The 57671-nt window shown below is 68.1% G+C and carries 52 protein-coding genes and 1 pseudogene (2 of these 53 running past the window's edge); 23 read left to right on the top strand and 30 right to left on the bottom strand.

The features are described 5' to 3' along the window. A protein-coding gene (locus ACIA75_RS32745) for a hypothetical protein (RefSeq protein ID WP_397110919.1) crosses the window boundary here: on the bottom strand, positions 1-236 show its 5' portion. Its footprint begins 226 nt before the window's first position; 236 of the gene's 462 nt are visible here — the first part of the coding sequence; it begins with the start codon at positions 234-236; the stop codon falls past the left edge of the window. A 102-nt stretch (positions 237-338) separates the two neighbouring features. Here ACIA75_RS32745 and ACIA75_RS32740 point away from each other — a divergent pair, with 102 nt between their 5' ends. Further along, complete coding sequence (locus ACIA75_RS32740; protein ID WP_397110918.1) at positions 339-776, top strand: hypothetical protein; 438 nt, start codon at positions 339-341, stop codon at positions 774-776. Positions 777-910: 134 nt separating this feature from the next. Here ACIA75_RS32740 and ACIA75_RS32735 read toward each other — a convergent pair whose 3' ends face one another. Together ACIA75_RS32735 and ACIA75_RS32730 are read right to left on the bottom strand one after the other, a co-directional pair. Further along, a complete protein-coding gene (locus ACIA75_RS32735; RefSeq protein WP_397110917.1) occupies positions 911-3403 on the bottom strand; it encodes an acyl-CoA dehydrogenase in 2493 nt (830 codons plus the stop codon). A 468-nt stretch (positions 3404-3871) separates the two neighbouring features. Beyond that, positions 3872-4006 (bottom strand): hypothetical protein, encoded by a 135-nt coding sequence (locus ACIA75_RS32730; RefSeq protein ID WP_397110916.1) that lies wholly within the window; start codon positions 4004-4006, stop codon positions 3872-3874. A 141-nt stretch (positions 4007-4147) separates the two neighbouring features. Between ACIA75_RS32730 and ACIA75_RS32725 the strand changes: the two genes are divergently transcribed. Further along, positions 4148-4303, top strand: a complete 156-nt coding sequence (locus ACIA75_RS32725; RefSeq protein ID WP_397110915.1) for a hypothetical protein — start codon at positions 4148-4150, stop codon at positions 4301-4303. 112 nt (positions 4304-4415) lie between these two features. Here ACIA75_RS32725 and ACIA75_RS32720 read toward each other — a convergent pair whose 3' ends face one another. Next, entirely contained in the window at positions 4416-5933 is a 1518-nt protein-coding gene (locus tag ACIA75_RS32720; RefSeq protein WP_397110914.1) for an alpha/beta hydrolase, read from the bottom strand. 254 nt (positions 5934-6187) lie between these two features. On the opposite strand from ACIA75_RS32720, the gene ACIA75_RS32715 reads away from it, so the two are divergent. The 4 genes from ACIA75_RS32715 to ACIA75_RS32700 all read left to right on the top strand — a co-directional run bounded on the left by ACIA75_RS32715 (position 6188) and on the right by ACIA75_RS32700 (position 10111). Next, on the top strand, positions 6188-7372 hold the full coding sequence (locus tag ACIA75_RS32715) for a sensor histidine kinase (protein WP_397110913.1): 1185 nt from the start codon (positions 6188-6190) through the stop codon (positions 7370-7372). Next, on the top strand, positions 7373-8050 hold the full coding sequence (locus ACIA75_RS32710) for a response regulator (RefSeq protein WP_397110912.1): 678 nt from the start codon (positions 7373-7375) through the stop codon (positions 8048-8050). Between the two features lie 127 nt (positions 8051-8177). Next, positions 8178-8588, top strand: coding sequence for a hypothetical protein (locus ACIA75_RS32705; RefSeq protein ID WP_397110911.1), 411 nt, complete (start codon positions 8178-8180; stop codon positions 8586-8588). A gap of 266 nt (positions 8589-8854) precedes the next feature. Next, positions 8855-10111: an NERD domain-containing protein gene (locus ACIA75_RS32700; protein ID WP_397110910.1), complete on the top strand. Its 1257-nt coding sequence runs from the start codon at positions 8855-8857 to the stop codon at positions 10109-10111. Between the two features lie 94 nt (positions 10112-10205). Here ACIA75_RS32700 and ACIA75_RS32695 read toward each other — a convergent pair whose 3' ends face one another. Next, positions 10206-10850 carry a DNA alkylation repair protein gene (locus ACIA75_RS32695; protein WP_397111107.1) on the bottom strand — a complete coding sequence of 215 codons (645 nt, stop codon included), beginning with the start codon at positions 10848-10850 and terminating at the stop codon, positions 10206-10208. 203 nt (positions 10851-11053) lie between these two features. On the opposite strand from ACIA75_RS32695, the gene ACIA75_RS32690 reads away from it, so the two are divergent. Continuing rightward, positions 11054-11779, top strand: coding sequence for an SDR family NAD(P)-dependent oxidoreductase (locus tag ACIA75_RS32690; protein ID WP_397110909.1), 726 nt, complete (start codon positions 11054-11056; stop codon positions 11777-11779). 254 nt (positions 11780-12033) lie between these two features. On the opposite strand, the gene ACIA75_RS32685 is transcribed toward ACIA75_RS32690, so the two are convergent. From ACIA75_RS32685 to ACIA75_RS32630, 12 genes are all read right to left on the bottom strand, one after another. Next, entirely contained in the window at positions 12034-12948 is a 915-nt protein-coding gene (locus ACIA75_RS32685; protein WP_397110908.1) for a CocE/NonD family hydrolase, read from the bottom strand. Positions 12949-12975: 27 nt separating this feature from the next. After that, on the bottom strand, positions 12976-14742 hold the full coding sequence (locus ACIA75_RS32680; protein ID WP_397110907.1) for a CocE/NonD family hydrolase: 1767 nt from the start codon (positions 14740-14742) through the stop codon (positions 12976-12978). Between the two features lie 55 nt (positions 14743-14797). Then, complete coding sequence (locus tag ACIA75_RS32675; RefSeq protein ID WP_397110906.1) at positions 14798-16021, bottom strand: MFS transporter; 1224 nt, start codon at positions 16019-16021, stop codon at positions 14798-14800. A gap of 6 nt (positions 16022-16027) precedes the next feature. Further along, positions 16028-17299, bottom strand: coding sequence for a 2-hydroxyacyl-CoA dehydratase (locus ACIA75_RS32670; protein WP_397110905.1), 1272 nt, complete (start codon positions 17297-17299; stop codon positions 16028-16030). Then, on the bottom strand, positions 17296-18516 hold the full coding sequence (locus ACIA75_RS32665; RefSeq protein ID WP_397110904.1) for a 2-hydroxyacyl-CoA dehydratase: 1221 nt from the start codon (positions 18514-18516) through the stop codon (positions 17296-17298). The genes ACIA75_RS32670 and ACIA75_RS32665 overlap by 4 nt, the downstream gene beginning before the upstream one ends. After that, entirely contained in the window at positions 18513-19751 is a 1239-nt protein-coding gene (locus ACIA75_RS32660; protein ID WP_397110903.1) for a CaiB/BaiF CoA transferase family protein, read from the bottom strand. Before ACIA75_RS32660 ends, ACIA75_RS32665 begins: the two co-directional genes overlap by 4 nt. Continuing rightward, a complete protein-coding gene (locus tag ACIA75_RS32655) occupies positions 19751-20905 on the bottom strand; it encodes a CapA family protein (RefSeq protein ID WP_397110902.1) in 1155 nt (384 codons plus the stop codon). The genes ACIA75_RS32660 and ACIA75_RS32655 overlap by 1 nt, the downstream gene beginning before the upstream one ends. Positions 20906-21037: 132 nt before the next feature. After that, the gene (locus ACIA75_RS32650; protein WP_397110901.1) at positions 21038-21856 is read right to left on the bottom strand and encodes an amino acid ABC transporter ATP-binding protein; all 819 of its coding nucleotides are present in this window, start codon (positions 21854-21856) and stop codon (positions 21038-21040) included. A gap of 46 nt (positions 21857-21902) precedes the next feature. Continuing rightward, positions 21903-22838, bottom strand: coding sequence for an amino acid ABC transporter permease (locus tag ACIA75_RS32645; protein ID WP_397110900.1), 936 nt, complete (start codon positions 22836-22838; stop codon positions 21903-21905). A 46-nt stretch (positions 22839-22884) separates the two neighbouring features. Then, the gene (locus ACIA75_RS32640; protein WP_397110899.1) at positions 22885-23802 is read right to left on the bottom strand and encodes a transporter substrate-binding domain-containing protein; all 918 of its coding nucleotides are present in this window, start codon (positions 23800-23802) and stop codon (positions 22885-22887) included. Positions 23803-23930: 128 nt separating this feature from the next. Next, on the bottom strand, positions 23931-24764 hold the full coding sequence (locus ACIA75_RS32635) for a PaaX family transcriptional regulator C-terminal domain-containing protein (protein ID WP_397110898.1): 834 nt from the start codon (positions 24762-24764) through the stop codon (positions 23931-23933). Between the two features lie 113 nt (positions 24765-24877). After that, positions 24878-25315, bottom strand: a complete 438-nt coding sequence (locus ACIA75_RS32630; protein WP_397110897.1) for a MarR family winged helix-turn-helix transcriptional regulator — start codon at positions 25313-25315, stop codon at positions 24878-24880. A gap of 158 nt (positions 25316-25473) precedes the next feature. Between ACIA75_RS32630 and ACIA75_RS32625 the strand changes: the two genes are divergently transcribed. From ACIA75_RS32625 to ACIA75_RS32610, 4 genes are read left to right on the top strand one after another with little or no spacing between them, the layout of a single operon-like run. Further along, positions 25474-26385, top strand: coding sequence for an SDR family NAD(P)-dependent oxidoreductase (locus ACIA75_RS32625; protein ID WP_397110896.1), 912 nt, complete (start codon positions 25474-25476; stop codon positions 26383-26385). A gap of 7 nt (positions 26386-26392) precedes the next feature. Continuing rightward, on the top strand, positions 26393-27286 hold the full coding sequence (gene couO / locus ACIA75_RS32620) for a 4-hydroxyphenyl-beta-ketoacyl-CoA hydrolase (protein WP_397110895.1): 894 nt from the start codon (positions 26393-26395) through the stop codon (positions 27284-27286). Between the two features lie 14 nt (positions 27287-27300). After that, positions 27301-27777 (top strand): p-hydroxycinnamoyl-CoA hydratase, encoded by a 477-nt coding sequence (gene couM / locus ACIA75_RS32615; protein WP_397110894.1) that lies wholly within the window; start codon positions 27301-27303, stop codon positions 27775-27777. Positions 27778-27798: 21 nt separating this feature from the next. Further along, on the top strand, positions 27799-29319 hold the full coding sequence (locus ACIA75_RS32610; RefSeq protein WP_397110893.1) for a long-chain fatty acid--CoA ligase: 1521 nt from the start codon (positions 27799-27801) through the stop codon (positions 29317-29319). Positions 29320-29332: 13 nt separating this feature from the next. On the opposite strand, the gene ACIA75_RS32605 is transcribed toward ACIA75_RS32610, so the two are convergent. Further along, the gene (locus ACIA75_RS32605) at positions 29333-29662 is read right to left on the bottom strand and encodes an MmpS family transport accessory protein (RefSeq protein WP_397110892.1); all 330 of its coding nucleotides are present in this window, start codon (positions 29660-29662) and stop codon (positions 29333-29335) included. A 451-nt stretch (positions 29663-30113) separates the two neighbouring features. Between ACIA75_RS32605 and ACIA75_RS32600 the strand changes: the two genes are divergently transcribed. Continuing rightward, positions 30114-32282, top strand: coding sequence for an elongation factor G-like protein EF-G2 (locus ACIA75_RS32600; protein WP_397110891.1), 2169 nt, complete (start codon positions 30114-30116; stop codon positions 32280-32282). A gap of 280 nt (positions 32283-32562) precedes the next feature. Here the strand turns inward: ACIA75_RS32600 and ACIA75_RS32595 are convergent, their stop codons facing one another. Both ACIA75_RS32595 and ACIA75_RS32590 read right to left on the bottom strand, forming a co-directional pair. Beyond that, positions 32563-33870, bottom strand: coding sequence for an RNA polymerase sigma factor (locus tag ACIA75_RS32595; RefSeq protein ID WP_397110890.1), 1308 nt, complete (start codon positions 33868-33870; stop codon positions 32563-32565). A 12-nt stretch (positions 33871-33882) separates the two neighbouring features. Next, positions 33883-34302, bottom strand: a complete 420-nt coding sequence (locus ACIA75_RS32590; protein WP_397110889.1) for a YciI family protein — start codon at positions 34300-34302, stop codon at positions 33883-33885. A gap of 266 nt (positions 34303-34568) precedes the next feature. Here ACIA75_RS32590 and ACIA75_RS32585 point away from each other — a divergent pair, with 266 nt between their 5' ends. Then, positions 34569-35027 (top strand): hypothetical protein, encoded by a 459-nt coding sequence (locus ACIA75_RS32585; RefSeq protein WP_397110888.1) that lies wholly within the window; start codon positions 34569-34571, stop codon positions 35025-35027. 103 nt (positions 35028-35130) lie between these two features. Beyond that, on the top strand, positions 35131-36351 hold the full coding sequence (locus ACIA75_RS32580; RefSeq protein ID WP_397110887.1) for a cation:proton antiporter: 1221 nt from the start codon (positions 35131-35133) through the stop codon (positions 36349-36351). 78 nt (positions 36352-36429) lie between these two features. On the opposite strand, the gene ACIA75_RS32575 is transcribed toward ACIA75_RS32580, so the two are convergent. Both ACIA75_RS32575 and ACIA75_RS32570 read right to left on the bottom strand, forming a co-directional pair. Next, positions 36430-37398: an immunity 49 family protein gene (locus tag ACIA75_RS32575; protein ID WP_397110886.1), complete on the bottom strand. Its 969-nt coding sequence runs from the start codon at positions 37396-37398 to the stop codon at positions 36430-36432. A 239-nt stretch (positions 37399-37637) separates the two neighbouring features. Beyond that, positions 37638-37925: a hypothetical protein gene (locus ACIA75_RS32570; RefSeq protein WP_397110885.1), complete on the bottom strand. Its 288-nt coding sequence runs from the start codon at positions 37923-37925 to the stop codon at positions 37638-37640. Here ACIA75_RS32570 and ACIA75_RS32565 point away from each other — a divergent pair. Beyond that, positions 37911-39026 (top strand): LLM class flavin-dependent oxidoreductase, encoded by a 1116-nt coding sequence (locus tag ACIA75_RS32565; RefSeq protein WP_397110884.1) that lies wholly within the window; start codon positions 37911-37913, stop codon positions 39024-39026. The genes ACIA75_RS32570 and ACIA75_RS32565 overlap by 15 nt on opposite strands. 66 nt (positions 39027-39092) lie before the next feature. Here the strand turns inward: ACIA75_RS32565 and ACIA75_RS32560 are convergent, their stop codons facing one another. Next, positions 39093-39944: an alpha/beta fold hydrolase gene (locus ACIA75_RS32560; RefSeq protein WP_397110883.1), complete on the bottom strand. Its 852-nt coding sequence runs from the start codon at positions 39942-39944 to the stop codon at positions 39093-39095. Between the two features lie 53 nt (positions 39945-39997). Between ACIA75_RS32560 and ACIA75_RS32555 the strand changes: the two genes are divergently transcribed. Further along, positions 39998-40594: a TetR/AcrR family transcriptional regulator gene (locus ACIA75_RS32555; protein ID WP_397110882.1), complete on the top strand. Its 597-nt coding sequence runs from the start codon at positions 39998-40000 to the stop codon at positions 40592-40594. Positions 40595-40620: 26 nt separating this feature from the next. Here ACIA75_RS32555 and ACIA75_RS32550 read toward each other — a convergent pair whose 3' ends face one another. The 7 genes from ACIA75_RS32550 to aztA all read right to left on the bottom strand — a co-directional run bounded on the left by ACIA75_RS32550 (position 40621) and on the right by aztA (position 49930). Further along, the gene (locus tag ACIA75_RS32550) at positions 40621-41400 is read right to left on the bottom strand and encodes a crotonase/enoyl-CoA hydratase family protein (RefSeq protein ID WP_397110881.1); all 780 of its coding nucleotides are present in this window, start codon (positions 41398-41400) and stop codon (positions 40621-40623) included. 13 nt (positions 41401-41413) lie between these two features. Beyond that, positions 41414-44755: a carboxyl transferase domain-containing protein gene (locus tag ACIA75_RS32545; protein ID WP_397110880.1), complete on the bottom strand. Its 3342-nt coding sequence runs from the start codon at positions 44753-44755 to the stop codon at positions 41414-41416. A gap of 207 nt (positions 44756-44962) precedes the next feature. After that, on the bottom strand, positions 44963-46243 hold the full coding sequence (locus ACIA75_RS32540) for an acyl-CoA dehydrogenase family protein (protein WP_397110879.1): 1281 nt from the start codon (positions 46241-46243) through the stop codon (positions 44963-44965). A gap of 8 nt (positions 46244-46251) precedes the next feature. Beyond that, positions 46252-47268, bottom strand: a complete 1017-nt coding sequence (locus tag ACIA75_RS32535; RefSeq protein WP_397110878.1) for a phosphotransferase family protein — start codon at positions 47266-47268, stop codon at positions 46252-46254. Then, positions 47265-47561: a DUF6285 domain-containing protein gene (locus ACIA75_RS32530; RefSeq protein ID WP_397110877.1), complete on the bottom strand. Its 297-nt coding sequence runs from the start codon at positions 47559-47561 to the stop codon at positions 47265-47267. The genes ACIA75_RS32535 and ACIA75_RS32530 overlap by 4 nt, the downstream gene beginning before the upstream one ends. 480 nt (positions 47562-48041) lie before the next feature. Next, the gene (locus ACIA75_RS32525) at positions 48042-49115 is read right to left on the bottom strand and encodes a methyltransferase domain-containing protein (protein ID WP_397110876.1); all 1074 of its coding nucleotides are present in this window, start codon (positions 49113-49115) and stop codon (positions 48042-48044) included. A 143-nt stretch (positions 49116-49258) separates the two neighbouring features. Continuing rightward, positions 49259-49930: a zinc ABC transporter ATP-binding protein AztA gene (aztA, locus tag ACIA75_RS32520; protein WP_397110875.1), complete on the bottom strand. Its 672-nt coding sequence runs from the start codon at positions 49928-49930 to the stop codon at positions 49259-49261. A 59-nt stretch (positions 49931-49989) separates the two neighbouring features. Between aztA and aztB the strand changes: the two genes are divergently transcribed. From aztB to ACIA75_RS32485, 7 genes and pseudogenes are all read left to right on the top strand, one after another. After that, entirely contained in the window at positions 49990-52146 is a 2157-nt protein-coding gene (aztB, locus tag ACIA75_RS32515) for a zinc ABC transporter permease AztB (protein WP_397110874.1), read from the top strand. Beyond that, positions 52143-53060 (top strand): annotated as a pseudogene (gene aztC, locus ACIA75_RS32510) (zinc ABC transporter substrate-binding protein AztC). The gene aztB and the pseudogene aztC overlap by 4 nt, the downstream one beginning before the upstream one ends. A 63-nt stretch (positions 53061-53123) precedes the next feature. Beyond that, positions 53124-54275 (top strand): zinc metallochaperone AztD, encoded by a 1152-nt coding sequence (gene aztD / locus ACIA75_RS32505; RefSeq protein ID WP_397110873.1) that lies wholly within the window; start codon positions 53124-53126, stop codon positions 54273-54275. A gap of 120 nt (positions 54276-54395) precedes the next feature. Beyond that, positions 54396-54875 carry a DUF4396 domain-containing protein gene (locus ACIA75_RS32500; RefSeq protein ID WP_397110872.1) on the top strand — a complete coding sequence of 160 codons (480 nt, stop codon included), beginning with the start codon at positions 54396-54398 and terminating at the stop codon, positions 54873-54875. A 98-nt stretch (positions 54876-54973) separates the two neighbouring features. Beyond that, positions 54974-56356 (top strand): TerD family protein, encoded by a 1383-nt coding sequence (locus ACIA75_RS32495; RefSeq protein WP_397110871.1) that lies wholly within the window; start codon positions 54974-54976, stop codon positions 56354-56356. A gap of 227 nt (positions 56357-56583) precedes the next feature. After that, positions 56584-57132 carry a DUF1990 family protein gene (locus tag ACIA75_RS32490; RefSeq protein WP_397110870.1) on the top strand — a complete coding sequence of 183 codons (549 nt, stop codon included), beginning with the start codon at positions 56584-56586 and terminating at the stop codon, positions 57130-57132. A gap of 128 nt (positions 57133-57260) precedes the next feature. After that, positions 57261-57671, top strand: partial view of a FadR/GntR family transcriptional regulator gene (locus tag ACIA75_RS32485; RefSeq protein ID WP_397110869.1) — the 5' portion only. 396 nt of this gene lie beyond the right edge of the window; 411 of the gene's 807 nt are visible here — the first part of the coding sequence; it begins with the start codon at positions 57261-57263; its stop codon lies off the right edge, out of view.

Raw genomic sequence — 57671 nt, 5'->3', positions numbered from 1 at the left:
GACACCCACTTCTCGTACACCTGACCGCGGAACCCGGTCGGGTCACCGTCGGAGGGCCAGAAGAGACCACCCTGCGAGAAATCGCGCGGCAGATCCTCGAACGGGTCGAGATCGTCCGGGTGCACCCAGCCGAACTCCCCGCGTTCCTCCGGCGGCATCGCCTGGAGCTGCTCGAAGGCCGCAATATCGGTCACCCGGCTCTGGTTCGGCCGGACCGCATACACGTCGAGTCCCATGCGCACGAGCCTATGCGGTTCCGCGCCCGGGCGCAGGCCCTGGTTTACTCGGACCACCGCGGGGGGTAACCGGCGCGCGAACCCCTTGGAGAGGAAAGTCTCTTGCGAATACTCCTGCGTCCGTTGTTCCTCGGCGCTTTCGCCGCATCCGCCCTGCTCCCGGTCGCGGCGACCGCGAACGCCCAGACGGCCGCCGATTTCCAGGACACCCGGGTGGAGGTGGCTCCCGGATGCGCCGGCACCGTCCGCACCGGCGTGGCCGTCACTCCCCTGCCGTCCAATGTCAGCGGGGTCGGGGTGGCGGTGCTGTTCCGCGCCGACCGCCAGGACCCGGCGTGCGCGGTGACGGCGACGGTGTCCTGGCGCAATCTCGATACCGGCGCCACCGGTTCCGAAGACGTGACGGTCTCGTCGGTCCCCGTGTCGATCGGCCCCTTCCCCACCGACAACGGTTTCAGCCGTGCGCTGGCCGACACCGGCCCGGGGCGGGTGATCGTCACCATCAGCACGAATCCGGGCGAAATCAGCGTCACGGTCTGACAGCGGTGAGCCGGGGCCGGGTGCGTGCACCCGGCCCCGCCGTTCATCGAAACGTGGCCCTGGCGGTGACAGGTAACCCCCCGCCTGCTACCCGCGCATGGACCGGTGCCGGGTTTCCTACGCCCGCCGGACCGTCAGGAGCGCCGACCGCCCCGTGGCACGTCCCGGAACGGCACATTGTGGTCGGAGCGCGCTTCCCGGGGCATCCCGAGCACCCGTTCACTGATCACATTGCGCGCCATTTCGGTGGTGCCGCCACCGATACAACTCACCTGCCGCATCAGGAACACATCGCCGATATCGCCGTACTCCTCGTCCCACACCGCATCCCCCGCGACCTCGAATTCGATGGTCCCCCGGCGTGCTTCGGCGATACCCCGGAACAGGCGCCCGATAGCGGCCGACTGATCGGGGATCCGGCCGGTCGCCATCCCCGTGCCGAGCCGCCGCTGCAGTGCGGTGCCGACGACATCGAGCATCCGGTCCTCACCGATGAGGTCACGCACACCCGGTTCGTCGACGGTGCCGGCCCGGCAGGCGATCTCCACCGGCGACCGGTCGGAGAGGGCCGGTTTCGCGGGCACCGTGACATACGGAGACGCCGACAGCAGCCGTTCGTGCGACATCCAGCCCGTTCCGACCGTCCAGCCGCCGTCCACCGCACCGACCCGGTCGGAATCCGGCACCCGCACATCGGTGAGGAACTCCTGGCAGAATTCCCGGGCACCGTTGAGCATCTCGATCTGATGCACCTCGATCCCCGGCTGGTGGATGGGCAGGATGAACACCGTGAGCCCGCGGTGTTTCGGCACATCCCAGTTGGTACGGGCCAGGCACAGCGCCCAATCGGAGTACCAGGCGCCGGTGGTCCAGATCTTGGCGCCGTTGAGCACCCAGTCGTCACCGTCGCGGACCGCCGTGGTCACCGCTCCCGCCACATCGGAGCCGCCGCTGGGTTCGGAGAGGAACTGCATCCAGATCTCCTCACCGCGCAGCATTGCCGGAATATGACGTCGCTTCTGCTCCTCGGTCCCGAAATCGAGGAGCACTGCCGCGCACGGCGACAGGGTGGGCACCTGGCACCGGGACGGATACTCGAACCCGGCCATCTCGTCGGTGAACGCCCGCTGATGCGCGGCGGTGAGCCCGCGGCCACCGTATTCGACCGGGATGGCGATACCGGCGAACCCGGCGTCGTAGAGCTTGCGCTGCAGTCGCCGGTCGTTGTCGACGGCCGCCAGCTCCTCCTCGCGCGCGACCTTGCGCAGCCCGGCCACAGCCTCCGGCCGGTACGGCCCCAGATTGGCCCGGATCCAGGCCCGCGCCCGCAACCGGAAACTCTCGACATCCTCGAGCTCTGCACTCGGCCCGTCGCCCAGGATCGCCGGCCCGCCGCGCTCCACGGCCGCTTCCTGGCCGGGACCAGCGGGCGTGAGCGCGAGCCCTCCGCGCTCACCCTCCACCACAGTTTCTCCGCGATCGCCCTGCGCTGCGCCTTCCGATACGCTCGCCCCTTCCTGTTCGATCAGCCGATCGGCAAGGCGCCGGCGGCGCTGGGCCGGTGTGCCGTACAGCGTGCGGTTGACAGTGGCACGGCGCAGGAACAGGTGCAGGTCGTGCTCGAATGTCAGCCCGATTCCGCCGTGCAGCTGCACGCAATCCTGCAACAGCTCCGGCCCGTGGTGGCCGATGAACGCCTGTGCGACATCCACCAGCTCACCCGAATCCGCCCGGCGTTCGTCGACCGCCTCGGCGGCGCTGTCGGCGATCGCATGCGCCGCCTCGAGCCACGACTTCAGATCGGCCGTCCGGTGTTTGAGCGCCTGATACGACGCCAGCGGTCGCCCGAACGAATACCGGTCCGCCATCCAGTCCAGCACCATGTCGAATCCGGTCTGCATCGCGCCCACGGTTTCGGCACACTGCACGGCCACCGCGATCTCCACCTGCCGTGCGACCTGCGGCCCCGCCGCCCCGAGCTCACCCACCAACGCGCTGCGCGGAACCCGGACATTGTCGAAGGCGACCGCGGAGAACCGGCGCGTGAGGTCGGGCGAACCCAGCGGTGTGACGGTGATTCCCGTGCTCTCCACCGGAACCAGAACCTGCGTAATCGCACCCGCACACAACCCCGTGACCAGCAGATATTGCGCCGCCGCGGCAGACTCCACCGGCTGTTTGCGGCCGTTGAGCACCAGCTCGTCGCCCTCCGCACGGATGTCCAGCCCGACCCCGTGCCGCGGTGCGGGCTCGGCATGGCACCACGTCGCCAGGGTTTCCCCCGCCAGCAGGTCGCCGAGGACCTCCGCATGCGACCCGCTATCCGCCAACGCGGCGGCCACGATATTCGCCGGCACCAGCGGCCCGGGCGCCGCATGCCGCCCGAATTCGTAAGCGATCAGCGTCAGATCCCCCACCGGCCGCCCGCTGATCGATCCGCCCCCGGCTTCTTCCCCCACCAGCAGGGAGGACCAGCCGAGCTCGGCCCCACCACGCCAGTAGTCGGCCGCGAACCCGTGCTCGTGGTGGCGTAGCTCGCGAACCCTGTCCCGCGGGGCACGGGCGGTCAGGAACTTCGCCGTGGTGGAGCGGAAGAACTCCTGGTCATCGGTGATATCGAACAGCATGCGGTCGGCTCGCTTCTCTGTGGGTCCTCAGGAAGCCGGATCACTCAGCGTCGCACCACCGGTAACGGTACTTCCCTAATCGAAAATATCACTCTCTCGTTAGGCGAACTACGGTTCCATCCGAGTATCCGGCGGTCGTCGACCGCGCCGGTCACGCTCGTGATGAAGCTCGAGGCAGTCCCCGATCGGCGATTGCCCATTTCAACGCTGCGGAATACGGGGCCGGTCGAGAAGATGCCTCGGCGCAGATTCGTCGGGTGCTTCTGTCGTGATCGGGCTGCCTATGAGCCTCCGGCCGGATCGGGTTATCGCGCCGAATCCGCCGCGGGGCGCGCTACGCGAGAGCATGTCCCAGCAGATCACCTGTCTCGCGGATCTCTGCGCTGGTGACCAGCGACACCGTTCGCGCACCGGAAGAGCGCTCGACAACCTCGATAGTCGAGCTCGAACAAATCGGATTGCTGCAGGTCAGATGACGGTTCCGCCGGTGAGGATTCCGACCAGCCCGATCGCGATGAACACCACGACGTACAACGGCCCTCGAATCGGGTCGCCGGCAGCCGCACCCTCTTGAAGCCAATACAAGATATCGATCGATCCCATGGTCACTCCCGAACCACACCGACAGGCATCACTGGCCTGGTGGCAGGTCTTGCCTGCCGCGTCCGATGATACCGGGCGCGTCCCAATTATGCGCTGAGCCGCGGTAATTCAGTGTTCGGAGCGGTAGTCGCATTCGCGCCTATGGTCGGTATCGCAAGCGAATCCGACTACGTCCCCGAACTCGACCTCCTCGTTGTGCAGCTGTTCATGTCCTGCTCGCTCGCCATCGGTCCCGCAGCGGTCGCTGTGCTGGCCGCCCTGCCCGCAACCGGGCGCTGGATCGCCGCGCGCCCATAGTGATTCGGGAGCGCGCTAGGTCGATGGAGCGGCAGGTGGAGGTGACCGGAGCCGATCCCGGACCCGCGGTCCCGACCGCGGAGATCACCGTCCTCCCTGCCGCGCTCGTTCCTCAGCCGGAGACAGGGGATCCCTGGCAGGTCGTATCGCGTTCGGGCATCGTGCCGTCGACCAGATAACCGGTGACGATGTCCTGCGCACAGGGGTTGGTGCCGAGGACGTACACCCCGTGCCCACTTCCGTCGACGGTCACCAGCCGGGACCGCTCGCCGAACTTCTCGTCGAGCAACTCGCCGCCGCGCAGCGGTGTGACCGGGTCACGCTGGTTCTGCACGATCAGGACATCGGCCGGGCCGTCGTCGCCGATCTGCACCGGCGGTTCGGACGGCCCGAGCTGCCAGTAGGCGCAGGGCGTGATGTTGGCGGGGGCCGCGCCGTAGAGCGGGTACTTCTCCCGGTCCTCGGCGACCGCGCGCCGGTAGGTCCCGATGTCCTCGGGCCATTCGACATCGTTGCAGGTCACCGCGAGGAAAACCGACCAAGCGTTGTCATTCGGCGAAGGCACCCCCGTACCCGGCGGCCGGCCGCCCGCGGGTCCCGGACTCCCGGATTCGAGCAGTGACCGCCAGCTTTCCGCCGCCGGCTCGTACAACGACTCGCGATAGAGCGTAAAGAAGGTGCCGAATCGGAAGAGGCCGCCGTCCATCCCGTCCACCGGGGTCTTGTCGAGCCGCTCGGCGAGGGTGAAGTACGTCCGGCGCACCTCGTCCGGTGTGCGGCCCAGGCCGTAGGTGTCGTGGCGGGCGGCGGCCCATTTCGCGAAATCGGGGAACGTCTCCTCCATACCCCGGCCGTATCTGCGCATTCCGTCGTGGTCGAGGAACGTGTCGCCGATATTGCTGTCGAGCACGATCCGGTCGGCGCGCTCGGGGAACATCGAGGCGTACGCGGCGCCCAGGGCGGTGCCGTAGGAGTATCCGAGGAAGCTCGCCTTCTCCTCGCCGAGCGCGGCCCGGATGCGGTCCAGGTCGCGGGCCATGTTCGCTGTCGACAGTTGCCGCAGCCGGCCCCCGTGGTCGTTCGCGGCGCACTGCTCGGCGACTCCCTGGGCGATCGTCGCCTGCCGGGTGACCGCGGCGTCGTCGACGGCGTAGGGCGGAATATTGCCGAAGTACGCCTGATCATCGGTGAAACCGCAGCTCACCGGCGCCGAGTGCCCGACACCGCGAGTGTCCATCCCGATCAGGTCGTAGCTGTCAAGAACGTCGGCGGGCAGTCCCTGGGTGGCCAGGAGCTTGGGCTGGTCCAGCCCGGCTCCGCCCGGACCACCTGGGTTCAGCAACAGCACACCGCGCCGCCTGTCCGGGTTCTTGCTCGCCAGCCGGGAGATCATGATCTCGATCCGGGTGCCCTCGGGGTCGCCGTAGTTCAGCGGCACCGGTACGGTGGCGCACTGCAACTGGGCTGGTCCGGCCGCGGGATCTTCGACCCCCTCCGGGCACGCGCCCCACTGCACCGGTGCCGCGGGGCGGTCGCCCGGTTCCGCGGCCACGGTGGGCGCCCCGATCAGCGCTCCGGTGAGGCCGAGCACGACCATCAGGCTCAGACCTCGGCTCCATTGTCTATCCATCCGCTCCTACTCCCGACGAGATTCGTGCCGGCCACGGACAGGGCTGCGCTCACCATCGCGACCGCATCGCCTGCTCGGTCCGTGCCCGGTTGCTGGGTACGGAATCGAGTCTGTCCATCGGGCGCTGCCGGCACATCGCCCCGGCGGCTCGAATCGTGTTCGACGAAAGTCGAGGCAATGATCCGACCCGGGTCGAGGACACTTCAGCCCCTGGGCTGCTGCGCCGGACGGACGGTCTCGCAATAATGACCAGGGTGAACACCGATGTCGCCGCCCGCCTCGGGGGCTGGCAGCAGGCCTGGCGGCTGGCCGCCGCCGCGGCGCTGGGCATACCTTTCTGGTTCTCCATCGCCGTCGTGCTGCCGCCCGGATGCGTCGCCGATACGTGTTCCTGGTTCGTCACCGGTGATCCGCTGATCGCTGTCGGCTGCCTGGCGGCATTGCTATGGCGACGGCGGTTCCCGTTCACCGTCGCCCTGACGATCGCCGTCGTCTCGGCCGCGTCGGCGCTCGCCACCGGCGCCGCGCTGCTCGCGCTGTGCTCGCTGGCCACACGTCGCCGTCCGGTCGAGATCGGGATTGTCGTGCTGGCCTATGTGACCGCGGCGCAGTTCGCCGCCGAGCTCTACCCGATCCGGACGCTGCCCGCCCCGATCTGGCTACAAGTCGCACTCCCCGCTCTCAGCGCGGGCATCGCGGTGGCCACCGGCGTGGCCATCGACGCACGACGCGCCGAGGTACGGTCGCTGCGGGACCGGGCCGATAGCGCGGAACGCGAACAGGCTGCCCGCGCGGCGCAGGCACAGGCCATGGAACGTAACCGGATCGCCCGCGAAATGCACGACGTCCTCGCGCACCGGATCTCGCTGGTGGCCATGCAAGCCGGTGTCCTGGACCACCGCGGTGACCTTGCCGCCGAGGAGAACCGCACACTGATCCGCGGTATCGCCGACGGCTCCCGCCAGGCGCTCGAAGAACTCCGCGACGTCCTCGGCGTGCTCCGCGCCGACCCCGACCGTCCGGAACCACCACAGCCCACCCTGGACCGAATCCCGGAATTGGTGGCCGACGCCCGTTCCTCGGGGCTGGACGTCACACTCACCACGACAGTGACCGGCACTCCGCCCGAGACCGTCGGGCGAACCGGTTATCGCGTGGTCCAGGAAGGACTGACCAACGCCGCGAAACACGCCCCGGCCGCGGACGTCCACATCAGCGTCGCGGGGAAACCCGGCGACGGACTGCATATCAGCATCCGGAACTCGCCTGCCGCCGCGGCAACCACCCGACCCCCGGCCTCGGGCTTCGGCTTACTCGGTCTCGCCGAACGAATTACCCTCGCGGGCGGAAGCCTCGACCACCATCCGACACCCGACCACGGATATGTCCTCGCCGCGCAACTACCCTGGCCGCGGCACGACCACGGAAAGAGTGCATGAGTGGACACCGAACGGAAACCGGTGCGCGTCGTCATCGTCGACGACGACCAGCTGGTGCGGATGGCGCTACGTCTCGTCATCGACGGCGAACCGGACCTGACGGTTGTCGCGGAAGCGGCCGACGGGGACACCGCGATCAGGGTGGTGGGTGAACAGCGGCCCGACGTCGTGCTGATGGATGTGCGGATGCCCGGTCGTGACGGCCTCGCCACGACCCGCGAACTCCTCACCGCAACGGACCCGCCGGCGGTGCTCATGCTGACCACCTTCGACTCGGACGAGCTCGTACTCGGCGCCCTGCGCGCCGGGGCACTCGGATTCGTTCTCAAGGACACACCGCCGGCGCGAATCGCCGACGCGGTGCGAACCGTAGCCTCCGGCAACCCCGTGCTGTCCCCCGCGGCGACCGCCCGGGTGATCGTCGCGGCCACCGGTCCGGGGTCCGCCCAAGCCCGCAGCGCATCCCGCGACGCCGCGCGGAAACGACTCGCCACCCTGACCGAGCGAGAACTCGACACCGCGCGAGCCATCGCCGACGGACTGGGCAACCCGGATATCGCCGCGCGGCTGCACGTCACCGTCGCGACCGTCAAGGCACACACCGGCAACCTGTTCACCAAACTGGCGGTCGAGAACCGCGTACAGATCGCACTCCTGGTCCGCGACGCCGAACAATGACCGGAGGACCGGCCGCCCGGCGAGCCTTCTTTTATTGCCGCCCACCATTCTTCGGCGTGTCGTCGACACCGTCGTCGGAGAATTCCGACGGGGAAGCCGACACCAGCTCCACCTAAGGTAGCTGCTTGTGAACTCCGTGATGGCCGCCGAATTGCTGCTGTTCCACAGCGGCACCCATCCCGATATCGACGATCCCCGTTGGGAGCAGGGATTTCTCGGCATGCTCCGCCCCTACAAGGGGCTGCGGGAGGAAAACTTCCATTCCGTCATGTCCTGCCTCCGCGTTCTCGCGCCGACTCTGCAGCACGACAGCCTGGATCGCAGCGCGGTGAGTTCGTTGTGGGGGATCTGTCATCTCGGCCGCACATGGGGCGTGTGTCCCGACGGCATGTTACGCAGGAACGACCTCATCTCGGCAGCGGATGTCCAGCGACTGGAGAACTGGATCGATTGCATCTCCTATGCCGTCTTGTGCCTGTTCGAGGGAGCTACAGAGGAGGCATTTGCGGAATACGACATGCACTGGACCGAGCATTGACGTCACGCTTCGCAGTCGTCGCCCGGATTTCGAGCTGAGGACCGGTATCCGGTTCCCGGCGATGTCGCCGCAATGCTCGGTATGGGCGAGGGCCGGGAGCGGGTTCGGTAGCGTTCGGCCTGACCTGCCCCGACGCCCTTCTTGGACAATGGCACAGATACGCCACGGGCGGGTGCGGGAACATCTTCTGCCGCAATCGTTCTCGAAGCCGGAACCGAAGTGCGGATAGGGTGGCGGCATCACCAGCGAAGGGAGGGGTTGGATAGATGCTCGTCATCGCCGACAGACTCAGATCGAGTGCGGAGAAACGGGTGGTCGCCTGGCTGCGGAAATGGCAGGACGATTACCGGGTTCCCGGGGTGGCGATCGCGAACTGTTTCGTGGGCGGACAGGAAGTCGATCTGGTGATCATCACGCCGCACACCACCGTCGTGTGCGAGGTGAAAGGGGTGAACCCCGAGGTCACCGGCGGTGTCCTGCAGTGCACCACCAACAGCCGGTGGAAGGTGCCGGGGTACGACGGGGACCCGATGAGCGTGCGGCAGAGCGATACCACCCCCTACGACCAAGTCCGCGAGGCGGTGTTCAAGCTGAAATCGGTGGCCGCCCAGGTGGGTGGGCCCACCTTCGTCAGTGGTCTGGTGGTCGTCATCCCGCCGCGTGAAACACTGATGCGGCTGGACAAGAAATCGGCGCCGCAAGGCTGCGATGTGCTGATGTGCAACACCCAGAATCCGCTGCGGGCCTGGTTCCACCGCGCCCATCACCGCGCCGCCGTCGTCTGGACCGCGGAGCAGGCGTACGCCGTGGTCGAAGCTCTCGAGCACGGTGGCAGCACCACCGTCGCCGAGTTGGCCGAGGCAGGGTTCCCCCTCGAATCACCCACGCGGCCCACCACATCACCTCGAAATCCCGCGCCCGTGAAGGCCGCGGCACTGGTTGCCGCGTCTCCGCGTCCGATGCCGCCGAAGACCGGGTCCGCTGCTCCGTCCCGCGCTCCCGTCCCCTCTCCCGCAGGCCGCACCGGGCACCCAGCGCCGGACACCGCCCGGTCCACGCCGCTTCCGCCCATCCCGAACGGGGTTCCGGACGCTACCGAACCCGCGCCGTCACCAGACATCCGGAACCGGGCGCAGACCGACACCGATCCGGCCCACGTCGACGACCGAGGTCCGGGCCCCACCGATCCCTCCCCGCCGCATCCGGCCGAACCCACACCGCTGCCGAGCTTCGAACCGGCAGGTCCGGACACCGCGATCCCCGACGATCGGCGCCGCGTCCGCAACAAGACCGCGGCGGCCCTGGCGGCTGTCGCCGTCCTGGCCGCCGGAATATGGTTCCTGGCCCAGGCCGGCAGCGGCGGGACCGTCCCCCATGACACCACCGGTCGGCAACAGAACACCTCGGCGACCGAACAAGCCACTGTGCAGGCTCCTCCCCCGCCCCAGGTAGCCGAGACGACACCGCCTCCGCCCCCGCACCCGACTCCCACCGCATGCTTTCCGTTCCAGCCGGATTGCTGACGGAATCGCGGCAATTGCGCAAACAGCCACCGGTGTCGTTCTGCCTGCGGCCGGCCGGTCGCCGACGCCCTCCGGACCGACCCGACGCGCTGCCCTATGTGCTCTGCTGCCGTCGCACGATCTCGGTGATCCAGATCGGCGCGAAGGGCGAGGTGCAGTTCGGGGGTGTCGGGTAGTCCTTCAGCACCTCCAGTCGTTCACCGATATCGAGGGCGCGGGCGCGGTGCTCGGCGTGTTCGATCCCGATCTGGGCCAGGCAGTGGTTCATCGCCCATTGCAGGCGGTCCGGGGCGTTTTTCAGCTGTGCCTCGATGATGTCGAGTAGTCCCGGGAGATCGAGACCCTCGGGTTTCTCGGCCACGCGTCCCGTGGTCAGTGCCCAGCCCGCGCTCGCCACCACCGGGTCCGGATCGGCGAACCAGGCGACCCGCAGCTCCTCGGCGTGGGGGTTTTTCTTGACCACATAGTTGACCAGCCAGTCGTGCACCTTGGGTGTGCGCGCCTGCCGCAGCATGATGTCCAGTTCGTCCCGGTCGAAGGTCTTCGGGCGGCAGATCAGCAGCGCCAGCAGTCGCGCCGCGGTGTCCTCGGTCGCCCAGAGTTCGCGGGCGAGGTCCTGCTGGGTTTTCAGCCGTTTGGCCACCGCCCGCAGCTTGGTGAGGTTCACAGCGTGATCGTCGCCGTGTTTCTCGTTCACCGCGCGGATCTTCGGATCCTCGAGCGCGGCCAGCTCCGCCATCACCTCGGCCACCGTCGCCGGGTCCTTCGTGGTCTGGGCCACCTCGCCTCCTCTCCCTCGGCTGTGGGTCTCAGCCTACGACGTCCACGCTGCTCCAGCTCTGGTCATGGACACAGGCCGTTGCTGGGCCGCCGGGTGGTACCGCCGGTCCCACGAGCCGCCGGGCCTCCCGCGCAGACCGGCCGAACGGCACGGTGAAAACCATGACAACGACAACGAATTCGACCGTTCTGATCACCGGGGGCAACAGGGGCCTCGGCTACGAAACCGCCCGCCGGCTGGCGCATCTGGGATGGACGGTATGGCTGGGCGCCCGCGACCCGCGGCTCGGCGCGGACGCCGTGGCGAAGATCCGGGCCGAACACCCGGATGCGGATGTGCGGGCGGTACCGCTGGATGTGACCTCGGACGAATCGGTCCGGGCCGCCCACGCGACCCTCGCCGGCTCCGGCACCGGGCTCGACGTGCTGGTGAACAACGCCGGCATCGGAACCTCGCCGAAGCCGCCCGCGGAAACCCTGCCCACGGATTTCCTACCGGTGTTCGGGGTGAACCTGCTCGGGCCGGTGCGAGTCACCCACGCCTTCCTGCCGCTGCTGCGGAAGTCGGCGGCGCCGCGGCTGGTGATGGTGTCCAGCGGGCTGGGGTCGTTCGCGATCACCGCCGAGCCGGGCCTGGTCGAGGCGACCATGATCGACCTGGTGTATCCGTCGTCGAAGGCGGCGCTGAACATGGTCACCACGATGTACGCGAAGTCGCTGCCGGATGTCCGGGTCACCGCGGTGGACCCGGGGTACACCGCGACCGGCCTGAACGGATTCTCCGGCCCGCAGACCGTCACCGAGGGCAGCGACGCCATCGTCGAAGCGTGCACCGCCGCGGACTTGTCCGCCGGATTCATCTCCCGCCACGGCCCGATGCCCTGGTGAACGCCGTGGCGCGGGCGACCCGGCGCCACATTCACCCCGCACGGCACGAGAGCGGACAGGTCACCCGGCCGGCCGGGGCGGTGACGACCGTCGCGGCCGCACCGCCCGAGGGCGATAAGCACGCGACTCGGTCGTCCCGGTACCGGGCGGCGAGCCGGCCCGCTATGCCCCTCGACCACCGGAGAACACCCGTGGCGAGGAGCGGCCGGATCGACCTTCCTCGCCGCGGGCGTAGCTCCGCTGCTGCCGGACGGTCAGAGGTTCTTGGTGCGCACCGTCCAGGTGGGTTTCGTGCACAGCCCGCAGTCCGCGCCGGTGAATTGCGCTTTCGCCTCGGCATTGCCGTGGAGGGTGTAGTCGAACCAGTCGGTGACCATCGCGTAGCCGGCGATCAGCATGGGACCGCTGGTGTCGCCGGCGTCCAGCCCGTAGGTGAGGCCGCTGTGCCCGGCGGTTTCCTGGGCGACGAGGGCCGCCGGGATATCCAGCAGATCGAAGTTGTCGATACTGTTCTGCTTCGCCTGATCTTTGTCACCACCGTTGAACAGCAGCGTCGGCGCTGTGATCTTGTTCAATTCGGTGCGCTCGTACCCGAACCTCTTGCGCGGGAAGAAACCGGTGTTCAAACCCGCCACCGACTTGACCCGCGGGTCCGCCGCGGCCAGCAGCGCCTCGACACCGCCGCACGACGTGCCCATCACCCCGATCTTGCCGGTATCGGCCTTTCCGCCGAGTTGGGCGCCACCGGTGTCCGGGTCGGTGGCCCAGTCGATCGCGTCGGTCAGCCGGTCCGGGCGGGCGAGGGTGTCGTCGGGTAGCTGCTCGATCGGGTGCTCGCCGGGTGCCCCGTTCGCGATCACGATGTAGCCCTGGGCCGCGATCCCGGTCAGGAAGCTCGTGGCCGAGATATTGCTGGTGCGGCATCCGCCGTTGGCCCAGGCCAGGACCGGGACGCTGCCGGCGGGGAAGGCGTCCAGGTCCGCGGGGCGGAAGACGGTGTGCCCGTCCAGGCCCTCGGTGGCCTCGCGGACGGTCGGGTGGTAGTCGTCGCGGGCATCGACGGTGACGGCCGGTTCCGGCGCGGAGGCACTCTGGTCGGTGCCGCAGGCGGCCACGAGACCGCCGGCGAGGGCGACGCACAGCAGTGCGGCGTTTCGGGAGAATTTCATGGAGGAACTCCTGGCGATGGTGAGCGATCAGGACTGCACGACGGGCAGCTGGACCAGCGACGGTTGCGCCGGATCGGAGACGACCTCGATGGTCGACCCGTGGGCGTCGGGCAGCGGGATACTTTCCCGGTGGTCGTAACCGGTCACCGTGATCTGCATCCGGTGGCCCTCGCGGAACACATAGGACAGGGGCAGAATGTCGAACCGCATGCGCACGGCCTCGCCGGGCGTCAGCGGTTGCGCGTCCTCCCGGAACGAGCGGTGGTAGGGAACGCCGGCCGGAAGGGTGTACGGCGCTTCACTTTCCGCACGCAGTGAGGCGGTGAGGCGCCCTTCGGTGACCACCGATACTGTGCCGTCCGGTGCCACGTCTTCGACATAGGCGAAGATATGGGCGTCGGGCCGGTCGACCCGGACGGTCAGATCGGCGAGCGGCGTACCGGTCACCTCGGTATCGCGGGTGAGGGGTTCGCTCGTGTACGCCGCGCCCTCACCGGCCGTATGACACGGTTGGACGGTCGACCCTGAGCCCGCCTCCGGACATTCGATCGACGTGTTCACGGTGAACTTCCGGCTGCCCGGGGCGGCCGAGCCGAGTACCCCGTCGCCGCCGAGCGCGAAATCGGTCGGACCCGAATCGGTGGGCGGCCACGCCTGTGCTTCACGCCAATCGATGGCGCCGGTGGGGTTGTCGATATCGGAGACGGTGGCGTAGCGGATCGGTGGCGCCGCGTCGAGCCCGGTGTCGATCCCCTTCAGATGCTCGTCGAAGAAACGGTGCGCCTCCTGCACGAGCGGGAGGCCCGGGTTCTCGCAGTGCAGCCACGGCCCGATCAGCAATTTCGAACCGGAGGTGTTGAGCGCGGTGACGATTCCCTGGTCCCGGAACTCGTCGCGCCACCCGCCCACGATGTAGAGCGGCACCTCGGATTCGCGGATCTGGTCCGCATAGGTACTCAGGCTGCCTTCGGCCCAGAAACGGGAGCCGACCAGCGGCGAGTAGTCGTCCCGGTACGGCATCCCGGCCCACATCTTCGCCAGCGGCGTGGACTGCTGGTGCTCCTCGGCGGCTTGGCGTAGCAGCACCTTGTCCTCGTCGCCGGCGACGGGGGCGACCTTCATGTCATCGGCCACTGTGCGCGTGGGCCCGTAACCCCACTGTGCCGCGATCCCGCCGCGGCGCATGGCGTCGAATTTGTTCCAGGAGAAGCACCCGGCGAAAGCCGCCTTCAGATGCGGGGGTCGCATCGAGACGGCGTGCATGGCCGCGTCCCCGGTGTTCGAACAGCCGTACACGCCGACCTGCCCGTTCGACCACGGCTGGGTGGCGAGCCATTCGGTGACATCGTAGGCGTCCTGTGCCTCGACCCGGTCGTGGTAACCACGCCGAACCCCGAACGATTGACCGTTACCGCGCCGCGCCACCTGCGCGATCACATAACCGTGCTCGGTCATGGCGGTCAGGTTCGAATACCCCGCCTCCCGAGGCCCCACACCGTCTTTGTCGCTCGGATAGATATCCAGCTTGTGATGCCAGATCACCGGGAACCTGCCGTCCACCGCCCGCCCGTCGACGGCGGGACGGTGCAGGAGTACCGCCAACCGGGTGCCGTCCGTCATCGGCAGGTAGAAGGTTTCGGTGGTCGCCTCGGTGTACTGCGTGCCGGGCGCGTAATCGGCGAAACCCGCTTGTACGGAATCGGTGTCGGCTGTTCGAGTGACCGCTGCGAACAACGCGCCTGCGACGACCACGAGGCCGACGAGACCCGCGACCAGCCAGCGAGCTCTGGACATAGGTATCTCCTTGAAATTGTCACGGCGAGAAAATCTCGCCTGCACGCCGCCGCGGCTAACGCAGCAGCGGTGTGTGTTCGGGCGCCGGATCCGGTTTCCGGTCACCGCCGCGTGCGAGCAGCGCACCGCACACCAGACAGGCCGCGGTGCCGACGAGTAGCGCCACCCGGGCCGAGGAACTGTCGATGATCGAACCGGCGATCACGGCGCCCACCGGGGCGACACCGACACTGCTCATGGTGAGCAGTCCGGCGGACCGCCCGAGCAGACCGGGCGGGCTCAGCATCTGCACCGTGCTGTTGAGCGAGCTCTGGAAAGCACCCAGGCCCAGCCCGATGAGCGGTGAGATGAGCAGGAATACGAGCGGGTTCGGCGAGAATGCCGCCGAGCCCAGAGCGAGGCCGAGGGTCGCCGTGGCCAATGCCACGACCCGGGTGCCCCGGTGCGCGATCGCGGACACGATGAGCCCGCCGATCACCGCGCCCACAGCGTTCAGCGCATGGGTGGCGCCCAGCTGCGCCGGATCACCGTCGAGCGTGATCGTCACCATGGCGGTGACCACGACCATGAAGTTCATGGCGAGAACCGTGACGGCGATATTGGTGCCGAACAGCCGCCGCAACGTCGGGTCGCCGAGCAGGGCACGCACCGCACCCTTGTCGGATTCAGTTGTCCGAACCCGCTTTTCCGCGAAGCTCTTCGGATTCATCAGGCACAGGGCGAGCAGCACACTCGAGTAGGTGATCGCGTTGACGGTGAAGCAGGTCGCCGCGCCCGCTGCCGCGTAGGTGAGGCCCGCCAGCCCAGGGCCCAGCGACCGGGCCGCGGACATGGCGACGGTGTTCAGCGATACCGCCGCACCCAGCTCGCGGGGACCGACGAGTTCGTACAGGAACGCCTGTCCCGCGGTACGATCGAACGCCTGCACTACTCCGCTCAGCGCGATGATGCCCAGCAGCGTGACGAGTTGGTCGTGCCCCGATGCGGCGGCGACGGCCAGCGCCCCGGCACACAGCATCATCAGTGGTGCCGTGACGAACAGGATGCTGCGCGGGCGGAACCGGTCGGCCACCGCACCCGCCGGCGCGGAGAGCAGCAGCATCGGGGTGAACTGGCAGACCGCGACCATCGACAACGCCAGTGCGCTCTCGGTGGTCTCGACGATCCACAGGCTCAACGCCAGATTCTGGAACCAGACCCCGGTGTTGGAGAAGATCTGCCCGGAAAAGTACAGCAGGAAGTTCCGCCGGCGCAGCGGCGGCGGTAGCAGCGGTGACATGGCAGGTCAGCCGATAACTCGTCGCTCCAGGAAATCGCCGATGGCGGTTTCCAGCGCCGCCGCGGCGCCACCACGGGAATCGGCATTGTTGGCGTTGATCTCGAGGACCGGGATACCGGCGTGTTCCAGCGCCTCGGTCGTGAACGCCGACCCCGGGACATCGTCGGCCACCAGGTGGACGACCGCGTCGACACCGTGGGTTGTCGCTTCTTTGACGTACCACTGCGCCGACATCGGCGGAGTGTAGAGCTGATCGGTGAATCCGGTGAAGCGGGCAGCGAGGGCACGCATCGGGTCGTCACCGTAGCGGGCGTAGCCGTCGGCGGCGATCGCCAGGTACATCGACCAGACGAACACCGCGCCGTATTTCTCCTGGAACCGCTGGTACAGGTTGAGATCGAACCAAAGCCCGCGTCCGATCCACATGAGCCGCAGCCGCTCTCCGGGGCATACCGCGCGACCGTCGGCCACCGCTTCTTCCACCTCGTGGTACAGCGCCCGGGCCGCGTCCCGGCCCCACTCGCTGCCGCGATGCCACTGCGGGATCATTACCGCGGGAATGCTGTCGTTGATGGAAACGGGTGCGGGCCGGGTGGCGGCGATCAGGTCCCGGGTCCTCCTGTTCCATTCGGCCTGCTCGTTGACCAGCGCCATCACCTCGGCGAGCCGGTCGATATCGAACGTGCGCCCGGTGCGCTCGGTGAGGAAATCGACGAGCTGCCAGTTCTCACCGGTCATCAGATCGAGCCGGTCCGGCGCGTAGGCCTGTTCCCAGTCGTGCGGGACGATCTCCCACCAGTTGTCCGGTGCCGTGGTGGCCGAGGACCGTTCGAACGGGAAGAATTCGGTCTCCGGATGCTCGGCCCACAGGTCGAAGATCTTGCGGGTGGCGTCACCGCTGCATTCGGCGATCACGAAATCGGGCCGGGGCAGCCCACCCCACGGCGCCCGCTCGGCCGGCAGGTCCATGGATCCGAGGCCGATGGCGTCGTACTGCAGGGAGTCGTCCGGATATCCTTGCGCGGCAATACTGTTCAGCGCTTCCGGGCCCATCCGCTTGGCCGACACGACCGACGCCCACCACTGGTTCACCACATACGGGATTCCCATGGCCCGCAGGATTTCCTGCGGTGCGTCGGCATTCACCAGCGCCAGCGGCGCCCCGGCGGCGACCTCGTCGCGCATCCGGGCGAACCACTGCTTCTGATACGCGGTCGCCGCCGTCGCCGCGGCGAGCCGGGTGGACGGGCCGGCGGGGGCGGTGTGGGATGCCTTCATCGTGCCGTAGCCTCGCAATCTTCCCGGGTGAGCAGAGCGACGGCGGTGCCGAGTTCGTCCGCCGACCAGGTGTGGGCGGTAACGGGTAGGGTCACGACCCGCACGTCCGATCCCAGTTCCCGGATCAGTCCCGGCCGATCCCAGTCCGGAGCCGGATCGTTGTGGCGGCTGACCGAGAGCACCACGTGGGCACCGCAGCGGCGGGCGCATGCCGCGCTGAAGTGAGCACGCTCGGACAGACCGGAAGTCTGGGCCATCGGACCGAGTCGCAGCCGCTGCTCGGCGATAGCTGTATACGCGGCGGGTAGGCCGGTTGCTTCGGTGGGTGCGCCCCAGAGATCGGCCACCGGATCACCCCAGTTGTGGTCCTCACCGACCAGCAGGAATCCGGCGGATTCGAGCCTGTCGTAGACCGAAACCTGGTCGACGGTACTGCCGGTGAGGAAGACGTGGGGCCTTCCGTCGACCGGAGTCGAGGTCAGGGCATCGTGGGCGATATCCCTGTCTCGGCCTGATGGTTGCTGTATCGATTCGAGCACCGCACCGATCAAGGTGAGGGAGTCGGCAGGCGCCTCGGTCTGCGCGAGGGCGTACAGGCGCAGCGCGGTCGCACCGGGTACGGCGCCCGCGGCCCGGTGGGCGCGGAGGTCACGCAGTGCCCGGGCCAGCTGCCCTCGCGTTTTCCGGGCCGCATAGAGAGTGTCCGCGGTGAGAGCGGTTCCGGTCCAGCCGGCCACCACCTCGGCCAGCGTCGCGATCTGGCGGGCGTTGTAGTCGCGCGTCGATTCCCGCGGCAGGTGCAGCAGGTCGACCAGATGCACCTCCGGGACCGTGCGCCCCTGCCGCGCCAGCATCCGCAGCACGTAGAACAGGCGCAGGGATGCCTGACAATCACGGGATACGACCAGTCCGCACAGGAAACCGAATTCACCGCTGAGGATACGATCGAGAATCGAGTGAAAGACGGAATCCACTGCGGCACCGAGTAATTCGACCGCTTCCGCCCCGATCTCCCGATCCGCGGCGGACAGCCGGAACGCGCGCCCGCCGCACGCCTCGATGATCTCGAGGGGAACATCTCCGCCGACCACGCCGATCACCGGGCGAGACGAGGCCGTGGATTCCGGGGCGGATCTCCCGGCGATCCGGTGACCCGCGGCGGCCCGGACCACGCTGGAATCGTGGATTTCCCGGACCCGGTCCGCGGCCGCGCTCACAGCACCTTACTTTCGGCCAGGGCGGCGATCCGCGCGGCGTCGTAGCCGAGGAGCTCGCCGAGGACGTCCGCGTTGTGTTCGCCGAGCGCGGGGGCGGGGCGGTCCAGGCTGGTGTCACTGCCGGACATCGTGATCGGCAGACCGCTGCCGAACAGTTCGACGACCTCCCCGTAACTAGGGTGGCTGAGCGGTACGACTTCCCCGCGCTTCTGCACGATCGGATCGCGCACCGCGTCCCGCGGCGACCGGACCTCCGCGCACGGCGCGCCGTTGCTCTCGAGTTCCGCGATCACCTCGGCCACCGGCTTGTCCGCCGACCACTTCGCGATCATCGCGTGCAGTTCGTCGGCGTTGTGCACCCGGCCGTCCCGTTTCGCGAACCGCGGGTCGGTGATCAGGTCGGGGCGGCCGATCGCGGTGAGCACCCCGTGCGCGAACGCGTCGGTGGGCCCGCAGATCGCGAAGTGTCCGTCCGCGGCCGGGAAGGTCCCGAACGGGGCGAGCCGTGGCACCATATCGCCGGTGCGGGTGGGCAATCCGATCATTTCGAAGGCGTCGAAAGGTTCGGCGGCGACGAGAGAGGTCAGCGCACCGAGCATGGAGACATCGACGTGCTGGCCGCGACCGGTCTGCTCGGCCTGGATGATCGCGGACAGTGTGCCGATCACCGCGAACAGGGGGGCGAGCAGATCACCGATCGGGAGGCCGAACCGGATGGGCGCATCGCCGGGGCTGCCCGCGGTCATCATGACCCCACTGAGGGCCTGGATGATGGTGTCCATCGCCTTACCGGTGCCGGGGCCGCCCTGGCTGCCGAACCCGCTGATCGAGGTGTAGACGATTTTCGGGTTCACCGCGGCAACAGCGGCGTGATCGATCCCGAGCCGCGTGGTGACCCCGGCGCTGTAGTTCTCGACCACGATATCCGCGTGCGCGACCAGGTCGAAGAACACCTCCCGGCCGGCCGGATTCTTGAGGTCGAGGGTGATCGACTCCTTGTTCCGGCCCCGCGAGAGCATCGATACCGACATGTCCTCGTCGGCGGTCCGGCGTACCGACAGCCCGTCGCGGGTGACATACGGGGAGTTGTTGCGGGAGGCGTCACCGCCCCGTTCCGGATTCTCGATCTTGATCACCCGCGCGCCGAGCCCCGCGAGCAGCAGGGTCGCGTACGGGCCGGCCAGTGCCGTGGTCAGATCCAGAACGATCTTGCCTTCCAGCGGACGCCGGTCCATCAGATTATCCTTTGCGCTACGTCGGGCTCGGCCACCGTGACGAGGTCCTCGTCGCGATAGAACTCGGTATCGAAACCGGCTGCCCGGGTGATCTTTTCGATGTATTCCGCGACCTCCCCGCCGCGCGGGTCGTCCGGGGCCAGCGGAACCGGGCGGGCGTCGTCGTCGATCCAGCACGGCACGAACCCGGCCCGGACGATTCCTTCCGGGCCGAAGGTGCACGACGCGATCGCGGTATTGCGGCTCTCGGGATGAAACGGATACGACGGCATATCCGGATCCGGGACGAATCCGAACATCTGCTGGCGCCGCGCGGCCCAGGCCCGGCGTTCCGCGGAATCCCCGCCGACCGGGGTCAGAGCGTGCGTCACGGTGACGAAGTTGCCGAGACCGTGGAATATCGGCTTCCCCCGATACATTTCGATCCCGCGCATGATGTGCGCGTGATGCCCGATCACCAGATCGGCGCCCGCGTCGACCGCCGCCCGGGCGAGTGGGGATTCGTAATCGGCGAGGACCGCGGGGGTGTGCCCGATACCCTTGTGCAGCGCGACCACCACGACATCCACCTGGTCACGCAGCGCCCGGATATCGGACTTCATCTGGGCGAGGCTGTCCGGAGCGACGAACGTGTAGACGGTGGGCGGCCCACCGGGGGTGGCCGATTCGAGTTCGTAGTGGGTGAGCACCTTGACGTACGCCGCACCGGCCTTCTGCGAGGCCGCCCACGAATCGCGGGGGCCGACGCAGTTGAAGCTGAGTACCCCGACCCGCAGTCCCCCCGCCTCGTGCACGGCGGGTTCGCGCGCGGCGGCGAGGTTCGCTCCCCCGCCCGCGGTCTTCAGCCCGGCGCCCCGCGAATACCGGATCGTATCCAGCACACCGTCGGTGCCCACATCGTAGAGATGGTTACCGGCCAGGGTGACGATATCGAAACCGGCGTCGGCGACGGCATCGAGCGCTTTCGGATCGGCCGGCGGCGCCGGAACATCGGTGCTCGCCTGGACCGTGCTCGTGGAATGCGGGACCTCGATATGACCGATGGCGATATCGGCGGACCGCAACAACTCCGCACTCGGCACGAAATACGATGCGGGATCGGGTTCGTCGAGGACAAGATCCCCAACAGCGAGAATTGTGCACCTACCAGTCACATAGCCTCCTTCGAACTAGGTACATGCGGTCGGCGGAGGCCGCAGCGGAGGCGGAGGTATCGCATCACATATCCTCCTTCGAACTAGGTACATGCGGTCGGCGGAGGCCGCAGCGGAGGCGGAGGTATCGCATCACACGACCTCCTCGACGAGTTCCCGGCCGCCCTTGCGGGATTCGTTGAACCTGCTGAGGAACCGCTGCAACCGCTCGGTCTGGGGGCGTTCGAAGAATTCCTCGGTCGTGTTCTGTTCGACGACTTTCCCGTCGACCATGAACACACAGCGATCGGCGACCTGGCGGGCGAATTCCATTTCGTGGGTCACCACGACCATCGTCAGGCCCGAGCGGGCGAGATCCTTGATCACGGTGAGCACCTCCTCGACCAGTTCGGGGTCCAGGGCGCTGGTCGGTTCGTCGAACAGCAGTACCCGGGGCCGGGTGGCCACCGACCGCGCGATGGCGACCCGCTGCTGCTGACCACCGGACAGCTGCCGCGGATAGGCATTCGCCTTATCCGGCAGACCGACTTTGTCCAGCAGCGTTTCGGCCCGCTCCCGCGCGGCGTCCTTCGACATCCCGTGCACCGCCACCGCGGCCTCGGTGATATTGCGCAGGACCGTCCAGTGCGGGAACAGGTTGAACTGCTGGAAAACCATGCCCATCCGGCGCCGCTGCTTGGCGATATCGTCCTCGGACAGCGGCCGCAGGGCGCCGTGTTTGTGCGCGAACCCCAGCAGTTCACCGTCGAGGTAGATCGCGCCACCGTCGATCTTCTCCAGCTGGTCGATACAGCGCACCAGCGTGGACTTACCCGATCCGGACGGGCCGAGCACAACGACCACCTCACCCTCGGCGACGGTGAGATCCACACCGTCGAGCGCCGGCCGGCCGTGATACACCTTGCGCAGATTCGACACCCGCACCACCGGCACAGTCGCCTGATCACTCATCGCGTCTCCTTCGAATCCGATACCTGCGGTCGGCGGAAGTTGCGCATCACAGCGACTTCTTTCCCCGGGCCAACGCGCTACGCCAGCTGCTCTTGCTTCCCTCGTCGCGGCGCTCCCCGCGGCCGTAGCGGCGTTCGAGCCGGCGCTGGAAAAACGTCAGCAGTGTGACCACGGCCAGGTACCAGAGGCAGGCCACGATCAGCAGCGGCACGACCTGATATGTGCGGTTGTAGATCAGCTGCACGGAGAACAGCAGGTCGGTCATGGCGATCACCGAGACCAGCGAGGTGCCCTTGAGCAGCGAGATGAACTGGTTGCCGGTGGGCGGCACGATCACCCGCATGGCCTGCGGCAGGATGATCCGCGAGAAGGTCCGCCAGCGGCTGAAACCCATCGCCATCGCGGCATCCCGCTGCCCGGCGTCCACCGCCCCGATACCGGAGCGGATGATCTCCGACATGTACGCGGCCTCGTGCAGGCTCAGCCCGATCAGCGCGGCGGTGAGCGGGCTGATCAGCTCGGTCGACGACCAGGACGCGAAGGTCGGGCCGAAGGGAATCCCGATCGAGAGCTGCGGCAGCAGATACGCCAGGTTGAACCAGAAGATCAGCTGAACCAGGGGTGGAATACCGCGGAAGATACCGACATACCCCTGGCACACCAGCCGGACCGGCCAGAAATCGCTGTTCTGGCCGGCGGCGAGCGCCACACCGAGCAGCGAGCCCACGACCATGCCGACCACGGTGATGAACACCGACATGGCCAGGCCCTTCAGGACCGTCGGGTAGAAGAGGTAGCCCCAGACGATATCCCAGCCGAACCGCTCGTTGGTGACGATGAAATTGACGAGTTGCGCGGCCAGGACCAGCAGGATCACCGAGATGATCCACCGCAGCGGGCGTAATCGGGGCCGGGCGGCGGAGACATCGTCGGCGGTGGGGGACGCTGTCACCGCGGGCCGCTCGGTCAGAGATGCGGTCATCGCGTTTCCTTGTTCGTCGGACATGGGACGGCTCGCGGGTCGCGGCTCATGCCGTCGCGGTGGGGTTCAGCACGGGCTCGGGAATCGCGATATCCGCGAGATTCCATTTCTCGACCAGCTCGTCGTATTGCCCGCCGGAGAACAGCAGTTTGAAGGCTTCGTAGAAAACCGGACCCAGGTTGTTGGTCTTGGGCGAGAGCAGCACCAGCTGATCCGCGCGGGCGCCCTGCTCCTCGGTCTGTGCGACGGCGCGCCAGGTGTTGGGCTGGGCGGCGGCGGTATCGATCGCACCGCTCTGGGTGAGCGCCGCGGAATCGGCGCGACCCGATTGAACGGCCAGGAGGGTGGCGTTGGTATCGGCCAGGCCGACGAATTCGACCCGCGGTTTACCTTTGCTCGCGCACCAATCGGAGAGCTTGGCCGCTTGTTCCTCGGTGATCGACCCGATCACGCCCGCGGTGCGGGTCCCGCACAGTTCGTCGGTGCTCTGCGCGGCGATACCACCGGAGATCGGCAGCAGATAGGACGTGCGGCTGGTCAGCCACTGCACCCCGTCGAATTCGGCGAGCCGTTGCGGGGTGGCCTTGACGGGTCCGTTGAAGGCGTCGTACCGACCGGACAGCATGCCGGACAGCATCGCCGGGAGTCCGCTGGACACCTCCATCCGGATCGGCACACCCAGCACCCCGGACAGAGCCTGTTGGATATCGGGGTCCATTCCGGTGACCGTCTTCCCGTCGGCGCCGACGGTGCGGTACGGCGGATGCGAATCGCCGACGAAGACGATCTCGCCCTTGTCCTTGATCGCCTGCGGTAGCTGGTCGTACAGCACGCCCGCGTTCTCGCCCGGTCCGGACAGTTGTTCGGATTGCGCGGTCTTCTCGTCGATCGACGTACAGCCGGCGAGTGCCAGAACAGATAACGCGACGGCGGCAGTAAACGCCTTGGCACGAGTGAAGCTCATCGAATCCCTCACGTGATGGGCCGAATGGAAGTGCACGATTCGGGCCGGGAACGAGAGTCGCCGAGCATCCGATGTGACCTGGCCAACATTAGCTCAATTTTATTCTACCGTCAACAAAATGACGAATATCAACGCCGCGGTAGGGATTCCGGCGACCGGAGGTCCAGCCGCTGTGCGGCCTCGGCCCGGGCCACCGCATCCAGCCGGTCGTGCAGATCGTGGAACAGCCGCTGCGCCGGCGCCGCGGGCCAGGGCGCGGGCAGATGCTCGAGCGGCAGCCGGGGATCCTGCCGGATCACCTCGAGCCACTCCGTCACCAGCAGGAGCTGCGCACCCAGCGCGCTGTCCGATCGCACCCGCCCGGGGTCACTCCACCGCTCGATGAAATCGCTGTACAGGGCCGAAATCCCGTCGACATCCCAGGCGTCGCGCAACATCCCCGGAATATCGGTCTCGGCGTCGGCCCGGCTGCGGAAAACACGCACCCGCTCGGCGCCCTCGACACCCTCGAGGATCTCGCGAACGTCCGTGGTGGACGGCGCGACCCACAAACCACCCTGCAGCGATCCGAAACCCGCCCATTGCAGCCGCGCGCGCAGATCATGCCGCTGACGCTGCCAGGATTCCGGAAACGTGAAGGTCAGCATGGTCCACGAGCCGTCCCAGTTCGCCTCCACCGCACCGGTGCGCCAGATCCTGATATGGCCGTCGCGCAGGATCTCGGTGAGCCGGGGGGTCAGTTCGACGTAAGCGTTGCGGCCGGCCCGATGGCGGGCGAGCAAACCACGTTTGGCCATGCGATTCAGGGTCGAGCGGGTGGCATGCTCACCGATACCGATCGCGGCGAGCACATCGATCAGGCTGGTCGTGCTCACCACCATGTCGCGATCGAGGACATAGCGGCCCAGCACCGTGAGCAGAACGCTCTGCGGTTTCACCGACGACGCGAAGTCGTTAGTCACAATTTCTGCATGCGTCACGAATATGACCATATACACGCGGAGGGGGTCGACGGAAGCACAACGCCCCATCGCGGGGAATCGACCACTCCGGCGGCCCGGCGTCGAACCGGACTCTAACCCCCCGACACCAGAACCCGCAGCGCCTCTCGCATATCGTCCAGCACCTGCTCGGGCAACTCGGCGAAGCAGTTACGGTGAGCCTCCGCAACGAGACCGCGCGCCTCGTCGAGCAACCGATTCCCGGCCTCGGTCGTGACGATCAGTTTGTTGCGCCGATCCGCGCGGTCGGCGATCCGCTCGACCAGTCCCCGCCCTTCGAGATCGTCGACCAGCGCGACGATCTGGCTGGGGTCGAGACCCATCGTGAGAGCCACTGCCCGCTGATTCACCCCGGCCGGGTTCTCACCGGCGAGTACAAGCACCGAGTAGGGCCGCACCTTCAATCCGAGCGGAACCAGCGCCTTGTTCACCGAACCCGCCACCAGACCTCCCGCCCGGGACAGTAGAAATCCGAGGTCGTCCATCAGCCGGACCCCTGGGGAGTGAGTCATAGCGCCTCCTTGGCAGCAGTTACCCGCGGTCGGCGGAGTCCGCAGCGAACGCGGCGGGATCGCATCACAGCGCGGTTAGGCTAGCAGAAATCAATAATTGACTTTTTCAACTATAGATGTTTCCTTGTTATCGGCACCACAATCCGAAGGAGCACGCAGTGGATCTCAGCAACAAGGTCGCCGTCATCACCGGGAGCGGGCAGGGCCTCGGCCTGGCCTACGCCACAGACCTCGCGCGGCACGGCGCAGCCGTCGTCGTCAACGACGTCAATGCGGAAGCCGCCGACAAAGCCGTTGCCGAGATCCAGCAAGCCGGCGGTCGCGCGGTCGCCGTCGTCGCACCGGTCGGCCCCACCGAGACCGCCCAGCAGCTGGTCGCCACCGCCGTCGAGGAGTTCGGCCGGCTCGACATCATGGTCACCAACGCCGGCATCCTGCGCGACACCGTGCTCTGGAAAATGAGCGACCAAGCCTTCGACGAGGTCGTGAATGTGCACCTACGCGGCACCTTCACCTGCGCCCGCGAGGCCGTGCTGCGATTCCGGGAACAGGGCGAGGGCGGCCGCCTCATCTGCATCGGCTCCCCCGCCGGCCAGCGCGGAAACTTCGGGCAGACCAACTACTCCGGCGCCAAAGCCGGCATCGTCGGCATGGTCCGCACCTGGGCGATGGAACTGCAGCGCGCGGGTATCACCGCCAACGCGGTCTGCCCGGTCGCGGTCACCGCGATGACCGAGACGATCCCGCTGTTCAAGCCCTATATCGAAGAGATGGAGCGGACCGGTACCCTGCCGCCGCTCATCCGCCGCGATATCGGGATGGGTACCACCGGTGACGCCGCCGGAATCGTCACCTTCCTGGCGAGCGAGGAAGCCGCCGAGATCACCGGCCAAGCCTTCGCTATCGGCGGCGACCGAGTCGCCCTGTGGACCCACCCGGCGCTCGAGGCGATCACCTATCACGACGAAGGCTGGGCCGCCGAGGATCTGGCCGCCGCCTGGCCCGCCCTGTCCGAGCACCGCGAATCGGTCGGCGAGGAATTCCCCGCCGAACTGACCGCCGGAAAGTGATCCCGCGATGACCACACGCTACGAATACGGCATCGACTTCGACAAGATCGCTGCCCTCGATATCCACACCCACGTCGAGATCGACGGCTGCGGGCACCGCTCCCTCGACGACGACCTGATGGCGGCCTCGGAGAAATACTTCAAATCCGGCGAGGAACGCACCCCCACCATCGACTCGATAGCCGACCATTACCGCGAACGGAATATGGCCGCGGTGGTGTTCACGGTGGACGCGAATTCGGGCAGCGGGCACGCCCCGAACTCCGTCGAGGAGATCGCCGAAAAAGCCGCCGCGCACAACGACGTACTCATCCCGTTCGGCTCCGTCGACCCCTGGCAGGGGAAGGCGGCGGTGCGCCGGATCCACCGGCTCGTCGACGAGTACGGGGTACGCGGCTTCAAATTCCATCCGAGCATGCAGGCGTTCGAGCCGAACGACCCGGCCTTCTACCCGCTCTACGAGGCGCTGACCGAGGCCGGTGTGCCCGCGATCTTCCACACCGGGCAGACCGGGATCGGCGCGGGATTGCCCGGCGGGCACGGCATCAAACTCCGCTACTCCGATCCGATGCTGCTCGACGACGTCGCCGCGGACTTCCCCGACCTGACGCTGATCCTGGCGCATCCCGCGGTGCCGTGGGTGGATGCGCAGATCGCGATCGCCACCCACAAGGCCAACGTCTATATCGACCTGTCCGGTTGGTCACCGAAATACTTTCCGCCGCAACTGGTCCGGGCCGCGAACTCGATGCTGCGTTCGAAGGTCCTGTTCGGCTCCGATTTCCCGGTGATCCAGGTCGACCGCTGGATGAAGGATTTCGCGAATCTCGAGATCAAGCCCGAGGTCGAACCCCTCATCTTCAAAGACAACGCACTACGCGCCCTCGGCATCACCCGCTGATCGCCCCGAACCCGATGGAGAACACCATGACCACCACCCATGTGGCCACCCTGGCCGACCTCACCGCCCTCGAAGGTCAGTCGCTCGGCACCAGTTCCTGGATCGAGATCCCGCAGGAGCGGATCGGCACCTTCGCCGACGCCACCGACGACCACCAGTGGATCCATATCGACCCCGAGCGCGCGAAGGCCGAGAGCCCGTTCGGCGGACCGATCGCGCACGGGTATCTGACCCTCTCCCTGATCATTCCGATGTGGGACGAGGTCTTGACGGTCGACAGTGTGACCATGGCGGTCAACTACGGCCTCAACAAGGTGCGTTTCACCAACCCTGTTCCCGCCGGCGGCCGGGTGCGGTTGAACGCCACGCTGAAGAAGGCCGAGGAACTCCCGAAGGGCGGTGTCCAGGTGACCGTCGACGCCCAGATCGAGCTCGACGGCGCCGAACGCCCGGCTGTGGTCGCCGAGGCCGTCTACCGCTTCTTCGAGTAGACCGGAAGGAGAAGGAGTCCCATGCGCAACCAAGGCACCGGTTCCTGGCCTGTGCGCCGTGCCCGCCTGTCCCCGGAAAAAACCGCGATCACCTTCGACGGGATATCGACGAGCTACCGTGACCTCGACGACCGGGTCACTCGGCTGGCACACGGCTTGCGTTCTTTGGGCATTCGCCGCGGCGATCGGGTCGCGCTGCTCAGCGCGAATCATCCGGCCTATCTCGAAGCGCTGTTCGCCTGCGGACTGCTCGGCGCCACCTTCGTCCCGCTCAATGCCCGGCTGACCGCCGGCGAGGTGGAGTACGTCCTCCAGGACTGCGGCGCCGGCGTGCTGATCCATTCCGCGGACCTCACCGATATCGCGGCGCCCGCCGCGAAGGCGGCGAATGTGGCCCACCGTATCCAGTTGGGCGGCACCGGCCCGGCGACCCCGGGCTACGAAGATCTGATCGCGCACTCCACCGGCGACCGGATCGACGAAGCGGTCGGCCACGACGACCCGTGTTTCATCATGTACACCTCCGGGACCACGGGCAGGCCCAAAGGCGTGGTGCTCACCCACGGCAATATCGTCTTCGCGGTCCTGAACGCCGTGATCGATCTCGACCTGCGCAGCGACGAGATCGCCCTCGTCTACGCCCCGCTGTTCCATACCGCGGCACTCGATATGGTGGCGCTGCCGACCCTGCTCGCGGGCGGACAGGTGATCATCGAACCGGGTTTCGATACCGAGCGGGTCCTCGGCACGATGGAACGGGAGCGGGTGACCTACGCGTTCGCGGTGCCGACAATGCTCGACCAGATGAGCGCGCACGCACGGTGGTCACGGACCGATCTGTCGGCACTGCGCCGGATCCTGGTCGGCGCGGCGCCGGTGCCGGCCCGCACCCTGCGTATCTACTCCGAACGCGGTATCACAATGTGCCAGGGCTACGGCCTCACCGAGGCCGGCCCCAGCACGCTCGTGCTCACCGCCGACAACGCCGAGCGGAAAATGGGCACCGCGGGGGTGCCGCATTTCTTCACCGATGTGCGCATCGTCGACGCGGACAACCACCCCGTACCACCCGGGCAGCGGGGCGAGATCCAGATCAGCGGCCCGAACCTCATGCGCGAATACTGGAACAACCCGGACGCCACCGCCGCCGCGTTCACCGGCGACGGCTGGTTCCGCTCCGGCGATATCGGGGTCGCGGACGACGAAGGGTTCGTCCGCATTGTCGACCGGCTCAAAGACATGATCATCTCCGGCGGCGAGAACATCTATCCCGCCGAGGTCGAAGCGGCGATCCTGGAGATGCCCGGGGTCGAGAGCTGCGCGGTGTTCGCCGTCCCGGACGAGAAATGGGGAGAAGTCGGGCGCGCCGCTGTCACTCTGGCCGATGATGGCACTGCAGTGAGTTTCGACCGGCTGGTCGAATTCCTCGCCCCGCGACTGGCCAGGTACAAGATCCCGAAGTCCATGGTGGTTCTCGACGAGATCCCCCGGAACGCCACCGGCAAGATCCGCAAGGACGAATTGCGGCGCCGATTCGCCTGACCTTCCGCCCGGCCTATTGCTCCCCCGCGTTTCCCGAACAGCTCGCCGAGGCATACGGACCACTGGACGTCTGCTCGGACATCACCTTGCCGCGGACCAGGATCCGGCAGGTGATATCACCCCCGTCCACCCCGTTGGTCGCGGTCAGGGACACTATCCTGCCCCATCCGCCGACGGACACATCCTTGCTCCACGGCAGGTCGGCCGCTGTTTCCTGCACCATGTCCTGGTCCCGGCCCAGGTAGGCGATAGCGGCCTCGGTACCGGACCCCTGCACCTGATAGGTCACGGTGACCTCACTGCTGGTGTCTTCGCCGGTCTCGTTCACCATCCCCGTGACCACCGCGATGCACCCTCCCACGAGCAGGAGAACGACCAAGCCGAGACCGCCGGCGATCCACGGCCATTTCGGCCTCTTCCGGCGCGGCCGGTAGCTCGGCGGCGGCGACCCCGCTCGCGGAGTCCTGCCCCGCGGGTCTCCCTGCGGTCCGCCGGAATTCTGAGGCCGGTCGCCGGACGGGTAGGACAATGTGCCTCCTCTGCTCGGAGCGGACTTTTGCGCCATCCGGAGGTAGATCACATTTGGCCTCAGTAATGTTACACCGCTATTTATCCAGCTCATGAGCCGGATCGGGCGGCGATCGCACCCTTCTCCGGCGGCGCACGACACCCCTCCCGCCGGGGAGTTGTGCGAGCCGTCCCGGGGCCGCGGAGCTGCTAGTGCCGTGGACCCGCGGGCGTCCAGGTGGGAAGCTCGTAGGTAACCGCGTGCCGATTCCCTAGGACGGTGAGTCATGGTGGACAGAGCGAACGGGGCACCACGGCCGGCAGATATCCGGAATGTGGTGCTCGTCGGAGGTAGCGGATCCGGAAAGACGACCTTGGTCGACGCACTGGCGCTGGCTGCCGGCGCGGTGAACCGGGTGGGGCGGGTCGAGGACGGCACCTCGCTGTCGGACTACGACGAGATCGAGCAACGCCGGCACCGGTCCGTTCAGCTGTCGGTGGTGCCCGTGTGGTGGGGCGGGGTGAAGGTCAACCTGATCGATACGCCCGGGTACGCGGATTTCGTGGGTGAGTTGCGGGCCGGGCTGCGGGCGGCGGATGCGGCACTGTTCGTGGTGTCGGCGGCCGACGGTGTGGAGGGGGTCGGCGGGGCTTCGCGGGCGCTGTGGGAGGAATGCGCGAGCGTCGGCATGCCGCGCGCGATCGTGCTGACGCATCTGGATACGGCCAAGGCCGATTTCGAGGAGATGACGCAGACCTGTCAGGCGCTGCTCGGCGGCGGCTCGGCGGAGAATGTGCTGCCGCTGCATCTGCCGGTGTACGGTCCCGCGAGCGCCGACGGGCACCGGCCGGCCACCGGGCTGGCCGAGCTGCTGGAACAGCGGGTGGCCGATTATTCGACCGGTGAGCGGAGCTGGGTTCCCGGGTCGCCGGGCGACGAGGCGCTGATCGAGCAGGCCCGGGACCGCTTGATCGAAGGGATCATCGCCGAGAGCGAGGACGAAACCCTCATGGATCGCTATCTGTCCGGCGAGAAGATCGATCTCAGCACCCTGGTGACCGATCTCGAGCGGGCAGTGGTGCGCGGCAGTTTCCATCCGGTGCTGTTCGCGGCCCCGGCCGCGGGTGAGGGCCGGCAGGGTTTGGGCACCGTCGAATTATTGGACCTGGTCACCGCGGGATTCCCGACACCGAGCGAGCACCAGGTGTCGGCCGTCCGTCCGGCCGACGGCTCCGAACCCGTCGCGCTGCGCTGCGATCCGGACGGCGAGCTCGCCGCCGAAGTGATCCGCACGTCCGCGGACCCGTATGTCGGCCGGATATCGCTGGTCCGGGTGTTCTCCGGAACGCTGCACGCCGACGATACGGTCCATATCTGCGGACACGGGCTCGGCGCCGGCCACGACGCCGACGACCGTATCGGCGGCGTCACCGCGCCGTTCGGGAAAGAGCAGCGACCACTCGACGAAGCGGTAGCCGGGGATATCGCCTATGTGACCAAACTCGGTCACGCAGAAACCGGCGATACCCTCTCCGGCACAGCCTCCCCGCTGCTGATCGAACCGTGGCGGATGCCGGACCCGTTGCTTCCCACGGCGGTCCGCGCACACAGCAAGGCCGATGAGGACAAGCTCTCGCACAGCCTGGGCCGGCTGGTCGCCGAGGATCCGGCGCTGCGCGTGGAGAACAACGATCGCACCGGTCAGCTGGTGCTGTGGGCACTCGGCGAAGCGCAGCGGGATGTCGCACTGGAACGGTTGCGCAGCCGGTACGGCGTCTCGGTGGATATCGAGGACTACCGGGTCGCGCTGCGGGAGACGTTCGCGGCCAAGTCCGCGGGACGCGGGCGGCACGTCAAACAATCCGGCGGGCACGGCCAGTACGCGGTCTGCGATATCGAGGTGGAACCGGCGCCGGAAGGGTCGGGTATCGAGTTCGTGGACAAGGTTGTCGGCGGCACGGTGCCCCGGCAGTTCATCGGTTCGGTGGAGAAAGGTGTGCGGGCCCAAGCCGCGCGCGGCGTGACAACCAGGTACCCGCTGGTCGACGTGCGGGTCACGCTGGTCGAGGGGAAGGCGCATTCGGTCGATTCCTCCGATGCCGCGTTCCAGACCGCCGGGGCGCTCGCGCTGCGCGACGCGGCGGCCCAGGGCCGGATCGATCTGCTCGAACCGATCGCGCAGGTAGCGGTCCGCGTTCCCGATGAGCACCTCGGGGCGGCGCTGAGCGATCTGTCCGTCCGGCGCGCCCGCATCCTCGGCACCGAACCGGCCGAGGCCGGGCGCACCGTGATCCGCGCGGAAGTCCCGGAGGCGGAACTCGCGCACTACGCGGTCGACCTCCGGTCGCTCACCCACGGGATCGCGCATTTCACCCGCGACTACCTGCGCCACGATCGCCTGCCCGCCCAGCTGGCGGACAGGGCCCGCAACGGGTCCGCCCGGACGCCCGGCTGAGTCGGACACGCGGTCACCGGATCGAACACCGCGGCAACTTCGCACACCCTCCGGTTCCCAGCCGTCCGGGGCCGAAGCATGTCGAACCGTCACCCTCCCCATCCGGATCCGCGGCAAGTTCACTCGGGCATCGAGCCCGGTGCCGAGCGACCGGATAGGCGCTCGACCGTGGTGGCCCGGTTCACGCCGGGAGGCGCCGGCGCGGCCATTGGACACCCAGCCCGCCCGCACCAGCGGGCGCCGCTTCGGGGCGGCAGGACTGAGCCCGGGACTTGCGGTACTACGGCGCAGCGGCGGTGTCGAGGCGGCGGATCTTGCCCTCCAGGACCGCACGTTCCCGCTCGTTGCCGCAGCGGGCCACGGCTTGTTCCAGTTCCGCGCGCGCTTCCGCCGGGCGGCCGAGGCGGATGAGCAGTTCGCCCCGGACGCTCGGCAGCAGATGGGAATTCGCCAGGGCGTCCGCGGCCGCCAGTTCGTCGACGATGCGCAGGGCGGCGGCCGGACCCTGGGCCATGGAAACCGCGACTGCACGGTTCACCTCGACAACCGGGGAGGGAGCCAGCCGGCCCAGTGCCTCGTAGAGGAGCACGATGCGCTCCCAATCGGTTTCCGCCACCGAGGCCGCCACGGCGTGGCATTCCGCGATGGCGGCCTGGAGTCCGTAGATGCCCAGCCCGCGGCCGGCTTTCCCGGCGCGGGCCAGGGCGGCGCGGCCGCGGCCGATTGCGCTGCGATCCCAGCGCCGGCGGTCCTGCTGCTCGAGCAGCACCGGCGCACCGTCCGGGCCCGTACGGGCGGGAAAACGCGCGGCGGTCAGTTCCAGGAGCGCGAGCAGGCTCTGTGCCTCCGGTTCGTCCGGGACCAGTCTGGTCAGCACGCGAGCCAGCCGCTGCGCTTCGGCAGCCAGATCGACGCGGATGAGGTCGGCGCCGGAACTCGCCGACGACCCCTCGGTGAAGATCACGTACACCGCCCGCAGCACCGAGACCAGCCTGGCCGGCCGGTCCGCTGCGGGCGGTACCTCGAACGGTGTCCGGGTGGCGGCCAGGGTTTTCTTCGCGCGGGTGATCCGTGCCTGCACGGTCGCCGTCGGGACCAGGAACGCCCGCCCGATCTCGTCACTGGTCAAGCCGCCGACCACACGCAGGGTGAGCGCCACTCGCGCTTCCGGCGGCAACACCGGATGGCAGGAGATGAACATCAACGCGAGCACATCGTCGTCGATCCGGTCCGGATCCCATAGTTCCTCCCCCGCCGGACCGGCCGGATCACTTCCCGCGGCGATACCGCCCTCGCCCAGGTTGTGGGCGAGGGCGGTATATCGGTCGTCGAGAGCCGCCCGTCGGCGGAACCCGTCGATGGCCCGGCGCCGGCCGACGGTCAGCAACCAGCCGGCCGGGTTGCGGGGTACGCCCTCACGCGGCCAGGTCACCAGGGCTTCGGCCAGCGCTTCCTGGGCGAGGTCCTCGGCCAGCGGGAAGTCGCCGGTGTAGCGGGCGAGCGCGCCGACGATCCGCGCGGATTCGATCCGCCACACCGCGGCCACTGCCTCGCGACCCTCGTGATCGGACCCGGCACGGTCGGACACAGCACTCTCCGATCAGAGCTGACCGGTGGCTTCGCGCCAGGCCCGCTCTTTCTGGATCCAGATATTGTCCTGCGGAAACTCGTCGATGGTGCTGACCCGCCGGATCTCGGTTTTGAAGCCCGGACCGGACATCGGCATCCGCTTGGCCCATTCCACGGCTTCCTCTTTCGACGCGACATTGAGAATGTAGTAGCCGTTGAAGAGCTCTTTGGTCTCACCGTAGGGCCCGTCGGTGATCACCGGATCCGCGGAGGAATAGTCGACGACCACCCCCTCGGCGGCATCGTCGAGACCCTCGGCGGCGAGCAGCACACCGGCGCGGATGAGTTCGTCGTTGAACCGGCCGACGGTCTCCAGCATCTCGCCGAAATCGATCTCACCCATCTGGGCGAAGGCTTCGTCGGTGGCGCGCATGATCAGCATGTACTTCATGGTGTGATCTCCCTTGTGTCGTCGAGTCCCTCTCGGACCCTTCACCCGTAGGTCGAACGAGACACCCGGCGGATCGACAGAACCGCCGAAAAATTCTCCCGAAGTATCGCGACTCGGCTCCGATTTCGCTCGTTTCCGGGAAACACACCTGGCCAGTGGCATAATCCTCGATCAGAACAAGGGAATCGAAGTGTGGCGTATGTGGGCGTCATCGACGATCAGTTCGCAGGGTCCGGTGTGGCGCTCCCACCCCGAAGGGAGTTCACATGACCACCCAGCAACCCGCAGCACCGACCCCCGCAACCGGTAGAGCCGGAGCCCACGCGGCATCCGACGAACACTCGGTGAAACAGTCCGTCGCCGGTGGTACCTCCATCGCGGCGGCTGCTCTACTCATGGTCGCCGGATTCATCACGCTGTTCCAGGGCATCTCCGCGGTCGCCGAAGACGAGGTCTTCGTCTCCGGGCCGCAATACGTGTACGAACTGGACCTCTCCAGTTGGGGCTGGGTCCATATCGTTTTCGGCATCCTGCTGATCCTGACCTCGCTGGCGCTGATGACCGGCGCGACGTGGGCACGGATCACCGCCATCGGCCTGGCCGCACTGTCGATCGTGGTGAATTTCCTGTGGCTGCCGTACTACCCGCTGTGGTCGATCCTGATCATCGCACTGGATATCGTGATCATCTGGGCCATCGCCACCTGGGATACCGCGCGGATCTGACCATCGGGCACCGCCGGCCCCGGCGCACCGGCACGAGAACACGAACGACATCTCCGTCGTGTCGGCGGCCGGGGTCCGCGGTCCGTGGTGGGACCATGATCGAATGACGATGGCGGCCGCGGCGGTGGACCCGGGACCGTCGGCCATCGTCTCGCTGTTCTGGATCGCGGCCGCCGCGGTGGCGGCGCCGCTGCTGTCCCGGCTGCTGCGCGGGCTGATCCCCGATGTCGTGCTACTCCTGGTGCTCGGGGTCGTCCTGGGGCCTCATGCCGCGGCCTTGGCGGGCACCGACGGCGGCGTCGACCTGCTCAGCGAGCTCGGGCTCGGCATGCTGTTCCTGCTCGCCGGTTACGAACTCGACCCGAAACTGCTCGGCGGCAAACCCGGCCGCACCGCCTGGCTGACCTGGCTCGCCGGGCTGGTGCTGGCGCTGTTGCTGGTCTGGCTGGCCGCGCCGGACGCGGGATTCACCGCCCTCATCGCCGTCGCCATCGCCCTCAGTTCCACCGCGCTCGGCACCCTGCTGCCGATCGTGAAAGAAGACGGTGTGCTCGACCAACCGCTGGGTCGCGCGGTGCTGGCACACGGGGCGGTGGGCGAGCTGGGCCCGGTTCTCGCGATCTCGATACTGCTTACCGGGCACAACCTGGGGGCCTCACTGGTGGTCCTGCTCCTGTTCGCGACCGCCGCCGCGGTACTCGCCTGGGTGCCGCAGCGGATCCTGACCCGCCGTCCCGGCGCCGAACGACTGATCGCGGCCCTGGCCACGGGCACCGTGCAGCTTCCGGTGCGGCTGGTGTTCCTGCTGCTGCTGATCCTGATGACCGTGGCGGAGGTATTCGAACTCGATGTGGTGCTGGGTGCGTTCGCGGCGGGCCTCATCCTGCGCCGGCTGGTCGCCGAAACGCATCCGGGCATCCAGGACTCGCTGGAAACCATCGGCTACGGCGTGCTCATCCCGATCTTCTTCGTCACCTCGGGGATGGGTATCGATCCCGCGACGGTCGCCGCCGAGCCCGTCATGTGGGCGCTGTTCGTGCTGGCGATCGGGTTCGCCCGGGGCTCGACCGTATGGTTCAGCGAACGGTTCGTTCCGCACGGAGCCAACCTCGAATACCCACACGAACGGGTTCAGCTGGCCTTGTACGCCGCCACCGGGCTGCCGATCATCGTCGCCGTCACCCAGGTCGCGGTACGCGGCGAGCTGATCACCGAGGATATGGCGTCGACGCTGGTCGCCGCCGGGGCGACAACGGTGCTGCTCTTCCCACTCGCTGCCAAATGGGTACGCGGCCGGGCCCCGGACACCGAGATTCCCGGTTGATCAGCACCCATATCGGAGAACGCGAGCAATTCGGCCCGGCCGGTCTTCGCTACCGCTTCGATCAGGTCGCGGCCGCTATCAGTTCCCCGCAGCGACCGGCGGCGCGTCGTGCGGCGCCGCCAGCAGGACTTCCGGTAGATAGCCGGACGTGATTCCCAGGGTCCAGCCGTGCACCTGAACAGCAAGGGCAGCCACAGCAATGATGCCGATCGGCAGCAGACTTCGTGGCGGGGCATCCGGTACCGCGCTCTCGCGGTACCGCACGAGCTGATCGACCAGGGTGTCTTCGAAGGATGCCCGGTTGTCGTCGAGCAGCACCCGCAACAACCGCTGCTCCGAAGTCAGGGCGTCGAGGGTGTCCAACCGCCGCGCGGCTTCGAGTCGCTCCTCGACGGTGGGTTTCCGCAGGGGCACGTCGGGAAAGTGGTTCGGTGTCGGCCCGGTCGCTTCGGCCAGGTAAAGGCAGAGTGCATCCATCTCGGTGAGTTCGGCCGGGTCGGACGTGCATTCCAGCGGCGAATACGGCGCTCCTTCATGGACGGTCGTTGCGTACTCATCCCTCAGCATCGGACCCATCGCCCGCATCCGTTCCCACAGCAGATCGCCGACCAGGCACATCGCGAAAGCATCCAACCAGGTCCGGGTGGAAGCAGGTGCGAGGTCCTTCACCCAGGCCGGACCGTGTTCCCCGCTGTGGATCAGCGACGCACTGACCGATCCGTCGGGCTCCGGGAAATTGCTGAGCCGCTCGCCGATGAGCGGAAAGCACAGCTCGAAGTCACCACTGGGGAAGGTGGTGAAATCCAGGGCAGCCCAGGCACATTCAGCGGCCGTGGACACGGCAGCTCGCGTGCGGTCATCGCCGGGCGAAGGATCTTCGAGCGCCCGGAGGGCCACATCGTCCAGGATTTCGTCGCGAATCTGCTGTAACACGTCGAGGGACAAGCCGTCCCAGCGCAAGCGGCCCCAGAGCTGGAGTACCCGCGCGGGCAGGTCCCGCGTGTGCTCGATCCGGTTACCGACACTGTGGCACGCCACTTCCCGCACGTATCTTCCCTTCCCCGAACCCGAACTCCGCGAGACCGAGCTTGTACCCGGCCCAGGCTCTCGCCGGGGTCGCTCTGCCGCGCCCCCGCAGTACGGCCAGTAAACCACCACCCGCGTCGAAGTGCTTGCCGTGCAGGCGATCATGCACGGATGCGGAAACAATCATCGTGGCTACGACCTGTCTCATAGGGTCGTGCGCCCCATGCGGTGGCGCCCGCCGGCTTTTACGGCACCCATCGTCAATTCGGTACCCGCCCCGGCAGCGCGTCGGCTATCCGGGTCAGCCACGCCCGGACCTCGGCCACCGACAGCGTCTCGAACGCCCCCAACTCCGCTCGCATACCCGGATACCTCCGAGCGGCAGTGTGCTGCATCGGATACGGGGCGTCATCGAGCAGAATGATGCGCCGGCCGCCGTCCAAAGCCGATATATCGACAGGACAGCCCTCCGACCAGATCCAGTGATCCGAATCGTCACTACCGTCCGCGAGGCTGCCGTCCGGGCGCAAGCCGTGCCAGTTGACCATTTCGAAGGTCCGCCGCCACGACTGCGGCTCGGGTGCCGGCTGCTCGGTGTACGCACCGGTGTACGCAGCGAGCAGCTCCTGATCGATGCCCGTGCCCGCACCACCGGCGAATCCGGTCCCCTCGGTAGCCGGAAACCGCTCTCGGCGGTAGCGGATGCTGCTAGCTTCGATGCGGTGGAGTTCGGGATTTATGTACCGCAGATCGTTTCGGAGTACACGCCGCTGCTCGACCTCGCGCACACGGCCGAACGCACCGGTTTCACGAACTTCTGGCTCTTCGACCATCTGTGGTCACCCGGACTCCCGGAACATCCGTCCCTCGAAGCCTGGACCACGGCGACCGCGCTGCTCGCTGGGACCACGACATTGCGGGTCGGGGCGCTGGTGTTGTGCAACAACTTCCGGCACCCCGTGGTGCTGGGCCGCATGGCCACGACACTTGACGTGATTTCCGGTGGCCGGCTGGAATTCGGGCTCGGTAGCGGGTCGATCCGGGACGAACATCTACAGGCGGGTTTGCCCTGGGGGCCGGCCGGCGAGCGCTCCGAGCGGCTGGGTGAAGCGCTGGAGATCATCACCTCGATGTTCGCCCGGGAACGGACATCATTCGACGGGAAGCACTATCAGGTCAGCGATGTCGCCAGTGTTCCCCGGCCGGTTCAATCTCCCCGGCCGCCGATCCATCTCGGTGGGGTCGGCCCGAAGTACACGCTTCCGCTGGTCGCGCGCTATGCCGATGTCTGGAATATCCCGACCTACGGCCTGCCGGACTACCAGCGGTCGACCGAGTTACTGGAAGCCGAATGCCTCCGGGTCGACCGCGACCCCGCGTCGATCCGCCGGTCACATCAGGCCATCCTCGCCATCGCCGAGAACGAACGGGACCTCCCCGAGGTGCAGGCCCGGGCGCGGCGCCATTACGGCGCCGAAGCGTTCGCGCTCGACGAGGGTTACGTCGGGACCCCGGCCATGCTGGTGGACCGGCTGGCCGAACGGGCCGAGCAGGGCATCGACTCGGTGATCTTCATGGTCGGCGCGAAACAGGCGGCCGCGACCATGGAGTTGTTCGCGGCGGAGGTCATGCCGCATATCCCCGGCTGAGCCGGCGCGCGCCGAGTTCACCGGGACCGCGGTGCCACGCGGCCGGCTCGGCTCGGCCGGCGCGGTTCACTCGGCTCGGCCGGCGCGGGCGGTGAGCAGGAATTCCGCCATGGCCGCCGCGACCGCTTCCGGCTGGTCCAGCATGGACAGAACATAGGCATCGGGGATTTCGACCAGCCGGGCTGCGGGGATCAGCTCGGCGAGGCGGCGACCGTGGTCGCGGGGCATCACCTTGCCGGCCGCGGACCAGAGGATCAGCGCGTCGCCCGAAAAGTCGCGGAGCGCCTCGGTATGCGCGATCAATTCACCGGCCGGGAAACCGGATCGGGCGTAGGCGAGCAGGTCGCGGCGGATTCGTTCGTCGCGCAGACCCGGTTCGGTCCAACCGCGCACCAGATCGTCGGGCAGCGGATAGCGCGCCATCCAGCCGAAGAGCAGTGGCGAGCGGCGCAACCATCGGATACGCAGTTGCCGCAGCGCCAGCGAGACCCCGCCCGGTATCCAGGAGGCGACGGTCGCCATTTTCCCGGGAAGTCCGGGCGGGAAGTTGTCGAACGCTTCGCACGGGAGGACGACCAGCCGGCCCACCCGATCGTCCAGGCCGTAGGCGGTCAGGAACAGCGCACCGCCCCAATCGCTGTGTACCAGGACGATATCGCGGAGGTCGAGCGCGGTGAGAAAGTCCGCGATCAGGTGGTTGAGCCCCTTCATGCTCAGATCGGTACCCGGTTCGAGCGGGATCGGATGGGCTCCCAGCGGCAGGTCGGGCCGGATATAGCGGAACCCCGGCGGCAGCAGCGGGATGACCCGGTCCCACACCGTGTGATTCATCAGCAGGCCGTGCAGCAGCACCACGGGCGGGCCCTCACCGTGTTCCGCATAGTGCATCCGACCTGCGGGCAGTTCGACCGTCGGCATATCCGGACCCCTTTCGAGCGATCGCTCTAGAGTGATTGCTCTAGTCTGGAACAGTGACCGAGAACCTGTCAACCACCGGCACCCGGGCCCGGCTGGTGACCGCGACGATCGAACTCCTGCGCACCCGCGGCTACAGCGGAACGAGCGTCAAACAGATCAGCACGGCCGCCAACGCACCGATGGGGTCGCTCTACCACCACTTCCCCGGCGGGAAACCCGAGCTCGCGGCGGCCGCCCTACGCGACGCCGGCATTGCCTACGGCCGGCTGATCCCACTCCTCCTCGATCCGTACGCGGACTTGCACGAGGCGATCCCCGCCGCCTTCACCACGGCCGCCGAACAGATCGAGCAGACGGGGTGGATCAATATGTGCCCGGTCGGCACGGTGGCGGGTGAAATCGCCGACGCCGAACCGGAATTACGCGCGGTGGCCGCGGAGATCATCACGGCCTGGATCGAGGACGGGACCGCGTATTTCGCCGGTCGCGGCCTCTCCGCCGACACCGCGCGGGAGCTGATCCTCGGCGTCCTCACCGCACTCGAAGGCGCCTTCGTACTCAGCCGCACCCTGCGCTCCACGGCCCCGCTGCACGCCGCCGGCCGCGCGATGCGCGCCCGCTTGGCGGAGCTCGACCCGGGCAGCGCGTAGCACGAACTGGGCGATCGGACCGCTGATCAGCCCGGGTCGGCGAACGAGCCGCCCCGCCCGGCACCGTCGGCGAAGCGCCGGGCACCCGCCGCCGCGTCGGCGGTGAGCGAGATCATTCCATGTTCCCACTCGTTGGCCAGGGCCTCTTGTTCGGTCATGCCCTCCTGCTGCAGGAGGGACAATCTGTCCTGGCGGGAGCAGGTTTGCGGGAAACCGGCTATCTCGGCGGCGAGTTGTTCGGCGGCCGCGCGTTCCGTGCCGACCGGAACGACACGGTCGGCCAATCCCATGGTCAGAGCTTCCGGTGCGGCGACGGGCCGGCCGGTGAGCACCATGTCCATGGCCCGGCCGGTGCCGATGAGGCGGGGCAGGCGGACCGTTCCGCCATCGATGAGCGGGACACCCCAGCGACGGCAGAACACGCCGAATACCGCGTCCTCGGCCGCGACGCGGAGATCGCACCAGATCGCCAGTTCCAGGCCGCCGGCGACGGCGTGCCCGGCAACCGCGGCGACCACCGGTTTGCTCAACTGCATCCGGGTCGGTCCCATCGGACCGCGGCCGCCGGCGGTCAGCGGATTCGATCGCTCGGTGCCGATGGCTTTGAGATCCGCTCCGGCGCAGAAGGTTCCGCCCTCGCCCCAAAGCACGGCGACAGCCGCCGAGTCGTCGTTGTCGAAGGCGGTGAACGCGTCGAACAAGGCCGTGCCGGTGGGGCCGTCCACGGCGTTGCGGGCGTGCGGGCGCGAGAGGATCACGGTGAACACCGGGCCGTCGCGTTCGATCCGTACCGCTGGAGTGGTCATGAAGGCTCCTCGTCTACCAGGTATCGATCCCGGTGCTGCGGGCACTGTTGCGCCAGCCGTCGCGCGGCGGACTCGACCGTGCGAGCAGTACCGCGGCGAGTACATCGCGGGTATCGGCCGGGTCGATCACATCGTCGATCTCCAGATGGGAAGCGGTGTTGATCGCGCTGCCCTGCCGGTAGGCCAGCGTCACCAGTTCGTCGAATCGGCGGGCTCGTTCCTCCGGGTCGGGAATGGCGGCCAGCATATCGCGCGAGGCCAGGTGCACCGCGCCCTCCACGCCCATCCCGCCGAATTCGCCGGTGGGCCAGGCGACGATCATATTCGTGTTGTGGAAGCCGCCCCCGGCCATCGCCAGGGCACCCAGTCCGTAACCCTTGCGCAGGACGACCGTTACCAGGGGCACGGTGAGGTGACCGCCCAGCACGAACAGGCGCGGGAAATGGCGGACCGCGGCCTGCTGTTCGGAGTCGGGGCCGACCATGAAACCCGGTGTATCGCAGAGTGATACGACGGGTAGGCCGTAGGTATCGCAGAGTTGCAGAAAGCGGGCGAGCTTATCGGCGCCGGGCGCGTCGATCGCGCCGCCGAGCAGGGCGGGGTTGTTCGCGATGACGCCGACCGGTGCACCGTCGATCCGGGCGAGGGCGGTGAGTGCCGTGGGGGCGAAATCGCGGCGGAGTTCGAGGACAGAGCCGCTATCGAACAGCGTGTCGAGTACCGCACGGATGTCGTAGACGCGTTTGCGGTCCTGCGGGATCAGGTGCCGCAACGCGCGCTGGTCGGCGACTTCACCGCCGGGCATCCGGCCTTGGAAGTACGCGAGGTATCGGCGCGCGACCGCGGTGGCCTCGGCCTCGTCCGCGACGACGATATCCACCACGCCGTTGGAGCGCTGCATCTCGATCGGCCCGACCTCTTCCGGCGCGAAAACGCCGAGCCCACCGCCCTCGATCATCGCCGGACCGGCCATACCGATCGTGGAGTTCTCGGTGGCGATGACCACATCGCACGTGCCCAGCAGCGCCGCGTTACCGGCGAAACAGCGGCCGGCGGCGATCCCGATGGTCGGCACGATGCCGCTCAGTGCGCCCATGGCGGCGAAGGTCGGATAGTGCAGGCCCGCCACCATGGGCGGATCGCTGTCCCCGGGGCGCCCGCCGCCGCCTTCGGCGAAGAGAACGACCGGATAGCGGCTGGTGCGGGCGAGTTGCAGCAGCCGGTCGGTTTTCTGGTGGCTGAAATACCCCTGGGTGCCGGCCAGGACCGTGTAGTCGTAGGCGAGGACTGCGCAGGTGCTGCGGTCGTCAGCGAAATGGTCGCCGTTGATACGTCCCAGGCCGGTGACGATACCGTCGGCCGGGGTGCGGGCCTCGAGGTCGGCGAGATCGCGGCGGCCGCGCTGGGCGGCGACGGCGAAACCGCCGTATTCGACCAGCAGGCCGTCGTCGGTGAGCGCGGCGATGTTCTCCCGGGCGGTCCGCATACCGAGCCGGTGACGTTTGGCGACTGCCTCGGCGCGCGATTCGTCGTCGAGCAGGCTGCGGCGTTGCCGCAGGGCGGCGAGGTCGGGCCGGATATCGTCCAGGGAGACGGCCGATTCGACTGCCTCATCCGCCGCGTCGGCGCCCGCCACCGGGTCCAGCAGCGCGAGCGCCTCCCCTTCGGCCAGGAAATCGCCGATATCGACCAGAACGTTCTCGATGGTCCCGGCACGACCGGCGCACACCGGGTGGTGCATTTTCATCGCTTCGACCACGGCGACCGTTGTCCCGGCGGAGACCGCGCTGCCCGGTTCGACCTCGATCGCCACCACGACACCGGCGGTACCGGTACACACGACCCGGCCGTCCCCGCTGCCCGGAGGAAGCGGCGCCGTCCGTGCGGCAGGTGATCCTTTGCCGTACCCGTCGGGTGTGTTCGCCCCCGGCCCGCGCCGGACCGGTGCGGTGGCTGCATTCTGGTCGAATTCGCGTGCGCGCGCTGCCAAGTGGGCGAGGTGGCGATCGACCCAGGTCGTATCGACCTCGCCGGCGGCGAATACCGGGTCGGCGAGTACTGCCTGCTGGAAGGCGAGGTTCGTCGGCACTCCGCGCACCGCGGTTTCGCGGAGAGCGCGCACGGCGAGCCGGTGGGCGGCGGCGAACCCGTCACGGTCGTGCACCACGATCTTGGCGAGCAGGGTGTCGAATCGCGGGTTGACCGGTGCACCGGCGCGGCCGGCGGTATCGACCCGGACTCCCGCGCCGGTGGGGAGCTCGAAAGCAGTGAGGGTGCCCGACGCGGGCGCGAGTGTGCCGTCCAGCCGCACGGTCTCGGCGTTCACCCGGACCTGGATCGCGCAGCCCGACGGTTCAGCGATCGCGTCCTGGACCAGGCCGAGTTCGGCGAGAGTGGCGCCTGCGGCGAGCCGGAGCTGGGTGTGCACGAGGTCCACACCGGTGACCATCTCGGTGACGGTGTGCTCCACTTGCAGGCGCGGGTTCACCTCCAGGAAGTAGAAGGTGCCGTCCGGCAGAGCGAGGAATTCCACCGTCGCCACACCGTGCAACCCGGCGGCCAGGCCCAGCCGCACCGCCGCGTCGAGCATTCGTGCGCGGGCCACGCCGGTGAGGACGGTGCCGGGTGCGATCTCGACGAGTTTCTGATGCCGGCGCTGCACCGTGCAGTCGCGGTCCCAGAGGTGGACCACCGCTCCGGTCCCGTCGCCGGCCAGCTGCACCTCGAGGTGCCGGGCGCCGGTCAGCAGCCGTTCGATATACAGATCGCCCACCCCGAATGCGTTCCGGGCCTCGGCCGTGCACTGTTCGTACGCCTCCGGCAGCCGATCGGCCGAATACACTGCCCGCGTACCGCGACCACCGCCCCCGGCCAGCGCTTTCACCATCACCGGCCCGTCCTGCCCGGCCAGGAATTCGAGCATCTGCGCGGCGGAGGTCGGGCCGGTGGTGCCGGGCAGGACAGGGACGTCGTTGTCGACGGCCAGCTGCCGCGCCCGGCCCTTGTCGCCGAACAATTCCAGTGTCTCCGCGGCCGGTCCGACGAAGGTGATATCGGTCTTCCGGCAGGCGCGGGCGAAATCTGCACTTTCCGAACGGAATCCGTAGCCCGGATGGATTGCGGTGGCGCCGGATTCGCGGGCCGCCGCGAGGATCGCATCGATATCCAAGTAGGCGCCCGGGCCGGTCCCGGGCAGCACCACCAGGTCGTCGCACCGGTCGGCGTGCAGGGCACCCTCGTCATCGCGGGACCGTACCCCCACCGTCGCGATTCCCATCGACTGTGCGGCGCGAAAGATCCGCACGGCGATTTCGCCACGGTTGGCGACCAGCAACCTGCGCGGTTCTGCGCTCATCGGTCCTCCTGCCTCCACTCCTGCCCGGCGCGGGCACGCTCCGACGCTACCCGGACATGCGCCGGTGCTGCGTGGTCCCCGGTGGACGAAACCGCCGCACCGGCAGACCGTTCGAACCGACGACGACCCGGCCCGGCGTTCATCGCGTTCGACGGGCACAGCGGCACCCGGACCAGGCTTTTCCGGCGTTCCGCCGGTTCCCGAGCCCTAGCCCTGTCCGGGTGTTCCGACGCCCTTCACCACCGCACGATCCATGAATCCGAACAGATAGCCCGCGACCCGCCGCATCTGGATCTCCTCCGCGCCCTCGGTGATGCGGTAGCGGCGGTGGTGGCGGTAGATGTGCTCGAACGGCGTGTAGCGGGAGTAGCCGAGGCCACCGTGCACCTGCATGGCGCGGTCGGCGGCTTCACAGCAGAGTCGGTTGGCCCAGTAGTTGCACATCGAGACCTGCTCGGACACCGCGAAGGTGCCGTATTCGTCCATCGACCAGGCGGTTTTGTGCACCAGCGCACGCAGCATCTCGCACTGGGTGTGCAGTTCGACCAGCTGGAATTGGATGGCCTGGTTGGACGACAGCGGTTTGCCGAACGGTTTGCGCTCGTTGGCGTAGGCGACGGCACGGTCCACGCAGTATTGCGCGGCGCCCAGGCTGGACGCGGCCTGCCGGATGCGGTTCTCGTTGAAGAAATGCTGGACCACCGCGAGGCCGCGTCCTTCTTCACCGAAGATCGCGGAGTTCGGCACGCGGACGTCGGTGAGAGAAACCCGGGCGTGGTCGGTGGGCATATTGAAGGTCCAGAGATATTCCTCGACCGTGAAACCCGCCGCATCGGTCGGAACCAGGAAGGCCGTGATCCCTCGGCCGTCGCCCGCTTTCCCGGAGGTGCGGGCGAAAATGAGGTCGGCGTCCGCGATGTGCACTCCGGTGTTCCAGGTCTTCGTGCCGTTGATGACCCAGTCGTCGCCGGACCGGACAGCAGTCGTTTCCATATGCGTTGCGTCCGAACCGTGTTCGGGCTCGGTGATACCGAAAGCGAAGAACTGGGTTCCCGCGGCCAGCCCGTCCACCCACTGCGCTTTCTGCTCGTCGGAGCCGTAGGCCAGCATCAGCAGCAAACCCACATTGTTCGCGACGATCGCGTGCTCGTTCTGCAGATCGCAGTGCAGGCCGAGGCCGCGCCGGGCCAGATGTTCCCGGATGATCGCCATCCCGAGATTGGAGCCGTCCCGGCCACCGAATTCCTTCGGGAACGCGTAACGGTAGTGGCCGGCGGCGTCGGCGCGGCGCCGGGATTCGGCCAGCAACTCTTCCCACTCGGCGGTGGGCAGGCCGCCACGCTCCCAGTCGGTGCGGGCGTCCTCGCGGCGATGGTCGAAGAAGCGGATGTTGTCATCGGCCTGCTCGAGGGGTTCGATTTCCCGCTCGATGAATTCGTCGAGTTCGTTCAGATAGGCTCGCAGCTCGGCGGGCAACTCGAAATCCACGGTGTCTCCTATGCTTTCGCTGCGGGGCGGATCTGCATGAGCAGATCCCATTCGATCTCCGAGACACGACGCCCGCTGGCGGCCATGACGATATCCCGGACGGTTCCGTCCAGATGGGCGGCCGCCTGCTGGGCGAGCCCGGCACCCCAGTACAGGGTGCCCATCACCTTCCACCAGCGGAAACGGTCGAGGTCGAAGGTGCCGCCCGCCTCCTCGTACCCGGCCACGAAGGTGTCGCGGTCGGCGAACCCGCCGAATTCCTTGCTGTCCTCACGAAACCGCCACATGCGCAGGGCGGGCCAGGCGACGTCACGCATGGGGTCGCCGAAACGCTGCGTACCCTCCCAGTCGAGCACGGCCTGCAACCCTTCCTCGCTCACGATCAGGTTGCCGTTGCGCATATCGGTGTGCACGAGCGCGGGCCGCGGTGGCGGTCCCGGAAGCCGTTTTTCCAGCCAGCGCAGCGCGAGGGAGAACACGGCTCGGTCGTGCAAGAGTTCCCCCACCACCGCCGCTACCTCGGCGAGATGTTCGGCGGCCGGGTCGGCACCGGCCGATGGCACCGATTCCGGTGCGGCGGCCGGGTCGATACTGTGCAGCCGAGCCATGGCTGCGCCCCACTGCCGAGCTGTCTCGGCCGCGTTCCCGGCAGCAGCGAGGGTTCGCAGAACCCGGCGGGGCACGGTGTCGCCGTCGATATGCTCGGAGACGAGGAACGGTTCACCGACGTACGCGGTATCGGTGCAGGTCGCGACGATGTCCGGGACGGGAACCCCGTGCGCACGCGCCAGCTCCCGGACGCCGGCCTCGGCCTCGACGGGCATGAGTTCGACGGCGGGCGGCACCACCGTCGCGACCAGCCGGCGCGGTGTGCCGCCGGCGGTGGCGGTGAAGGCGATATTGCGCCGCCGCGCCCCCGCGGAAAGAAACTGGAACTCGGAGATGGTGACCTGGTCACCGAATTCACGAGTGAGGAAGTCGGCGAGGCCACGCTCCGCTACCGCCTCCGGGCCTGACTCGCTCATTCGCCCTCCCAGCTGTCGTAGCCCGGTTTGGCGATGGCCAGATCCGTCCGTACGACCTCGGTCAGGGCCTGCCAGAGTGCATCTTCGTCACCGGCCGGAACGGCGTCGAGCAGTTCCTTCTCCCGCGCGGCCGCCGCCGGCCCGAACTCGACCTCCCGGCCCAGGATTCGGGCCAGATTCGCCCCGACCCGCGCACGATGTTGCAGGTCGGCGGGCAGCGCCGGGAGCAGGGTTTCCTCCAGCAGCTCGGCGAGTGATACCAGCAACTCCGCTGCCGTGGGTCTGTTCTGCACTACGACTCACCTCTCCGGATTCCGGTGCCGCGCGATACAGCGGCCCGTTCCACGGCCACCTGGCTGGAGTCCACGATCCGACCTCCTTGTCGTCCACGGGCACGGGATGAGACAAACAGTAGAGGATGTTCTCATCGTCGCACCAGGGGTCCGCGAGAGGCTCTTCGAACCAACTGATCGGCCACGGCCCGTCGGCGCGGGTATCGCGGATATCGACACGGCCGGACAGCGCACGCGGCCGGTACGTCTACGCCGAGCGCGTTCCATCAGCGCGCCCCCGCACAGTCGCGATCCGGTTGTCATGCGGATCGGGGGCCCGAGCGCGGCGGTGAATCTTGTTCTGCAACAGCAGATTAGGCGACCCGCCGATTCACCCCGTGCACCGTCGGCGCGTCGTCACACCTCACCGAGCCGAGTCCCCCGTCAGATACTCGCCTGCACCCATCGAACGGGGTACCCGAGCACTTCCCGACAGTCGCCTCAGGACCGCCGAACCTCGTAGAGGTTGTTGAAGGGATTCTCCAGCGGCACACGGCGAACCGCGGTAAATCCGGCCCGCGTGCACAGTTCCTGCGCTTTCGCCTCCGGTAGTCCGCAGGTGCCGAGTCCGGCACCGCCGCCGGAGAGCGATGACGTCATGCAGTAGGTGACGCTGAGGCCGTAGAACACCGTGGCCAGCGGCCCTTCGTTGTCCTCGTGGCGGTCGGCACAGTTGATGTCCAGGCAGATGTAGATACCGTCCGGCCGTAGCGAACGGTGGATTCCCTGCAGCAGCCCGAGTGGATCGATGGCATCGTGGATGACGTCGAAGGTCGAGATCACATCGAACTGATCCGGTAAACCGTCGACGGCGTCGGCGCGTTCGACCCGTACCCGGCCGGACAGGCCGGCGGCGGCGATCGCGGCGCGAGCACGCTGCACCTGCGGCTCGAAGAGGTCGTAGCCGACGAAGCGGCTCTCGGGATACGCCTCCGCCAGCCTGATCAGGGCCCGGCCGGAGCCACACCCGACATCGGCGTAGTCGCAACCGGCCGCCAGCCGCGCGGCGACCTCCGGCATCCCGGGAATCCAGTCCTGCAACATGAAATTGTCGAACCACCCGGCAGTGAACCGCTCCATCCCTTCCCAGAAGTCCGGGCCGTACCGTTCCTGGCCGACACCGCCGCCCTCGCGGAACACCCGCCCGAGGTCAGCGATCGGTTCCAGCAGGCCACCGACCATCTGATACTCACCACCCAGAAATGCCGGGCCGCCCTCCAGGGCCAGCACCATGGCGTGTTCGGGCGATAGTTCGTACCGGCCCGCCGCCTCGTCGTACCGCAGATAGCCGGCCGCGGTCAGGCCCCGGAGCCATTCGGCCGCGTAGCGCCTGTCGATACCCCGGCGTTGCGCCAGTTCTTCCGCGGACGCGGGCCCACGGTCGGACAACTCGGTGAACAGGCCGAGCCGGTCACCGATGTGGCACAGAACCACCGTGAACATCCCCGCCAGATCACCGATCGCCTTCTCGGCGAACTTCTCGACCTGGGCTTCGTCGATTGTCGGTGTTGCCATTGTCCACACCTCTCGAGGTCGGATCGGGGACACAGTGTGCTGGATGTCGTGAGTCCACTATGGCCCGCGGGCGGGGGGAAGTTACCCCCACCGAGAGTCACGATCGACGATCACCGATTGCAGGACGATTACGACAGACGACGTCATGCAGATGCCGCGAGGACAACCTCGGGTTCGCCCACTGCCTCCACGCGGCCCCCGCGCAGCTGCACGCAGTGGTCGGCATGCCGGGCGTCCGCACGATCGTGGGTGGCGTGGACGACTGTGGTCCCGGCCGCGGCGGCTTCCCGGACGGCCGCGGTGATGGCTTCCTGAGCGGCGGCGTCCAGCCCGGTGCTCGGCTCGTCCAGGAGCAATACGTCCGACTGCTGGGCCAGTGCGCGGGCCAGCAGTACACGTTGGCGTTGACCACCCGAGAGGGTGTCGAGTCTGCGGTGCGCCAGGTCGGCGATATCCAGCCGGGTCAGGCACTCCGTGACCACGGCCCGGTCGGCTCGGGTCAGGCGGCGCCACAATCCGCGATGCGCCCACCTCCCCATGGCTACCGTTTCGCCGACGGTGATCGGCAGGGTCGGGGGTACGGCCTGCTGCTGGACCACCAGGGCCGGACGTTGCTCGCCGGACTGAACGACCGATCCGGCTGTCGGGCGGAGGATGCCGGCGAGTACCGCCAGCAGGGTGGATTTACCGGAGCCGTTGGGGCCCATCAGCGCGGTGACCCGGCCGCCCGGCAAGGTCGCGGTGACCTCGCGCAACACCGGATTGCCCGGGTATCCCGCTGCCAGCCCGATGATTTCGATATCCGCCGTGCGCATACTGTGACTCCCGCAACTAACTTGTAATGACAATCGTTATCAGTTTACAGTCTTGGATCATGGATTGGCTGATCGACCCGTTCGAGGTCTCCTTTGTGCAGCGAGCCCTCGTGGGTGGGTTGCTGGTCTCGTGTCTGTGCGCACTCGCCGGAACCTGGGTCGTGGTGCGCGGTATGGCATTTCTCGGTGAAGCGATGGCACACGGCATGCTGCCCGGGGTGGCCGCCGCCGCGCTGCTCGGCGGGAATCTGCTGTTCGGTGCGCTGATCAGCGCCTCGGCCATGGCCGCGGGGGTCTCGGTACTCAGCCGTAACCGCCGGTTGTCGACCGATACCGGGATCGGGTTGCTGTTCGTGGGGATGCTTGCGACCGGGGTGATCCTGATATCGCGGTCGCAATCGTTCGCGGTGGACCTGACCGGTTTCCTGTTCGGCGATGTCCTCGCCACCCGGCCGCGGGACCTGGTTTTCCTGCTGGCGGCGCTGGCGGTCGCGCTGGTGATCACGGTGGCGGGGCATCGCGCCTTCGTCGCGCTGAGTTTCGATCCACGCACCGCGCAGACGTTGGGGCTGCATCCGCGCGGCGCGCAGATCGCGCTGCTGGGGTTGCTCACACTGGCGATCGCGGCGTCGTTCCATATCGTGGGCACGCTGCTCGTCCTGGGTCTGCTCGTCGCTCCCCCGGCCGCGGCGACCTACTTCACCCATCGGATCCCACGAATCATGGTGCTGGCAGCCGCTATCGGCGCGTTGTCCACCGTGCTGGGCCTGCTGGTGTCCTGGCACGCGGGCACAGCGGCCGGAGCGACGATCGCCGCGATCGCGGTCGCGATCTTCTTCGCCGCCGCCCTGGTGGCGCGGATCCGCACGGCAGCGCAGGCCCGGGCCGGGCGGTCCGGAAGCGGCCCCGGCGCGAGCAGTACCGACACAGAAGGTCCCGGCGCACGCGATTCCGGCACCGGTGATCCTGGTGTGGGCCTCCCCAGCACAGGCGATTCCGGCGCACAGGCTTCCAGCTCGGTATCTCCCCGCCCAACGCGTAGGAAGACCAGGGTGTGGCGCGGGAAAGCCGTGGCGCGTGCGTCGCTTTCCGCGCTGCTGCTGATCCCGGTCGCCGCGTGCGGTAGCGAGGAACCGGCGGACGAGCCCGTGCCGCACGGGTATGTCGAGGGTGCCGAGGAGAGCGCGAGCGCCCAGCCGCGGCTGGTGATCGCCGACCGGGAATCGGGTGCGGTCCGGTTGCTCGACCTGGTGACCGAGGAGACCATCACCTTCGACCAGGTACCGGGTATCGCCGGAATCGCCGGGGACGGGCGGTACGCCTACCTCGCCGCCGGGCAGCAGACCGCGGTTGTCGACAGCGGCAGCTGGGTGGTCGACCACGGCGACCATGTGCACTATTACCGGGCGCAGCCGCGCCGGGTCGGCGTTGTCGACGGTGCTGTCCGCTCCGCACACAGCGATACCGAGGTGGCGGCAGCAGTGCTCGGCTCCGGCGCCACCGCGCTGACCGATCGCAGCGCGCTCGACGCGGGCGATCTGCGGTCCGGGCCCGTGGTGGACGGCACCGCAATTCCCTACGGTGGGCATCTGCTCGTCGCGCCGAACGGGTCGGACCGGATCGAGGTCCGGAGTCGCGCGGACGAACCGGTACGGACACTGGCGCCGGCCTGCCCGGATCCCGGCGGGCATACGGTGACCCGCCGCGGCGCGGTGTTCTCCTGCGCCGACGGCGCCCTGCTGGTCACCGAACGCGACGACGAGTTCACGGCCGAAAAACTCCCGTACCCGCCCGGCACGACAGGAAGTGCGGACGAGTTCTTCCACCGGTCCGGCAGTGATGTGCTGGTCACGGTCCGGGACGCGCGCGTGCTGGTTCTCGATATCGGGCGCCGGTCCTGGCGGTCGATCGGCACCGGCCCGGTAACCGCCGCGACGACGGCGGGCGCAGGTACCGCGATTCTCGCGCTGGCCCCGGACGGTGTACTGCACGCCTACGACCCGGAATCCGGCGCGGAGACAGCCCACAACCGGGTGCTGCCGGGGTCCGTGGACCCCGCCGCGCCGCCGGTCCTGCTGGTCGACGCCGACCGCGCCTACGTCAACGACCCGGCCGGCCGGGAGATCCACGAGATCGACTATGCCGACGGGCTGCGGGTGGCCCGCAGTTTCGCCCTCGATATCGACCCCGACCTGATGGTGGAGACCGGCCGATGACAACAGTTCTCCGGCTCTGCGCCGCACTCCTCACCGGCGTTCTCGCCCTGACCGGCTGCGGTACAACCGATTCCGGCGGCGCGGGTGTCGTGGTGACCACCGATATCCTCGGCGATATCACGCGGGCCGTCGTCGGCGATACCGCCCCGGTGACGGTGCTGATGCCGCCCGGATCGGATCCGCATTCCTTCGCGCTGTCCGCACAGGAGGCGGCGGTACTGGACGACGCCGATCTCATCGTCGAGAACGGACTGGGCCTCGAGGAAGGTTTGGCTCGTCATGTGACGTCGGCCGGAGAATCCGGGGTGACAACGCTTTAGGTGGGCCCGCAGATCGACCCGCTCCCCTACCGCGCCGGTGACGCCGCCGGCACCCCGGACCCGCACTTCTGGACCGATCCCCAGCGGGTCCACCGGGCGGTGGAGGTCATTCGCGATCGGGTGATCGAATCGGTGCCGGATATCGATGCCGCCGCCGTCCGCGCGAATGCCGACCGGTACCTCACCGAACTCGACGGACTCGAGCAGTGGATGTCCGACCGCTTCGCCACCGTCGCGCCGGAGCGCCGCAAACTGGTCACCAATCATCACGTATTCGGTTATCTCGCCGACCGTTTCGATTTCGAGGTGGTGGGCGCCGTGATCCCTGGCGGGACCACCCTGGCCTCACCGAGCGCCGCGGACCTCGCCGACCTGGCCACCGCCATCCGCACCACCGGCGTCCCAGCGATCTTCGTCGATTCCGCCCGGCCCGACCGTCTCGCCCAGGCTCTCGCCGAACAAGCCGGTGTGGAGGTGCGCATCGTCGGATTGCATTCGGAATCGCTGACCCCGCCGGACGGCGGCGCGGCCACCTACCTGGAAATGATGCGCGCCAACACCACCGCGATGGTGGACGGCCTGGCGCCCGCATAGCCACTCGACGCTGCGATATTCCGCCGCCGCAGCCGGCACGAAGAAAGATGATGAGGGAGCGTTATGCACAATCGGTCGGGTACGAAACGGGCGGCGGCGCTGTCCGGGCTGCTCACCGCGGTCGTCGCATTGAGCGGCTGCGGTAGCGATTCCGGCGCGGAAACGTCGATCGCCGATCCGCTGGCGGTCACCTACGACGGCGGTATCCACCTGCTCGACGGCGCCACCCTGGCCCGGGGCGGCGGCGTGGAACTGACCGGATTCAACCGGGTCAACCCGGCGGGCGACGACCGGCATATCGTCGTCTCGACGGGCGAACGTTTCCAGATCCTGGACGCGGTGGCGGCGCAGTTCACCGAGATCGAATTCCCCGCGCCGAAACCGGGTCACGTCGTCCGTCATGCCGGGCGCACCGTGCTGTTCGCGGACGGCACCGGCAAGGTGGTCTCCTTCGATCCCGCCGATCTCGCCGGCGGTGCACCGGAAACGCGCGACTACCAGGCCGCCGAACCGCATCACGGTGTGGCGGTGGAATTGGAGAGCGGTGAACTCGCCGTCACGCTGGGCACCGAGGAGGAGCGGGTCGGGCTGGCGATCCTGGACGCCGGCCGCCAGGAGATCACCCGCAGCGAGAAATGCCCCGGCGTGCACGGTGAGGCCACCGCGGCCGGTGACACCCTCGTCGTCGGATGCCAGGACGGTGTGCTGGTCTACCGGAACGGCAAACTCACCAAGGTCGACAGTCCGGATCCGTACGGCCGGATCGGTAACCAGGCCGGCAGCGAGGTCTCGCCGATCGTCCTCGGCGATTACAAAACCGACGAGCACGCGGAACTGGAACGCCCCGAACGGGTCTCGCTGATCGATACGGAGAAGGGAACGCTGCGGCTCGTCGATCTGGGCACCAGCTACACCTTCCGCTCGCTGGCCCGCGGCCCGCAGGGCGAAGCGCTGGTACTGGGCACCGACGGCGCCATCCACGTGATCGACCCGGTCGCCGGCACGGTGACCCGGTCCATCGATGTCCTGGACCCGTGGCTGGAGCCGATCGACTGGCAGCAGCCACGACCGGCCCTGTTCGTCCGCGAGGGGATCGCCTACGTTTCCGACCCGGCCACCAAGCAGATCCACCGGGTCGAACTGTCCTCGGGTGCGGTGACCCAGTCGGTGACCCTCCCGAATATCCCGAACGAGCTCAGCGGCGTGAGCTCCTGATCGACCGAGCCGCTGCCCGCTGACCCTGGTCTGCGCCGCGCGGGACGGATCCGGCAACATGAGGCCGGGGCCCGTCCCGCGCTGCGGCGCGCTGCTGACCACGGGGTGCACAATGGCAGCATGACAGCGGGGTCGGTGGAGCAGCCACGGCACCACGCCGCGGGCGGCTGGCAGCCCGCGGCCTCGGCAACCCTGCACTGCCTCACCGGCTGCGCCATCGGTGAGGTACTCGGCATGGTGATCGGCACCGCCCTGAGCCTGCACAATGCGGCGACGGTCGTGCTCTCGGTGCTGCTGGCATTTCTGTTCGGCTATGCGCTGACCATGCGCGGTGTCCTCCGGGCCGGCGTCGGCCTGCGCCGGGCACTGCGGGTGGCGCTCGCCGCGGACACCGTCTCCATCGCGGTGATGGAGACGGTGGACAATCTGATCATGGTCGTGGTTCCGGGCGCGCTGGACGCCGGGCTCGCCAACTGGCTGTTCTGGGGCTCGCTGGTCTTCTCGCTCGCGATCGCGTTCGTGGTGACAGTGCCGGTGAACAAGTGGATGATCGGCCGCGGCCTCGGGCACGCGGTTGTCCACGAATACCACCATCACTGAGGCCCGTGCACCCGCCGCTCCGACTGGTTCGATCGCCACCTCGGCGGGCCCTGCCCACCCTAGGCTGGTGGGCGACGCGACGAACGACTGGGGTGCGGATGTCCGAAGTGATCGGTAAGGGTGCGAATACGGCCTTGCGGGGCGGACGGTTACGGATATCGGCGACGCCGGCCGGGATCGACCTCACCGTGTTGTGCCTGCAAGAGAACGGGAAGGTGGGCAGCGACGACGATTTCGTCTTCTACAACCAGCCCGTCTCACCGGATGGCGCGGTGCGCCTGGCGGACGGCGCGATCTCGATCGACCTGGCCGCGGTCACAGCCCCCACCCACCGGCTGGTGGTCGCGGCCTCGGTGGATACCGGATCGTTCGGGGCGATCGCGCTCGCGGTGCAGATCGCCGAGGAAGGCGGCGGAACCTACGATCTGCCCATCACCGGACTGACCTCGGAGACCACGGTGCAACTCGCAGAGGTGTACCGGCGGGCGGGCGCATGGAAACTGCGCAATATCGGCCAGGGGTACGCGTCCGGGCTGGCGGGGCTGGCCACCGATTTCGGTATCACCGTCGACGACGAACCCGGCCCACCGGCACCGCCCACAACCACTCCGCCCACAGCGGTGCCGAGCCCAGCGGCCCCCCGTGCCGCCGCACCGGCCGGTGCCGATCCACCTGGTCAGAAGTTCGGCCCAGCACCTGCCCCCGGATATCCGCCCGCCGCGGCCACACCGGGATACCCGCCGCCGTTATCCGCGGGGTCTCCGCACGCTCCGGCGACGGGCATTCCACAGTCCGAAGCCGCGTCGGCTCCGGGTGGGGTGCCCGGGTCCGCGTACCCTGCCGCGCCACCGCCCGGGGTGAACTTCAGCAAAGGCGCGGTCACGCTGACCAAAGGCGCCGGCCCGGTGCTGCTGGAGAAGGCCCCGCTCGTACGGCTACGGGTGGCGTGGGCCAGCGGGACCGACTACGAGGCCTACGCCCTGGTCGTCCTGACGGGTGGAAAAGTGGTGCACGTGGCCACTTTCCCGGCCGCCGGCATTCCGGCTAACCCGCAGCACGGCGATCTGGTGCGCCATCTCGGCGACCGCGGTCGTGGCGATGTCCGGCGCGGCGGCGGTACGACGGAGGAGATCATCGAGGTGCGGTTGTCGCCCGAGATCGTCGCCGTCGTCCCGGTGGCGTACTCGGCGATCAACAATGGAACCGGTTCGTTCCACAAGTACCGAGTGACGCTGTCCATCGAGAGCGGCGCGGATACGGTGACTATCCCGGCCGACCAGGCGAAGAAATCGAGCTGGATCTTCACCTGCGTCCCGGGGATCGTGTACAACCGGCCCGAAGGCGTCCTGATCGAACGCCTCGAGCTCTACAGCCGCCGCTTCTCCGAGCACCGCCCGGCCGCGACACTGCAACCCGACGGGCGGGTCGAGGTGCGGATGGACAAGGGGCCGGTGAACCAGTTCAAAGTCGACCGGACCTAGCGACGCAGTCCGGTCGGGCCGCTCGGACCCGACCTGCTGCTCACGCGGTTCACGGACCTCGGGGCCGATGCGGGCACAGCCGCCGGCGCGGAAGCCGTCGTCACGCCCACGGGATGGTCGATCGCAGAGGGAGATTCCCATGCTGCGGAGCTACAGCTCACCGGACAGTGCGGCGGCCGGAAGGCCCCCGCCGCCGGCCGGGACCGGCGACGCGAGAGGATCGTGCCGTGACAGGTTCCGCTGGACACCCGGAGTTCACCTACGCGGAGGTGGGCGGCACCCGTGGCCCGTTGCCCGCCGGCTATCACCATCTCCGCGTGCGGCGCCGGCTCGGCAACGGACGCACCGACTTCCGGCGATTCGGCGACGCCGTTCTCGCCTATCGGATGCAGCGCGGCCTGCACCTGCTCGCCGGCGCAGACACACCGTCCGCGGAACCGGGGGCGGGTGTCACGGTCCGGTTCGGTATCGGCCGGATCGGGCTGACGGCACCGTGCCGGGTCGTCTACGTTGTCGACGAGGACGACCGCCGCGGCTTTGCCTACGGCACCTTGCCCGGCCATCCCGAATCCGGTGAGGAGCTGTTCGCTGTCGAGTACGACCGCGCGACGGACGCGGTATACGGCGTGGTCACCGCCTTCTCACGGCCCGCAACCTGGTACACCCGACTCGGCGGGCCGGTGAGCCGTGGGCTGCAACGCCTGGCCGCCGAGGGGTATCTCGCGGCCTTGCGCCGCACCCCTCGCGAACCGGACGACGGGCCGGCCGTACCGTGATCCCGGACCGACCGGAGCGCAGCGCGAACCGAACCTCTGTCCTTTCAAGTATTGCAATCATTGATGAACAAGCCGTTTCGCTATAAACTCGCGGGTATGGTGCACTTTTCCGGCCGGAAGCGGCTGTCGTGACAGGCCCGCGGCGTGGGCGGGTCACCCAGCACCGGGTGGCGCAGACCGTTGCGGACGAATTGCGCACGCGAATCCTCAACGGCACCGACGATTACCGGCTGCCGACCCAGGAGCAGCTGGTCCAGGAATTCGGCGTCTCCTACCCGTCGATCCGCGAGGCCATCCGGATTCTCGAAACCGAGGGCCTGGTCACCGTGCGCCGCGGCAATGTCGGCGGCGCGGAGGTGCACCGGCCGGACGAAACCTCCGCGGCCTATCACCTCGGGCTGGCTCTGCAGGGCGGCCGGGTGACATTGCGCGATCTGGCCTCCGGCCTGCAGATGCTCGAACCCATGTGCGCGGCCGAATGCGCCCGGCGCGAGGATCGCCTCGAGGTCGTGGTGCCCGCGCTCACCGAGAACATCGAG

The sequence above is a fragment of the Nocardia sp. NPDC051750 genome, assembly GCF_044453135.1.
Classification (GTDB): domain Bacteria; phylum Actinomycetota; class Actinomycetes; order Mycobacteriales; family Mycobacteriaceae; genus Nocardia.
This window is presented reverse-complemented; position numbering and strand designations above follow the sequence as displayed.

Excerpts from the sequence above, each read along its gene's own strand:
- couO (WP_397110895.1), top strand. The coding sequence starts at position 26,393 with ATGACCACACGCTACGAATACGGCATCGACTTCGACAAGATCGCTGCC.
- ACIA75_RS32525 (WP_397110876.1), bottom strand. The coding sequence starts at position 49,115 with ATGGCAACACCGACAATCGACGAAGCCCAGGTCGAGAAGTTCGCCGAG.
- aztD (WP_397110873.1), top strand. The coding sequence starts at position 53,124 with ATGCACAATCGGTCGGGTACGAAACGGGCGGCGGCGCTGTCCGGGCTG.
- ACIA75_RS32645 (WP_397110900.1), bottom strand. The coding sequence starts at position 22,838 with ATGACCGCATCTCTGACCGAGCGGCCCGCGGTGACAGCGTCCCCCACC.
- ACIA75_RS32695 (WP_397111107.1), bottom strand. The coding sequence starts at position 10,850 with ATGGCGGAGCTGGCCGCGCTCGAGGATCCGAAGATCCGCGCGGTGAAC.
- ACIA75_RS32640 (WP_397110899.1), bottom strand. The coding sequence starts at position 23,802 with ATGAGCTTCACTCGTGCCAAGGCGTTTACTGCCGCCGTCGCGTTATCT.
- ACIA75_RS32580 (WP_397110887.1), top strand. The coding sequence starts at position 35,131 with ATGACGATGGCGGCCGCGGCGGTGGACCCGGGACCGTCGGCCATCGTC.
- ACIA75_RS32730 (WP_397110916.1), bottom strand. The coding sequence starts at position 4,006 with ATGGGATCGATCGATATCTTGTATTGGCTTCAAGAGGGTGCGGCTGCC.
- ACIA75_RS32600 (WP_397110891.1), top strand. The coding sequence starts at position 30,114 with ATGGTGGACAGAGCGAACGGGGCACCACGGCCGGCAGATATCCGGAAT.
- ACIA75_RS32500 (WP_397110872.1), top strand. The coding sequence starts at position 54,396 with ATGACAGCGGGGTCGGTGGAGCAGCCACGGCACCACGCCGCGGGCGGC.
- ACIA75_RS32680 (WP_397110907.1), bottom strand. The coding sequence starts at position 14,742 with ATGTCCAGAGCTCGCTGGCTGGTCGCGGGTCTCGTCGGCCTCGTGGTC.
- ACIA75_RS32725 (WP_397110915.1), top strand. The coding sequence starts at position 4,148 with ATGGTCGGTATCGCAAGCGAATCCGACTACGTCCCCGAACTCGACCTC.
- ACIA75_RS32700 (WP_397110910.1), top strand. The coding sequence starts at position 8,855 with ATGCTCGTCATCGCCGACAGACTCAGATCGAGTGCGGAGAAACGGGTG.
- ACIA75_RS32720 (WP_397110914.1), bottom strand. The coding sequence starts at position 5,933 with ATGGATAGACAATGGAGCCGAGGTCTGAGCCTGATGGTCGTGCTCGGC.
- ACIA75_RS32670 (WP_397110905.1), bottom strand. The coding sequence starts at position 17,299 with ATGAAGGCATCCCACACCGCCCCCGCCGGCCCGTCCACCCGGCTCGCC.
- ACIA75_RS32690 (WP_397110909.1), top strand. The coding sequence starts at position 11,054 with ATGACAACGACAACGAATTCGACCGTTCTGATCACCGGGGGCAACAGG.
- ACIA75_RS32550 (WP_397110881.1), bottom strand. The coding sequence starts at position 41,400 with ATGACCACTCCAGCGGTACGGATCGAACGCGACGGCCCGGTGTTCACC.
- ACIA75_RS32630 (WP_397110897.1), bottom strand. The coding sequence starts at position 25,315 with ATGACTCACTCCCCAGGGGTCCGGCTGATGGACGACCTCGGATTTCTA.
- ACIA75_RS32650 (WP_397110901.1), bottom strand. The coding sequence starts at position 21,856 with ATGAGTGATCAGGCGACTGTGCCGGTGGTGCGGGTGTCGAATCTGCGC.
- ACIA75_RS32610 (WP_397110893.1), top strand. The coding sequence starts at position 27,799 with ATGCGCAACCAAGGCACCGGTTCCTGGCCTGTGCGCCGTGCCCGCCTG.
- ACIA75_RS32545 (WP_397110880.1), bottom strand. The coding sequence starts at position 44,755 with ATGAGCGCAGAACCGCGCAGGTTGCTGGTCGCCAACCGTGGCGAAATC.
- ACIA75_RS32685 (WP_397110908.1), bottom strand. The coding sequence starts at position 12,948 with ATGAAATTCTCCCGAAACGCCGCACTGCTGTGCGTCGCCCTCGCCGGC.
- ACIA75_RS32735 (WP_397110917.1), bottom strand. The coding sequence starts at position 3,403 with ATGCTGTTCGATATCACCGATGACCAGGAGTTCTTCCGCTCCACCACG.
- ACIA75_RS32590 (WP_397110889.1), bottom strand. The coding sequence starts at position 34,302 with ATGAAGTACATGCTGATCATGCGCGCCACCGACGAAGCCTTCGCCCAG.
- ACIA75_RS32675 (WP_397110906.1), bottom strand. The coding sequence starts at position 16,021 with ATGTCACCGCTGCTACCGCCGCCGCTGCGCCGGCGGAACTTCCTGCTG.
- ACIA75_RS32660 (WP_397110903.1), bottom strand. The coding sequence starts at position 19,751 with ATGGACCGGCGTCCGCTGGAAGGCAAGATCGTTCTGGATCTGACCACG.
- ACIA75_RS32585 (WP_397110888.1), top strand. The coding sequence starts at position 34,569 with ATGACCACCCAGCAACCCGCAGCACCGACCCCCGCAACCGGTAGAGCC.
- ACIA75_RS32560 (WP_397110883.1), bottom strand. The coding sequence starts at position 39,944 with ATGCCGACGGTCGAACTGCCCGCAGGTCGGATGCACTATGCGGAACAC.
- ACIA75_RS32495 (WP_397110871.1), top strand. The coding sequence starts at position 54,974 with ATGTCCGAAGTGATCGGTAAGGGTGCGAATACGGCCTTGCGGGGCGGA.
- aztB (WP_397110874.1), top strand. The coding sequence starts at position 49,990 with ATGGATTGGCTGATCGACCCGTTCGAGGTCTCCTTTGTGCAGCGAGCC.
- couM (WP_397110894.1), top strand. The coding sequence starts at position 27,301 with ATGGAGAACACCATGACCACCACCCATGTGGCCACCCTGGCCGACCTC.
- aztA (WP_397110875.1), bottom strand. The coding sequence starts at position 49,930 with ATGCGCACGGCGGATATCGAAATCATCGGGCTGGCAGCGGGATACCCG.
- ACIA75_RS32570 (WP_397110885.1), bottom strand. The coding sequence starts at position 37,925 with ATGGTCAACTGGCACGGCTTGCGCCCGGACGGCAGCCTCGCGGACGGT.
- ACIA75_RS32535 (WP_397110878.1), bottom strand. The coding sequence starts at position 47,268 with ATGAGCGAGTCAGGCCCGGAGGCGGTAGCGGAGCGTGGCCTCGCCGAC.